Below are 57,671 nucleotides of genomic sequence, written 5' to 3'. Positions count from 1 at the left end.
CCTGCTGCGCCTCTTGCGCGCGCAGGCGCAGCTTGCCCTGGCTATCCTGGCTTTTCTCCTTTTTCGCGTCCAGCAGCAGCTTGCTTTGATTGCCTTCGCGGCCTTCGCGCTCACCGCGCGTCACCCGTTTATGTTGCCGTTCTGCCTGCTGCTGCGCCTCGCGCTGTTCGCGTCTGGCACCAGCCTTTTCCGCTTGCAGGGCGGCAACGTAGCCGGCCTGCTCCAGTTCCCGCTGCTGCGCATACAAGGCGTAATTGCCGCCATAGCTGCGCAAGCCCTGCGGCGACAGCTCGACAATTGCATCGACGTGCTGCAGCAAGGCGCGGTCATGGCTGATCAACAGCAAGCCGCCGGGCCAGCGCGCCATCTGCGCCACCAGGCGGGCGCGCTGTCGCGCATCGAGATGGTTGCTCGGTTCATCGAGCACCAGCCAGTCCGCCTGCGACAGCCAGGCGCCCTGCAAGGCGATGCGCTGGCGTTCGCCACCGCTGAGGCGACTCGTCGGCGTGTCGGCATCGACATGGCGCAAAGCGAGCGCATCGAGCGCCTGGCGCAGGCGGGCGGGGGCATCCCAGCGCTCGCCCACCAAGGCGTAGTCGGCCTCGTCGACGCTGCCGGCGGCAATGCGCGCCAGCGCCGCCAGCAAGGCCTGCATGCCGGCGAGCGCCGCCACGGTGGGATAGCGCCGCGGGTCGAGTTCCTGCGCCACGTAATGCAGGCGGCCATCGCAGCGCACGGCACCAGAAGACGGCTGCGCCTGGCCCGCCAGCAGGCGCGCGAGCACGCTCTTGCCCACGCCGTTATCGCCGACGAGGCCGATACGTTGCGGGGCAAAGGAAAATTGCAAATCGGAAAACAAGGCGCGGCCATCGGGCAGCACGCAGGAAAGACGGTCGAGTTGTAGGAATGCGGGCATCGATACTCCTTGAGCAAGGCTGGCGAACCCGCGCGGCGCAATGGTGCGCTGGCGGGAAGGGCGAGGCCGTGCACAGCACGGCAGTATCAATGGCGCATGTCGAAGCGTCCTGGAGAAATGGGGGAAGAAGCGTCAGTGTAGCAGAGCAAACCTGTTAGCGCTGGCCCAGGGTCGTGTCGCCGAACAGGTTCTTGTATTCGCGCGGCTGCGAGCGCCAGTACTGCGGCGGGGCCTGCACTTGCGCACCCAGCTGGGCCGCCGCATGCCAGGGCCAGCGCGGGTCGAACAGGATGGCGCGCGCCAGCGCCACCATGTCGGACTGGCCATGGGCGATGATGTCTTCCGCCTGCTGCGCGTCCGTGATCAAGCCGACGCTGATGGTGGGCAAGCCGCTGTCGCGCTTGATGCGTTCGGCAAACGCCACCTGGTAGCCGGGTCCCACGGGAATCTGCTGCTGCGGCGAAATGCCGCCGCTGGAGACGTGGATGAAGTCGGCGCCCAGCTGCTTGAGTTCCTGCGCGAAACGCACGCTTTGTTCGATTTCCCATCCGCCCTCGACCCAGTCAGTGGCGGAAATGCGCACGCCCACGGCCATGCTGGCGGGCACGGCGGCGCGCACGGCTTCATAGATTTCCAGCGGAAAACGCATGCGGTTGTCCAGGCTGCCGCCATACGCATCGGTGCGCTGGTTGGACAGGGGCGACAGAAACTGGTGCAGCAGATAACCGTGCGCCGCGTGCAGTTCGATGCCCTCGATACCGAGCGCATGCACGCGCTGCGCGGCCGCGACAAAGGCGCCCTTGATCTGCAACAAACCCATCTCGTCGAGCGCGATCGGTACCGTTTCGCCGGGCGCGTGGGCGATGGCGGACGGCGCCACCGTTTGCCAGCCGCCCTCGGCCAGGTGCACGCAAGTGCCGCCCTGCCATGGCGCGCGGCTCGACGCCTTGCGTCCCGCGTGGCCCAGTTGCACCACCAATGGAATCGGCGCATGGCGGCGGATCGCCTGCACCACCTTGGCCAGCGCAGCCTGATTCGCGTCCGACCACAGGCCCAGGTCATCGGCCGAGATGCGTCCCTCGGGCGAGACGGCCGTCGCTTCCGTCATCAGCAGCCCCGCGCCGGACAGGGCCAGGTGGCCCAGGTGGATCATGTGCCAGTCGGTGGCGTTGCCGTTGTCGGCCGAGTACTGGCACATGGGCGCGATGGCGATACGGTTGGCCACCTGCAGCGGCCCCAGTGCATACGGCGTGAATAGCTGGCTCATGGCGGACTTTCGGAAAAGGGGAAGCACCGATTCTACTGTGCTTTGGAAAGTGCGGCTTACACCTGCTTACGTTTGATACAGCGCAAGGGCTAGCCTTGGACAGGCGCGGCCGCTAATCTGAACACATCAACAACACGGCAACACCTTGCCACCCAGGAGAACACATGAACACGACGACCACCGCCAGCCGCATCCACCCTTTGATGGCCGGCGCCGCCATTTCCGTCACGGTCCTGTGCCTGGTGGGCGCGGCGTCCATCGCCGGCATCCTGCCCAATTCGCGGGCGAATGTGCCGGCCGCAGCGGCCGTATCTGCCGATGTGGCGGCGCTGACGCCAGCGAACGCGGCAGCACTGGCCGCGCCGGTGGCAGCGCCTGTTGTAGCGCAAGCTGCGCCAGCTCCGGCGCCCGTCGTGCACAAGCGCGTCGTGCACCACACGCAAGTGGCGCAAGCGCGCCCCGCCTACAATGACGATGGCTACCGCGACACAGCCTACCGCGAACCGGTACGCCAGCCGCAGCCAGTGCCTGCGCCGGCACAACCGAACTACGTTGGCATCGGCACGGGCGCCGTCATCGGCGGCTTGATCGGCAATCAGGTCGGTGGCGGCCGCGGCAAGGCGCTGGCGACGGTGGCCGGCGTGATTGGCGGCGGCATGCTGGGTAATGCGGTACAGAACCAGGTTCAGCAACCACAACGATAAAAACCTGCTGCGCGTCGCGCTTTGCGGCCTGCGATGCTCACTGTGCTTCAGCACAGTTGCGCTTCTCGGCCACAAATCATCGCCGCTCGCGACGGTTTTTCAGACCTATCAGTCGTACGGTCCCAGATAATCGAGCTTGCCCACGGCCACGCCATTGTTTCTCAGAATGGCGTGGACCATGGAGACGTGAAAATAGAAGTTCGGCAAGGCAAAGCTGAGCAGGTAATTGTCGCCCGAGAATTTCTTGCCCTCGTCCGTCCAGTTCAGCACGACTTCCTTCTGCGCGCTGCCGGCCATCTGGCCCGCGTTGACGCTGTCGATGTAGGCGATGGTATTGGCGATGCGCTCCTGTAACTGCTCGAACGACGCTTCGTTATCCTCGAACTTCGGCGCCGGCACGCCGCTCAGGCGCTCGACCGACATCTTCGACGTATCGCTGGCGCGCTGCACCTGCGCCGTCAAGTCCAGCATGTCGGGCGCCAGCTGCGCGCCCAGTAAAATCTCGGGCACGATGCCATCTTCCTCGACATGGGCTTGCGCTTTTTCCAGCAGGGCCGAGACGACCCGCAAGCCGCGGATGAAGACGGGAATGGTTGCCTGATACATGGACACGGACATGGGGAACTCCTCGATAGTGAACGATGAGTCAGTGTACCCGAGGCGCTGTTTTCCGGCAGCGTGCACGATGCCACTCCCGTGCGTCAGCGCACCGAACGGCCCAGTTCATCCTACTTTTCCAGATTCACCTTGCCATCGGGCGCATGGCCAGGCTGTTCCACAGGTTCGGCCTGTGGCGCCGGCTTGTCCTTGCGCTTTCCAGTGAAAAACTTGACGATGGCCGCGCCGCCGCCCACCACGGCCAGGAGCAGCACTTTCTTGAAGGCCAGCAGGAGCGCCAGCAACTTGCCAAACAGGCCCAGCTTGCTGGCCACGCCGCCCGCCACCAGCGCCGCCAGGCCGTATTCCGCCACCTTGTCCGTCTTGCTGTCGAAATCCGTGTAGCGGTTACCGTCGGTAAATTCCGTGAACGCCGTCACTTGCTGCATTTCTTTCTTGATCGCTTCGATCTGTTGCATGCTGGCGATCGCATTCAGGTTCAGCACGCCTTCGCGGCCCAGTACGCGCACGTTGTAGTTCAGCGAGTGCTCGCCGCCATCGACCATCAAGTCCTTGGCCCAGTACAGTTTGTGCGTATCCTTGGCATAGCTGGGTTTTTCCGCCCAGCCCATCAAATGGATGCCGGGATAACCCTGCTTCTTGCGCTCCGCGTTATGTTCCAGTACGGATGCCTGCATATCCTTGAGCAATTCGTCGTACTTGATGCTGTCCGCATCGTCATCCTTGATATGGCCTTCCTTTTCATACGTGACGATGACACCCCAGCTATCGCGCTCGAGCACGCTGGTCTTGGCGGGCACGATCATGCCCAGCGATACCATGCCCGGTGGATTGCCCCAGGCATCGACCAGCACGCGCTCGGCGTCCGTCGGCGACAAATAACGGAAGCTGGCCGGCAAATCCAGGGTGGCGATGCCGCCCGGCAAAGTGATCTTGCCACGCTGCAGGTGCAGCTGGGCAAGAAATTGCTCGGCCGTCATTTCCGGTGCGGCGGCCTTCTCTTCGGCAGGGGCGGCAGCCGTCAGGCCGGAGAGGGTCAGGCACAGCAAGGCTGTCAGCAGGCGTTTCAACATGATCGGTCCAAAAAATTACAAAGGGTAAATATTTTAAATCAATTAATTGCTTAATGGATAATTATTTCCATGCAGCATTTTTCTCATGAAAAAAGCGCCAGGCGGGAAATCCCGGCTGGCGCCTGAGGCGATACGATGACTGGACAATCAAGAAACGCGCACCACCATCAAGCCCGCGCGCAAGCCAACCCGCACGTCCGGGTTCGGGAACACCACCAGCTCTTCCGCGTGCTGCACCGTGTACACATGGTCGCCATCGCTGGCGATCACGGCGTGCTGCGGCAGGGAGGTGAAATTCTGCGTGCCGCGATCAAACGCCATGCGGAATTCATCGCTGTGCTTGATGATTTCCTGCGCCACCTTGAACACGTGCGGTTGCGCCTTGACGGCTTGCGCAGGCAGCCCGCGCAGCAAGCCATCCAGCGCCCGCGACACGTCGTCGAACAGAGACAAATCGTTCTGCCCCAGGGTGCCCACGCGGCCCAGTTCCACCGTGCTGGCGGCCGCGCCGAAATGCTCGGCCGAATAATAGCTGTAGGTGCCGGCCGACTGCGGGTTCATGATGATGGCGCCGATGGCCGCCTGGCCCAGCCAATCGATCAGCTGCGCCTTGGCGTCGTCGGCCACCAGGTCCGGCACGATGGCAAACGTGGGGTACACGGAAGGCCGGATGGCCGTGTGCAAATCCAGGTGCCAGCGCACGGGGCCGGCCGCGCCAAAGAACGCTTTTGTCGCGGCGATCATTTCATCGGCGCGCGCGCTTTCCGCCGCTTGCGCCAGGCTGCCCCGCACGGGGCGGAACATGCGATTCAGGTCGGCGTCGATGAAACGCTTGCCGGCCCGGATTGCATCGACATTGCCCACGCAGACGAGCAGGTCGACGGCCAGTGCCGACGCATCGCGCGACAGCGCGTCGAGCAGATGCGCGAGCACTTCGATCGGTCCCGTCTCGTCGCCATGCACGCCCACCGAGACGGCCACGCTGGCGCGCCCCACATCGGCCTGCGGCTTGACGACTTGCAGCATGCCGGGCACCGGCAAGGCCACCGTGAAACCGGCGTTGGCGAACAGCTGCGCCACGCCGCTGAAATCGGCCTGCGCCAGCGCCAGCACGGCTGGCGGCAAGCCGCCAGCGCCCTGCCCAACTTGTCGTACTTCTTGCGTCATTACACCGCCGCTTCCACTGTCACTTTATTCACAGCCTCGGAGAGCGTCCACACGTCCAGCATGGCTTGCTCCAGTTCCGTCGCCGCCACATAGGCCGACAAGCCCAGCGCGCCCGTCACCGCATCGACGGCCTGGCCCGCATTGCCTTGCTCGGCGCGTGCCAGCACCTGCGTCAGCAGACGCTGTTGCGTGCGGCGCAGCGCTTGCTGCGCGTAGTTGCGCAACTGTTCCTGCGACTTGCCTTGCGCGGCCAGCTTCAGGCCACGTTCCAGCGTGTCGATGCCCGCCTGGCTGCGCAGGGCCAGGCCCACTTGCAGGAAGGCCGCCAGGTCCATCGCCGCAGGACGCGGCACGGACAGGGCCGGGAACAGGAAGCCGGCGACGACTTCCAGCGCGTCGACCGCATCCCACGCCTGCACGAAGGCCGGCGTCAGGCCCGGCACCAGCGCCGCTTCGGACTTGATGCCAACGGCTTGCAGCAGTTCGCGCTTCGATTCCGCACCAAACAAGCGCGTCAGTTCGGCCAGGCCGGCGCCACGCAATTGCTCGGCCGGCACGGACAGCACGCCAGTGATCATGGTTTGCTGCAGCACGCGCGTTTGCGCGTCAACCTTGATCGACACGGCGCGCGGAATCGTCAACGCATCCGCATCGAGCGCGTCGAACACGGGCGCCAGATTCAGCGCCACCCAGGCCTGACCCCAGGCCAGGATCACGGCCGACTCGTCCACGCCGTGTTCCGCCGCCAGGTTGCGGATCATCAGCGGGCCGCAGCGGTTGATCACTTCATTGGCCAGCACGGTCGCCAGGATGGCGTTGGCCAGCGGGTGGTCCAGCGCCGAACGGGTTTCCACCAGCAGCGACGGGAAGTACGGTTTCAGGACCGGCTCGGCCCACGTTTCATCGATCAAAGGCAGGGCGGACAGAATGCGCTTGAAGCGGTTCTTCACGTTGGCGATCACCACCGCCAGTTCCGGCGTCGTCAAGCCACGACCATCGGCCTTGCGACGCGCCAGTTCGGCCACCGACGGCAGCTGCTCCAGTTCGCGCGACAGGGCGCCCTCTTCTTCCAGGCTGGCGATCAGCGCGGCATAGCCATCCTGCACGGCGCTCTCGCCTTGCGCCTGCAATTCGCGCACCAGCAAATGCGTCTGCTGCGTGTTGTCGCGCAAGACCAGGCGCTCGACGTCGTCCGTCATCGCATACAGCTCGCGATTGCGTTCGGCTTCCGTCAGCTTGCCCGCATTGACTTCCACGTCCAGCCAGATTTTCACGTTCACTTCATGGTCCGAGCAATCCACGCCGGCCGAATTGTCGATCGCATCGGTGAAGATGCGTCCACCCGTCAGCGCGAACTCGATGCGGCCTGCCTGCGTCGCACCCAGGTTGCCGCCTTCGGCCACCACTTTCACGCGCAGCTCATTGCCGCTGACGCGGATATGGTCATTCGCGCGGTCCTTCACCTGTGCATGCGTCTCGGTCGATGCCTTGATGTAGGTGCCGATGCCGCCGTTGTAGAACAGGTCCACGGGCGACTTCAGGATGCGGTGCATCAGTTCTTCCGGCGCCAGCGAGGTCTCGGCAATATCGAGCGCGGCGCGGATCTGCGGCGACAGCTCGATCGTGCGCGCGGAACGCGGATACACGCCGCCACCCGCCGAGATCAAGTCCTTGTTGTAGTCTTCCCACGAGGAGCGCGGCAAGGCGAACAGGCGCGCGCGTTCGTCGAACGAGACGGCGACGTCCGGTGTCGGGTCGAGGAAGATATGGCGATGGTCAAATGCGGCCACCAGTTTCAGCTGGCGCGACAGCAATACGCCGTTACCGAACACGTCGCCCGACATGTCGCCCACGCCAACCATGGTGATCGGGGTGGTATTGAGGTCGTGGTCCATTTCATAGAAATGGCGCTTCACGGCTTCGAATGCGCCCTTGGCGGTGATGCCCAGCTTCTTGTGGTCATAACCGTTCGAGCCGCCCGAGGCGAACGCGTCGCCGAGCCAGAAACCGCGCTGCACGGCGATGCCGTTGGCGATGTCCGAGAACGTGGCCGTTCCCTTGTCGGCGGCCACCACCAGGTATGGATCGGCGTCGTCGAAACAGACGGTATCGACCGGCGGCACGATATTGCCCAGCGAACGGTTGTCCGTCACTTCCAGCAGGCTGGAAATGAACAGGCGATACACGGCTTCGCCTTCGGCCGCGATGGTTTCGCGCACGGCGTCCTTCGGCATCATCTTGCAGACAAAACCACCCTTCGCGCCGGCTGGCACGATGACGGCGTTTTTGACCATCTGCGCCTTGACGAGGCCCAGCACTTCGGTGCGGTAGTCTTCCATGCGGTCGGACCAGCGCAAGCCGCCACGGGCGACAGGGCCGCCGCGCAGGTGCACGCCTTCAAAGCGGCGCGAGAAGACAAAAATCTCGCGGTAAGGACGCGGTTCCGGCACCAGCGCCAGGCTGCTGGTGTCGAACTTGAAGATGATCTTGTCGCCTTGTTGATTATTCTGGAAGTAGCTGGTGCGCAGGGTGGCAGCCATCAGGTCGGCCAGCGCGCCGAGGATTTCCTCGGTATCGGCATGGTTCACGGATGGCAGGCCGGCCTTGATGGTGGCGATCGCCTCCAGGGCCGCCGCGTGCTGCGCGTCGGACAGCGATGGATCGAAGCGCTGCAGGAAGGCGTCGACCAGGGCTTTCACGTGCGCCGGCTGCTTGCGCAGGCTTTCGGCAATATAGCGCACCGAGAAGCGGCTGCCCGTCTGGCGCCAGTAGCTGGTGTAGGCGCGCACCAACTGCACTTCGCGCGTCGACAGGCCGCCTTCGATGACGAGGCCATTCAGGCGGCCATCTTCGGCCGTGTCGTTGAACAGGGCGGCAAACAATTCCTGCGCCACGGCGACGACGGATGGCTGCGCCAGCTTCGCCGCGCTGGCGGCATCGACCGTCAGGCTGGTGACGAAATAGCGCGTGCCGTCCAGTGGCGAAATCGAGAAGGCCTGCTCGCGGTCGATGGCCACGCCCGCGTTATGCAGCGCCGGCAGGATGGCCGACAGCGGCGGCACCTTGTTGGCCGAATACAGGCGAATCGTGGTGACGGCGCCCGTCTCGATGCGCACGGCTACATGCGATGGATCGGTGTTGCGCAGGATGGTATCGAGATCGCGGAAGGCGACGGCCGGCGCGGTGGCGGCCACGTAGTCGAGCGGTAACGTAGCGCAGAGTTTGCGCAGGCTGGCGCGCAGGGCCACGTCGGGCACGGCGTCGGCCACGGCGGCAAAGCCGTTATGCCAGCCATCGAGCACGCCCAGCAGCGGCTGTTCGATATCCGTTTCCAGGTCCAGCGGGTAACGGGCGGCGTGGGCGATCAGGTAGACGCGCGCCAGGGGACCGTCGGCCACCAGGGTTTGCGTGCTCACGTGCGTGGCGCCGGAACTGGCTTGCAGGGCTTTTGCCAGGCTCGATGCCACGCTGGCGCTGTAGCGTTCGCGCGGCAGGTAGACCAGCACGTTCAGGTGGCGCGCATACACGTCGCGGCGCGCAAAGACCTTGGTGCGCGGCTGCTTGTACAGCGACACGACGGCACCGCACACTTGCGCCAGCCAGTCGAGGTCCGCTTCCAGCGCTTCGGTGCGCGGCAGGGATTCGAGGATTTCACGGAATTTCTCGGCACGGAAGCCTTGCTGACGCACGCCGGCCAGGCTCAGTACCTTGGCCACGCGGCCGCGCGCAAACGGCAGCGCCGCCAGCGGGGTGGAATTGCCGGCGCGGGTGAACAGGCCGACGAAGCAATGCTCGCCCAGGATGGCGCCTTGCGCATCCATGTCGCGCACGCCGATGAAATCGAGCTGCTGGTCGCGGTGCAAAGTACCCGCCACGTCGGCCTTGACGATGGACAGCGCCGATTCGCGCTTGGCCAGGGTGTCGAAGTCGCCGGGAATATTCGCCAGGCAGGTGCCGTAGACTGGGTGCGCCGTATCCTGCAGCACGCCGACGCGGCTAGGAATATCGCGTTCGAGTTCGCGCACGCCCGGCTTGACGCGGTAGTAGGCGTAGCCGAACACTTCAAAGCCGCCGCTGCGGGCCCATTCCAGGAAGGCGGCGACTTCCGCGCCTTCTTCCCCATGCTGGGCGGCGGCGACGGCGGCCAGGCGCTCGCCCATGGCGGCACTGTCGCGGCGCACGATGGCGGCATCACGCGCGACCATCTCCAGGGCGGCGACCAGCGCGGCCAGGGCGTCCGGCGCCAGCTCTTCGTCGAGCAGCACCAGCACATACGATTCGAGCGGGTCGCCCGGCTGGCGCACCGCTTCCACGCTGCCGTCAGCGGCGCGGCGCACGGGCAGCACGGTGTTCATCACGCCGCGCACGGCCAGGTGCTGGCGGCGCATGGCCATGACGATGGAGTCGACCAGGTAAGGCATGTCTTCGTTCAGGATCAGCAAGGCGCTCGCCATGCCGCCACGGCCATCGGCATAACGCAGGGTGGCGATTTGGCAGCCGCTGCCGGTGCGCTTGGCCGCTTGCGTGAAGCCCTCGACCAGCACGGGTGCCAGGCTGTCGGGCGCGATATCGGCCAGGTCTTCGGCGTCGAGCGAGTCGAGCCATGCCTGCACCAGTTGTACGACAGGCGCTGCTGCCTTGTTCGCATTGCCAGCCGCGTTAATCAGCTCCAGCGTTTGTGTGCGCAAATCTTGTGGCGTGTGATTCATCTTGCATCTCCATTACGGTAATGTGAATGTCCAACGCTGTCGTTCGGGCTTGTGGCTGGGCGGCAGCGGTGTCAAGAGACGGGGGTCGCCCGTCCAATTCTGTCTGTGCTACGGAAAAAGTAATCCCCAATAAATTATTGTGATTTCTGACTTCCATAACCGGCGCTCTGCGGCGTTGCCCACTGCTAGCAGTGCTCGCACTGCGTCGCAGCGGGCGCCTTGCATAGCATCCGGTTCTGTTTGTCATAACTTCACAATAATTTCCCGTGGATTACTTAGCTGTCTCGGATTTTTTCTGTGTTTTTTCTATCGCCTACAAGTCGTACAATCCAGGTAAGTTGAGGATGATCGTCAATTCTTCAAGCGCCGCATGCACTTCCAGCGCCAGCTGCGGGTCGGCCAGGTCGCCCGGCTCCAGATGGTCGCGGTAGTGTTTTTCCACCCACTGCACCAGCCGATGGTACAGCGTTTCCGTCATGATCACGCCCTGGTGCATGGCGCGCGCTTCGGTTTCCGTCAGGGCCACGCGCAAACGCAGGCAGGCGGGCCCGCCGCCGTTGCGCATGCTCTGGCGCAGGTCGAAATGAATCAGTTCATCGATGGGTCCACCGCTGGCCACCAGGCCTTCCAGGTAGCGCGACACGGCGCGGTTTTCCTGGCACTCCTGCGGTATCACCAGCGCCATCTTGCCGCCCTCTTTCGTCAGCAACTGGCTGTTGAACAGATAGCTGGTCACCGCATCCTGGATCGGCACCTGGCCCGTGTCCACGCGCAGCGCGTCCAGTTGCGCGCCCGTGGCGGCAACGGCGCGGCGCAGCTGCGACAGGCTTTCCCCTTCATCGGCAAACGCCTGCTCGTGATAGAACAGCACATTGCCATTGCCGACGGCGATGACGTCGTTATGGAACACGCCCTGGTCGATCACTTCCGGATTCTGCTGCACATACACGGTGCGCTTCGCGTCCAGGCCATGCAGGCGCGCCACGGCTTGCGACGCTTCCAGGGTCTGGCGCGCCGGATAGCGCTTCGGCGACGGCGCGGAAGGATCGAACTCCACCCGACCATACACGAACAATTCAACCGATGGCGCGCCGTGGCTGGCACCCAAACGCGTGTGGTTGGCCGCGCCCTCATCGCCAAAGGCGGGCGTCGACGGCAGCGCGTCATGCACGGCGAAGTGTTTTTCATCGCCGAAGATGGCGCGCAGGCTACGCGCCGACTGCGCGTGTTCGAAGGCGCGGTGCAGCTTGTTATTCAGGTTGGCGGCCGTGAAATGCACGCGGCCGTCCTGCGTGTCGGCTGACGGGCTGACCGTGGCGGCATTCGCCGTCCACATGGGCGAAGCGGAATACGCGCAGGCCAGAATCACAGGGGATTCCTTGTAGGCGCGCGCCAGCACCTCGGCGTCCGTGCCCGTGAAACCGATAGAGCGCAGCAGGCGGAAATTCGGGCGGTCCTGCGGCGGCAGCAAGGCTTGCGCAAAGCCGCGCGCGGCCAGCGCGCGCATCTTGGCCAGGCCCTGCAAGGCGGCCTGCTTCGGATTCGAAGCGCTTTTCACATTGCTGAACGAGGCCACGTTGCCGAACGACAGTCCGGCATAGTTATGCGATGGCCCGACCAGGCCGTCAAAATTGTATTCGCGCGTGCTGTGCATGGAGTTTCCTTAAAAATTCAGGCCGGGCGACAGCTTGGCCGGCATTTCCAACGCGCTGTTCTCGATCGAGGCGACCGGGTAGGCGCAGTAATCGGCCGCGTAATAGGCGCTAGGACGGTGGTTGCCCGACTTGCCGATGCCGCCGAACGGCGCCGTGCTGGCCGCGCCCGTGGTCGGACGGTTCCAGTTGATGATGCCGGCGCGCGCGCGCGTTTGAAACAGCTGCCACAGCGTCGGATCGTCGGACAGGAGCGCGGCGGCCAGGCCGAATTCGGTGGCGTTGGCCACCTTCAGGGCCGCATCGAAATCGGCCACGCGGATCACCTGCAGCAGGGGGCCGAACCATTCCTCGTCGGGGATGCCGACAGCGTTGGTCACGTCGACGATGCCGGCCGTGACAAAACCCGCCTCGGGATTCAACTGGCGCATCTGCAGCAGGGCCGTGCCGCCCTTGGCGACCATATCCGCCTGCGCCTGCACCAGGCGCGCGGCCACGGCGCTGGACACCACAGGGCCCATGAAGGGTTGCGGCTGCGCGTCGGACGCGCCGATGCCCAGCTTCGCGGCCACTTCCACCAGGCGCGCAATGAAGGCAACACCGGCGGCGTTGTCCTGCACCACCAGGCGGCGCGCGCAGGTGCAGCGCTGGCCGGCCGAGACGAACGCGGAGAAGATCGCGTGGTGCACGGCGGCATCGACGTCCTTCACATCCCACACGACCAGGGCGTTGTTGCCGCCCATTTCCAGCGCCAGCATCTTGCCCGGCTGGCCGCCGAACTGGCGGTGCAGGCTGATGCCCGTCTGGCAGGACCCCGTAAACAGCACGCCGTCGAGGTGCGCATTGGCGCCCAGGGCCACGCCCGTGTCGCGTCCGCCGTTGACGAGGTTGACGACGCCATCCGGCAAGCCAGCCTGCTGCCACAACTGCACGGTTTTGATGGCCGTGCGGGGCGCATATTCGCTGGGCTTGAAGACGATGGTGTTACCGGCGATCAGGGCCGGCACGATGTGGCCGTTCGGCAGGTGACCGGGGAAATTGTACGGGCCGAAGACGCCGAACACGCCATGCGGGCGGTGGCGCAGCACGGCGTCGCCATCGGCGATCCTGCTTTGCGTGATGCCCGTGCGCGCGTGGTACGACTGCACCGAGATATCGATCTTGTTGGCCATGGTGGCCACTTCCGTGCGCGATTCCCACAAGGGCTTGCCCACTTCTTCCGAGATCAGCAGCGCCAGCGCTTCCGCATGAACTTTCAGCAGTTCGCGAAAGCGCACGCAGATGGCGATGCGTTCTTCGACGGGCGTATCGGCCCATGCTTCGAATGCCGCGCGGGCGGCCTGGCAAGCCTGTTCGACCTGCGTTGGCGTCGCTTCCAGGCTGGCCCAGGTCTGCTTGCCGTTCGATGGGTCGATGGTGAGCAGTTCGCGGCCCGTGCCCGGCAGCCAGGCGCCGTTGATGAAGTTCGATGCTGCGGTAGACGAGTTAAATACGTTAGACATGGGGATGCTTCCTCGGGTTGAGTGACAAGGTGCGCACGGTGTCGCCGTGATGGCAGCGCAGCAGATGCAGTTCATCGTTGTCCAGCGTGATCTTGCCGCTGTGCGGATTGGCGCTGGTGACGATCATGCGGAAATCTTTCAAGTCGGTGTTCGACACCAGGTAGGGCTCGGCCTGGGCAAGGTCGACGCACACTTCAGGTGCCGCCTCTGCGTCGAGTATGGCCGGCATGCTGTCGCGCATGGCGCGCAGTTCTGACACGCGCGCCTGCAGCACGGGACCGGCGTCGAAAATGTCGACATAACCTTCGAAGTGCAAGCCTTCCTGTTCCAGCAGGCGGCGCGCAGGCGCCGTGCTCAGATGCACCTTGCCGATCACTTCCTGCGCTTCATCGGGCAGGTAGGCCACGTACATGGGCTGGCGCGGCATGAGTTCGGCGATGAAGGATTTCTTGCCCAGGCTCGTCAAGTCGTCGACGTGATGGAAATCCATCTTGAAGAAGTGGCGGCCCAGGCCTTCATAGAACGGCGAGCTGCCGTCCGGCGCCTGGTAGCCGCGCATTTCGGCGATCAGCTTTTCCGTGAACAGGTGCGGGAACTGGGCGATGAACAGGAAACGGCTTTTCGACAGCAGCTTGCCGTTGTTGCCGCTGCGGTAGTCGGGGTGCAAAAACAGCGAGCACAGCTCCGTGCTGCCCGTCAGGTCGTTCGACAGGTACAGCGTTTCCATGCGCGTAAACACGTCGAGTTCGCGGCTGGAATGCACCAGGGTGCCGATGCGGTAGTTATAGAACGGCTCTTCCAGGCCCACGGCGCCCTTGATGGCGCACACGCCGGCCAGGCGGCCCGTATCCGTATCCTCCATGACGAACATGTAGTCGCGCTTTTCGGGCGCGATGGTTTCGGCGAACGAGGCGCAGGCGATGGCCAGGCGGTCGCCCAGCATTTTCATGTCCGGCTTGAGGGTGGTCATGCCGGTGCCGACCTGGCTGGCCAAGCCGTACAGGGCGTCCAGGTCAGAAGCGTTGATGGCGCGTACTACTAGCATAATGTTCTCTCGGTTAGATGCGCACGCAAATGACGCTGTCGCCTTCGGCCACGGCCAGCGCTTCGAGCAGCTCGGGCGGCAAGCCGACGGTGTCCTGCGCTTCGAGCGCATCGCAGGTGAAGGTCACGGCGCGGAAGTTGCGCTCCGCGCCCGAAGCGACCGCGTAATGCACTTTCAGGCCCGTGCGGCTGGGCGTGACGCCGGCGACGACGCGGCGCGTAAGCGAGCCCGTAAACGAGCGCAGCGCATGCTTGTGCGCCTGCAGGATCGGGCCGCCATCGAAAATGTCGATGTAATCGTCGGCTTCAAAGCCTTCTTCCGTCAGCAAATTGAACGCCAGTTCGCCACTCGGGTGGATCTGGCCCATGGCCGCCTGCGCGTCGCCTGGCAGCAGCGGCACGTACACGGGGTAATGCGGCATCAGTTCGACGATCAGGGTGCGGTTGCGCGCGCCGCCGATGACTTTTTCGGCATCGAGGAAATCCATCTGGAAGAACTTGCGGCCCAGCGCATCCCAGAACGGCGACTGGCCGTTGGCGTCCGTGATGCCGGCCAGCGGCACGAAGAAGCGGTCGCCGAAGCGGTGCGGCGCCAGCACGGCAAACAGCAGCCGCGCGCGCGACAGCAGGGCCGCTTCCAGGCCCGCCTGCTCCATATTGCGCACGAAGAAGCCGGACAGCTGCGAGTACGCCGTCAGCTCCGAGCACAGGGTCAGCGCATGCACGCTGTGACTGATGTTCAGGTCGCGCGAGACTTGCTGGATGACGTCGTTGCGAAAGGAAAAATAGGTGCCGTTCGAGCCGGCCGAGGCGAAGATGGCGGCCGTGCCGGCGATGCTCTTGTCGAGCAGGGATTCAAGCACGAAGAGATACGACTCTTCGCTGGGGATGTCGACATGGGCGGCAAACGAGGCGATGGAGCGCTCGACGGAGGCGGCGATTTTTTCGCGCGTCTTCGGCAGGGTATGGACACCCGGCATGGTTACCGCGGCCAACGCTTCGAGGGCTGCGATATCCGCAATTTCTACCGGACGGACAACATACATGGGTACTCCTTCAATGCTGACGATACTTGGGCTGAATACCCGGGTAGAACCAAGCCGGCCCGCGGCAAAGCGGCGGGCCGGTGATGAAACAGGGAGCGAGGCTAGCCTCAGGCTTTCAGCAGGCCGTCGATGGCCACGCGCAGCAGACGGCCCGCTTCGGCGATCTGCTCGTCCGAGACGATCAGGGCCGGCGCCAGGCGCACCACGTCCATGCCGGCGATCAGCACCATCAAGCCTTGCGCTTCGGCCGCTTTCTGGATGTCTTTCGCGCGGCCCTTCCAGGCATCGCTGACTACCATGCCCAGCAGCAAACCGCTGCCGCGCACGATGGAGAACACTTGTGGGTAATCCGTGATCAAGCCTTGCAGCATGGCGATGGTGCTGACGCTGGCTTCTTTCACACGCGCCAGGAACGCTGGCGTGTTGATGGTTTCCAGGACACTCAAGGCCACGGTGGCGGCCAGCGGGTTGCCGCCGTAGGTGGTGCCGTGGGTGCCGACGGCCAGGGTTGGCGCCAGTTCATTCGTGGTCAGCATGGCGCCGATCGGGTAGCCGTTGCCCAGCGCCTTGGCAGCCGTCAGGATGTCCGGCGTGACGCCATAGCCCATGTAGGCGAACAACGCGCCAGTGCGGCCCATGCCGCTCTGGACTTCGTCGAAAATCAGCAAAGCGCCCGTCTTGTCGCACAGGGCGCGCAGCTCCTTGAGGAATTCCGGATTGCCCGGCACCACGCCGCCTTCGCCTTGTACCGGCTCGACGATCACGGCGCACACGTCATCGCCGATGGCGGCGCGCGCCGCTTCGATGTCGTTGTAGGCGATGTGGTCGATCGACGGTGGCAGCGGCTCGAAGCCTTCCGTGTACTTGGCCTGGCCGCCGACGGAGACGGTAAACAGGGTGCGACCGTGGAAAGAGCTGAAGCACGAAATGATGCGCGACTTGTGCGCGCCGAATTTGGTGTGCGCGTACTTGCGCGCCAGTTTCAGGGCCGCTTCGTTGGCTTCCGCGCCCGAGTTGCAGAAGAAGGCGCGGTCGGCGAAGGTCGCTTCCGTCAGGGCCAGCGCCAGACGCAGCACAGGCTCGTTCGTATAGCCGTTGCCCAAATGCCACAAATTATTGATTTGTTTGGTCAGCACGTCGACCAGCACAGGATGGCAGTGGCCCAGGCTGTTGACGGCGATGCCGGAGGTGAAATCGAGGTAATGCTTGCCAGACTGGTCCCACAGATCCAGTCCGGAACCGCGCACGGGCACCATGGCTGCAGGAGCGTAGGTAGGAACGAGGACCTGGTCAAAGGTTTCCCGGGTGACTGGACGAGCCGTTACGGTCGAATCAAGCTTGGCATTCATAGCATTTCCCCATCAATATGTTAGGTACTCCGCAGCTACGACAGCTACGTGTGTACTGCATTATAAAAAGCGGGATGCTAAAACTCTTTTGAATCTGCGACAAGGATTTTCACAATTCATCACAGCCGGGCTTGCTTTAATCAAACAGGCGGCATCAGCTTGCGCTGCCGCTCTTCGCGCGGGGTATTGCCAAACAGGGTGCCAAAGGCCGTGGAAAAGTGCGAGCCCGAGGAAAAGCCGCACATCAGGCCCACTTGCACGATGGAATAATGTGTATCGAGCAATAGTTGCCGTGAGCGCTGCAGCCGCAGCTCCAGGTAGTAGCGCGATGGCAAGCTGCCCAGGTATTGCTTGAACAGCCGTTCCAGCTGGCGCCGCGACAGGCCCACCAGGCTGGCGATGTCATCGGTCGACAGCGGCTCCTCGATATTAGCTTCCATCAAGGTCACCGCTTCGGATAATTTTGGCTGCAGCACGCCGAAACGCGCCTGCAAGGCCACGCGCTGGCGTTCTTCCTTGCCGCGTACCTTGTCCACGCACAATGCTTCCTTGACGAGCGCCTGCACGTCGGCGCCAAAGATGGTCTCGATCAGGGTCAGCGAAAAATCGATGCTGGCCGCGCCGCCGCAGCAGGTAATGTGCGGGCCGTCGATGTCGAACAGGTGCGGCGTCAGGATGGCGCGTTCGGCCTTCGCTTCCGCATCCGCATACAGGGCCCAGGGCAAGGCGATGCGCACGCCATCCATGACGCCCGCGTCGGCCAGCCACAGCACGGCCGCGCCCACGCCGCCCCAGAATGGCGCCGAACGGCAGCGCTCGATCACGGCCCGGCACAGCTCGGCGCGCAGCGGCGCCTGCGTTTCATCGGCCACCAGCAGCGCGATATGCCAGTTGCCGCCCTGCTGGGCCACCTGCTCGGGCGTGCGCACGTCCAGTTGCAGCGCGTCCGGCCCCAGCGCCCGCGCGCACAGGCGCAACGGCTGCACCAGGCCCGCCCAGGTAATCGACTCGGCATCGCCGGCATGGACCAACAGCAGGCGCAGCGGTTTGTCGAGGCCGATACGGGAAAGATTAGCGAAAGACATCGGCGGGGCGGACCAGGGGCAAGGGCTGAGTTGCCCACATGATACCGGACTTCCGCCCCATCGAACCCTTCATGCAATAACGCCGCTGCCCCAGCGGAAAAAAGCGGGATGGAAGGATATAATCACACCCCATGGGTGAACGATATTTAAAAAGTATCCGGCTGCTGGCCGAATGCATGCAAGGCTTCGAGCGGTTTTCAGGCGACTTCGTGCGCCAGTACGGCTTGACGCATGCGCAATTCGACATCATTGCCACGCTCGGCAACACCTGCGGCATGTCCTACAAGGAGCTGGGCCAGAAAACCCTGATTACCAAGGGCACCTTGACGGGCGTGGTGGACCGGCTGGAGCAAAAGGGGCTGGTAGTACGCGAACGTTGCAATAAAGACAAGCGCTCCTACTTCGTGCGCTTGAGCTGCGAGGGTGAACAGATGTTCCATGACGTGTTCCCCAAGCTGACAAAGCAAGGACAGCGCTTGTTTGACGGCTATACCGAAGACGATTTCATGCGCCTGGAAACCACCCTGGCGGGCCTGAAACACGCGATCGCCAACGGCCACAGTTGATAATTCACCAAGCACAGACATTCAAACAAGACAAAGGAAACCAAGTTGAAAACCACACTGCTCGACGGCAAAAAGCCCGCTCATTTCGATAAACACATCATCGGCAACCTGCTGCTCAACGCCAGCACGCCGGAACTGGTCCGCCAGGAAAAACTGATCATCGGCGTGCGCAACGAAGACGGCGAAATCTACCGCCTGATCGGCGCCACCAAGCACAACAGCTTCATGAATGCCGTCGAGGAACTCTTCGACCTGGGCTTGACGGATGAGCTGGAAGACAGCGACGAACTGGTCGAAGGCTGCGACGCGATCTTCAGCGAATCGCTGTAGTAGCGCTTGACGATCGCGGTCGTTAAAAAAGGCATGCCGCAGATATAGCGGCATGCCTTTTTCCGTTTACGGGGTTTTACTTGCCTTTTACTCGCCTGTTTGCGAAAAGATCACGGTTAAAAAGTTCCGTACGGAAATATTGCGAGTATAATTTTTTCAATGAACAGACTCGACGCCTTTAAAAGCATCGCCGCACAAGCCGCTCGTGGCGAGCTGACCTTTCCTGCCAATGTGAACGCTTCGCTCAAGCTGCAAGAGGCGCTGGCCGATCCCGACTGCCATATCGAGGCCGCTGCCAAGCTGGTGCAAGCCGACCCGCTGCTGGCCGCGCGCACGGTGGCTATCGCCAATTCGGTGGCGTTCAACCGCTCCGGCAATGAAATCACCAGCGTGCGCAATGCCGTGCAACGGCTCGGCGTGCGTACCCTGCAGTCGGTGGTGGCGTCGCTGATCGTGCGTCAGCTGGGCAGCACCATCACCGATCCCGTGCTGCAGGCGAAGGCCAAGCAGCTGTGGGAGCATACGGCCCACGTGGCGGCCCTGTCGCAAGTCCTGGCCCGCCGCGTCACCAGGGTGGATCCCGATACGGCCCTGTTTGCCGGCATCATGCATGAAGTGGGCGGCTTTTATCTGCTGTCACGCGCAGCCGAATTCCCCGGCATCCTCGATGGCGAACCGCAGGACTGGGTCGAACATGGCGAACAAGCCATCGGCCATGGCGTATTGACCAAACTGAAGGTGCCGGAAGCGGTGATGGGCGCCATCGCTGCGCTGTGGGAAGGCTTGCGCGCCATCCCGCCCGAATCGCTGGGCGATACCCTGCTGCTGGCGAATGACCTGGCGCCCGTCTCGTCGCCCCTCAACGAAAGCCCGGCCGCCATCGCCGTGCGCGCCGCCCGCGCCGCCGGCAGCATCGATTGCGTGATCGGCGATGCGACCCTGTCGAGCATCATGGAAGAATCGGACGATGAAGTACAGTCGCTGCTGAAGGTGCTCGTGCACTAGCCTGCAGGCGTCTTGCCCGCTGGCGGCGGTACCGCCGGCTTGACCGTTTCGACGATCAGCACATGCTTGTCCACGGCCTGCGTCCCCTGCTTTTGCTGGACGACTTGCGTGGCGACCGCCTTGGTACTCAACAGGGGTTTCGGATGGCGTGGCATGAACATGGCGTACCTGCTGGAAGTGGGATGCGGCCCACCTGTGCGGTGATGATCAATTTATCAAGACGCCATTCAAAAAAAAACCCGCTCGAAAGCGGGCAAAGTCCAAAGCTAGGGATGTCCTGAAAGAGACAGCCCTATCTTATGCGTGCCGCTGTGCCGGCTCCGTGCGCTGGCACACGTAGCGCACAGATTACCCCGGCAACAGTTCCACGTCCGTTTCCCGCCAGGCGCGCAACTGCCGCACGCGGGCAAACCATGCCTCGATATGCTGGTACTGGGCCAGCGGCAGCCGCACGGCGTCGCTGTACATCAGCGGCGCGGCCACGGCGAAATCGGCCAGGGTCACAGCGTCTCCGCTGAGCCAGTCGCGCCGCGCCAGATGCGCATCCAGCACCACGGCGCACTCATGCAGATCGCGCTCGCCGCGCGCCTCTTCCAGCGGGTCCGCCGGACCATTGCCCGTCATGCCCTTCCAGGCGCGTTCCCAGGCCAGCACGCTGATGGCGGGCGCGAAGTGCTGCGCGGCCCAGAACAGCCAGCGGTTGACGTCGGCACGCGCCTGCGGCGCCTGCGGATAAAGCGTCTGGCCCGGCACCTGCTCGGCCAGGTATTGCATGATGGCGCACGATTCCCACAGCAGGAAAGCGCCATCGGCCAGCACGGGCACTTTGCCGTTCGGGTTCAGTTCGTCCAGGCGGCGGCGGTCATCCGCATTCATCAGGTCGACTTCGGCCAGTTCCAGAGGCAGGCCGAGGTGGATCGCCGTCATCAGGGCACGGCGGGCATTCGAAGACATGGGGTGGTGGTACAGGCGCATGGTGGATGGCTCCGGTGAGTGAAGAAGCCACCATCGTAGAACCAGTCACTGACAGTTTTTGTCAGGAGCGCATCTCAGGATTCCGGGTCGATATCGTGCGCCTTGCGCCAGGTATCGAGCAAGGCGTGGCGGCGCGTGGGATAGCGCTCCTCATGCCGCCGCACGTCGGCGATGCGGTCGATGCGGAAATGCCGGTAATCGCCGCGCAGCTCGCACCAGGCGGCCAGCAGGCGCTTGCCTTCAAAAAAGGCCAGGGCAAACGGCCACACCGTGCGCGAGGTGGCGCTGCCATGCTCATCCTGATAGGCGAGCGTGAGCTTCTGTTCGTAGCGAATCGCCTCGCGCACCGGCTGCACATAGCGGTCGGCCGGCTGCGTGCCATCGGCGGGAACACCCAGCGGCACCCACAAGCTGGTCTCGGCCATGCTGTCGCGCAGGTCGCGCGGCGAGGCGGCCGCGATCTTCGCCAGGGCATTGCCGGCCGCCTGCGCCAGGCCCGCATCGCCCTGGCGGCGCACCCAGCGCGCGCCCAGCACCAGCGCTTCCAGTTCATCGGGTCCGAACATCAGCGGCGGCAGAAAGGCGCCACGGCGCAGCACATAGCCGATGCCGGCCTCCCCCTGCAGGGGCGCGCCCAGTTCGGCCAGGGTCTGGATATCGCGGTAAATCGTGCGCTCCGATACCCCCAGCTGCTGCGCCAGCTGGGCCGCCGTGACGGGCACGCGCCTGGCGCGCATGGCGTCCATCAGCAGGAACAAACGGCCGCTGCGGCTCATGGACAGGCCTGCAAAGCCTGGTCGCCCATCACCAGGGCGGACAGGGCCGGCACGTACAGATAGCCGTCCGGCGCCAGGCGCGCCGCGCGCGGGCCTTCGTCCACGCCGGTGATGCCGTAGCAGCGCTGCAGCCGTGCCGCCCCCGGCCACCAGTAGACGGCCGCCTCCTGGTCGGGAAAGCGCTGGCGCACGCCATCGGCCCGCGCCGCCACTTGCCGAAAGTCGCGGTAAAAGGCGGGGGCTATGCCCAGCTCCACGGCAAACGCCGCTTCCTGCGCCGCCGTGTCGGCCAACCGGGCCGCCAGTGCCGCCGTTTCACTGCCGAGGTCCTCAGCCGCCACGCCCGCCTCGATCAGGCTGCGGCGCATGTGCTGCGGGCCTTCCTGCGCGCGCAGAAAGGCCGTGTCCTGCAGCGCCAGCACGGCGGTGTCCGGAATGCTTTTGCGTTGCGCGGCCGGGAAAAGGTACAGGGCGCAGCTGCCCGCGCACACCGTGTCAATGGCGATATCGAGCCGTAGCTGGCGCACCAGGCGTCCCAGCTGCATGGCCGACTGCGGCTCGCCGCCATCGCTATTGACGCGCAACAGCGTCGTAGCCGACGTGGCCAGCAGCCGCAGCTTGTCCACGTCGCCATCGGCAACCGGGCCGCGCAGGGTGATGCTATCGCTGCCAGTGCGGCTGAACTCGGCGGCGCCGGCCAATGCCGTCACGCCCGCCATCATACCTACGCATAAAAAACGCTTCATCGTCATCCACCACAAAAAAAAACGACCACCGCAAACGGTGATCGTTCTTCATTCAAGCTGCAAAAAGCCCTGCGCTTACACCACGGCGCCGTCGGTTTCGTCTTTTTCCTTGACCGGCTTGATCAAGTCTTCGCGCTTGACGCCCAGCCACATGGCGATCGAGGCCGCGACGAACACGGATGAGTAAATACCGAAGCAGATACCGATGGTCAGCGCCAGTGCGAAGTGGTGCAGGGTCTGGCCGCCGAAGACCAGCATCGACAGCACCATCATCTGGGTCGAACCGTGGGTGATGATGGTACGCGAAATGGTGCTGGTGATCGCGCTGTCGATCACTTCATGCACGGAAGCCTTGCGCTGCTTGCGGAAGTTTTCGCGGATACGGTCAAAGATCACCACCGATTCGTTGACCGAGTAACCGAGCACCGCCAGGATCGCCGCCAGCACCGTCAGCGAGAATTCCCACTGGAAGAAGGCGAAGAAGCCCAGGATGATGACCACGTCATGCAAGTTGGCGATAATCGCCGAAACGGCGTATTTCCACTCGAAGCGCACGGCCAGGTAAGCCATCACGCCCAGGATCACCATCACCAGCGCGTTCAGGCCGTTCTGCGTCAGTTCCTCGCCCACTTGCGGGCCGACGAATTCGACTTTCTGCAGCACCAGCGCTTCGGCGCCAGCGGCGTCCACGCAGGCGGTCTTGATGACGTGCTCGCCCTTTTCAGTGACGGTATCGATGCCCTTGGTCGTGCCTTGCTCGGCCTTGCACAGCGTTTCAAACACGCGCTGCGAAGTGTTCGCGGCGCTGACGCCCTTTTCCACCGGCAGGCGGATCATCACGTCGCGCGCCGTATCGAAACTGGTCACGCCCGGCTCTTCATAGCCCATGCCGATCAGGCTGCCGCGTATGCCTTCAAGGTTGGCCGCTTTCGGGTATTTGACCTCCATCACGGTGCCGCCCTTGAATTCCACTGACAGGTGCAAGCCCTTGTGGAACAGGAAGAAGACGGCGGCAATGAAGGTCACGGCCGAAATCACGTTGAAAATCAACGCATGGCGCATGAAGGGAATATCTTTTTTGATCCGGAAAAATTCCATGAAATCCTCTGAGTTCTGTTCTGTGCGTCCGGCGGCTGGGCCACCGGACACGATCGCTGTTGTCGCTATGGGGTGAGTCGGGGCCGCCGCTTATTTGCTGGTGCCCGGCACCCACACCGTGCCGATCGACAAGGTCGTCAGCTTTTTCTTGCGGCCATACCAGAGGTTGACCACGCCGCGCGACACGAACACGGAGGAGAACATCGACGTCAGGATGCCCAGGCAATGCACGACGGCAAAGCCGCGCACCGGACCGCTGCCGAAGGCCAGCAACGCCAGGCCGACGATCAGGGTGGTCACGTTCGAGTCGAGAATCGTGGCCCATGCACGGTCGAAGCCGGCGGCGATCGCCGCTTGCGGCGTACTGCCGGCACGCAACTCTTCACGGATACGTTCATTGATCAGCACGTTGGCGTCAATCGCCATGCCCAGCGCCAGCGCGATCGCGGCGATACCTGGCAAGGTCAGCGTCACCTGGATCATCGACAGCAGGCCGACCAGCAGCAGCAGGTTGGTGGCCAGGGCCAGCACGCTGAAGGCGCCGAACAGCATGTAGTAGGCGATCATGAAAATGGCGATGGCGATGAAGCCATACAGGGTCGAATGGAAGCCCTTGGCGATGTTTTCCGCGCCCAGTTGCGGTCCGATCGTGCGTTCTTCGATGACGGTCATCGGTGCGGACAAGGCGCCCGAGCGCAGCAGCAGCGCCAGTTCATTCGCGTTTTCCGCGCCGCCCATGCCGGTGATCTGGAAGCGCGAACCGAGTTCCTGCTGGATGGTCGCCACCGACAACACTTCCGGCTTGCCCTTTTCAAACAGCACGATGGCCATGCGCTTGCCCACGCGTTCGCGCGTCGCTTCGCGCATCTTGCGGCCGCCGTCGCCGTTCAGGTCGATCGACACGGCCGCTTGCTGGTTCTGGTCGAAGCTGGCCGTGGCGCTGGAGATATAGTCGCCCGTCAGGATCACGTCTTTCGACAGCACGACAGGCACGCCTTTGCCAACCGTAAACAATTCCGAGTTGAACGGGATGGCGCTCGACAGTTCCGTGCCAGGCACGATGCCTTCGTCGACCAGGCGCACTTCCAGCGTGGCCGTGCGGCCGATGATGGCTTTGGCGCGAGCCACGTCCTGCACGCCAGGCAGCTGCACCACGATACGGTCAGGACCTTGCTGCTGGATCAGCGGCTCGGACACGCCCAGCTCATTGACGCGCTTGGACAGGGTGGAGATATTCTGTTTCACGCCTTCGTCGATGGTGGCTTTCAGGGCCGCCGGTTTCAGGGTGATGTTCAGTTTCAAATCGCTGCCTTCGCCCGCATCGGCGAACGCCAGTTCCGACATCTGGTCGGACAGCACATTCTTGGCCTTCAGGCGCGTTTCCGCGTCGCGGAAGTTGATCTGCACGCTGTCACCCACGCGCTCGATGCCGGCGTGACGGATATTCTTGTCGCGCAGCACGCTACGCGCGGCGGACTGGACGCCCTGGATTTTCTTGTTCAGTACGGCTTTCGCATCGACCTGCATCAGGAAGTGCACGCCACCGCGCAAGTCCAGGCCCATGTACATGGGCAAGGCATGCAATTTTTGCATCCACATTGGCGTATTGGCTTGCAGGTTGACCGTGACGATGTACGCAGGGTCGCTGGCATCCGTATTCAGGTCCTTTTCCAGCACCAGTTTTGCCTTGAACTGGGTATCGGGATCGGCGAAACGCACGCGCACGGAGGCGAGGTTGCCCGCGCCATCCATGGTGACACCTTCCGACTTGACGTTCTCTTTCGTCAATATTTCCGCGACTTGCGTCATCAGCTCGGCCGTCACTTTGACAGTCGACTTGCCGCTGGTTACTTGCAGCGCCGGTGATTCACCGAAATAATTGGGCGCCGTATAGAGTGCGCCCAGCAATAAGGCGACGACGATGATGATGTATTTCCAGGCAGGATAGCGATTCATAGTGATTCAGCGTTCAGTGTTGAGCGTCGGAGGCGTCGCGAGGGGCGGCGGGTAGCCGCCCCGGGGCATCATTGCCAAGGCAATGACAGCGAGGAATTACAGCGCCTTCAGGGTGCCTTTAGGCAGCAAGGTGGTAATGGAGCTCTTTTGTACCGTGACTTCGGTGCCGGTCGCCACTTCGATGGTGACGTAAGCGTCCACTACCTTGACAACACGGCCCAGCATGCCGCCAGCGGTGACGACTTCGTCACCCTTGGCCAGCGCGTCCATCATCGCCCGTTGTTCTTTGGCGCGTTTTTGCTGTGGACGGATCATCAGGAAATACATGACCACGAACATCAATACCAGCGGCAGGAAGCTGGTCAGGTTGCCGCCGAAGCCGAGGGCGTCGGTTGGGGCTTGCGCATAAGCGTTGGAAATGAAAAACACGGTGACTCCAGTTCTAATCAGTTTGAAAAAATAGCGCTGTATTCTAGCATTGGCTATACGTCATAACCCGAATTGCAGGCATGGCAACTTTAAGTGGGGCTAAAAAGGCATTATGCAATGCTTTATCGCCCCAGTCCAAGCACCAATACACAAAACTTCCAGCGCTGCTGCCGCCAGGGCGCAAGCTAAGCTTTTCTTAAGTTCCGCGTGCGCGTTCCGCATGGAATTGCAGGGTAAACGCATGGAAACGGTCTTCATCGAGCGCTTCACGCATCTGGCGCATCAAGTCCAGGTAGTAATGCAGGTTGTGGATGGTGTTCAGGCGCGCGCCGAGGATTTCCTTGGAACGGTGCAAATGGTGCAAATAGGCGCGCGAAAAGTTGCGGCAGGCGTAGCAGCTGCAGGTCTCGTCGAGCGGTGCCTGGTCTTCCTTGTACTTGGCGTTCTTGATCTTGATGTCGCCAAAACGGGTAAACAGCCAGCCATTGCGGGCGTTACGCGTCGGCATGACGCAATCGAACATGTCGATGCCGTTCGACACGCCGGCCACCAGGTCTTCCGGCGTGCCCACGCCCATCAGGTAATGCGGCTTGTTGGCCGGCAGGCGCGGGCCCACGTGGGCCAGCATGCGCATCATGTCTTCCTTCGGCTCGCCGACGGACAGGCCGCCGATGGCGATGCCGGGGAAATCGATCTCTTCGAGCTTGGCCAGAGACTCGTCGCGCAGCATTTCGAACATGCCGCCCTGCACGATGCCGAACAGCGCGTTCGGGTTTTCACCGCGGTGGAACTCGTCTTTCGAGCGCTGCGCCCAGCGCAAGGACATGCGCATGGACTTGGCCGCTTCCTCGATGGTGGCCGGGCGGCCTTCGATTTCGTACGGCGTGCATTCGTCGAACTGCATGACGATGTCGGAATTCAGGACGCGCTGCACCTGCATCGACACTTCCGGCGAGAGGAACAATTTATCGCCGTTGATGGGCGAATTGAAATGCACGCCCTCTTCCGTGATCTTGCGCATGGCGCCCAGCGAAAACACCTGAAAGCCGCCCGAATCGGTCAAGATCGGCTTGTTCCAGCCCATAAAACCGTGCAAACCGCCGAATTTCTCCATGACGGTGTTACCAGGACGCAACCACAAGTGAAAGGTGTTGCCCAGGATGATCTGCGCGTCGATCTCGTTGAGTTCCAGCGGCGACATCGCCTTGACGGTGCCGTAAGTGCCCACTGGCATGAAGATCGGCGTCTGCACGACGCCATGGTTGAGTTTCAAGGTGCCGCGGCGTGCCTTGGTCAGGCCGCTCGTGTCGGTCTTGAGTAATGTAAATTCCAGCATGGTCAGTCTTTCACGGGGGTATCAAGGTTCAGCGCAGCGCGCGATTGCGTAGTCAGCAGCATCGCATCGCCATAGCTGAAGAAACGGTAGTTCTGCGCGATCGCATGCGCGTAGGCGTTGCGGATCGGCTCATAGCCGGCAAAGGCCGACACCAGCATCAGCAGGGTCGACTTTGGCAAATGGAAGTTGGTGATCAGCCGCGTCACCGTTTTAAACGCATAGCCGGGCGTGATGAACAGGGCCGTATCGGCGCTGCCCGCCAGCAGCTGGCCGCTTTGCGAGGCCGATTCCAGCGCGCGCAAGCTGGTCGTGCCGACAGCGACCACGTCGCGCCCGGCAAGTTGGGCGGCACGCATGGCGTCGACGGTCTCCTGCGGCATGGTGTACCACTCGGTATGCATCTTGTGTTCGGCCAGTACTTCCGTGCGCACGGGCTGGAAGGTGCCGGCGCCCACGTGCAGGGTCACATAGGCAAAATTGACGCCCTTGGCCTTCAACTGGTCGAGCAGGGCCTGGTCGAAATGCAGGCCGGCCGTCGGCGCGGCGACAGCGCCGGGCACCTTGTTGAACACCGTCTGGTAGCGCGTTTCGTCGAATTCGTCCGCATCGTGCTCGATATACGGCGGCAGCGGCAGGCGGCCATGCGCCTCGATCAGCTCGAACACGTCGGCCTCGAAGTGCAAAGTAAAAAATTCGCCGGCGCGCTGGCCGACCGTGACATCGAAGGCGTCGGCCAGGCGGATGCGGCAGCCGGGCGGCGGCGACTTCGACGCGCGCACCTGGGCCAGCACGGTGCGCTCGTCGAGCACGCGCTCGACCAGCGCCTCGATCTTGCCGCCGCTTTCCTTCACGCCGAAGAAGCGCGCTTTCAGCACGCGGGTATCGTTCATCACCAGCAGGTCGCCCGCCTGCAACAGCCCGACGATATCGGCGAAGCTGCGGTCGACCAGGGCGTCGCCGTCCAGATGCAACAGGCGCGAGGCGCTGCGCTGGGCCAACGGAGTTTGCGCAATGTTTTCTTGCGGCAAATTAAAATCGAAATCGGAAAGCGAATACATGCGTTTTGCTTCAAAAGTACGTCAAAAATGATTAGGAGTGCGCAATGGAACATCTGGCACTATACTGTGCGCCTATACAGGCATTACAATAATCCGCCGCAACAAATTATGATTGCGGTACGCACAGGGTGTGCCGGACAACCCTCTATTTTACGCTAGCGGCACAAAAATCTCCGATATGTCCGAACCCAAGCCCGATCTTCCTCCCACAGCCAAGCCCGCCGCGAAGCCGAAAGCCGTCAAAAAGGTGGTCAGCACGGAAAGCCGGCTGGCCAAACTGGGCTTGCGCACGGATATGGACCTGGTGCTGCACTTGCCGATGCGCTACGAGGATGAGACCAAGGTCTACACGATACGCGACGCCTGCCTGCGCGGCGGCGAGTCGTGGCAAGTGGAAGGGGTCGTCACCAAGTGCGAAGTCAATTTCAAGCCGCGCAAGCAATTGCTGGTGACGATCGCCGACGAAACGGGCAATTTGCTGCTGCGCTTCATGAATTTCTACGGCAGCCAGGTCAAGCAACTGGCCGAAGGCACGCGGGTACGCGCGCGCGCCGAACTCAAACACGGCTTTTTCGGCGCCGAGATGGTGCACCCGACGTATAAAGTGGTCAACGAGGGCGCGCCGCTGCCCACAGCGCTGACGCCCGTGTATCCGTCCGGCGAAGGCTTGTCGCAGCACGTGCTGCGGCGCGAAATCGCCGACGCCATGCGCCGCATCGACTGGCACGACACCTTGCCTGACGAGCTGTTGCGCCAGATGCAGCTGTCGCCGTTCCGCGCCGCCGTGCACCTGCTGCACTATCCGCCGCAGGACATCGATGAAAGCGCGCTGATGGACCGCTCGCACCCGGCCTGGGTGCGCATGAAATTCGATGAGCTGCTGGCGCAGCAGCTGTCGCTGAAACGCGCCCAGCGCGCGCGCCGCTCGAAAGGCGCGGCGTCCCTGCCCATCGTCGGCACTTTATCGAACGCCTTCGGCGCCGCCCTGCCCTTCAAGCTGACGGGCGCACAGGCGCGCGTGCTTGAGGAAATCCGCGCCGACCTGCGCCAGCCGTATCCGATGCAGCGCCTGCTGCAGGGCGACGTCGGCAGCGGCAAGACGGTGGTGGCGGCGTTGTCCGCCACGCAAGCGATCGACAGCGGCTACCAGGCCGCGCTGATGGCGCCCACGGAGATCCTGGCCGAGCAGCACTTCCGCAAGATCGCCGCCTGGATGGAGCCGCTGGGCGTGAAGGTCGCCTGGCTGACGGGCAGCCTGAAGAAAAAGGAAAAGACGGCGGCGCTGGCCCTGATCGAATCGGGCGAAGCGCAGCTGGTGATCGGCACGCATGCGCTGATCCAGGACAATGTGCTGTTTGCCAAACTGGGCCTGGTCATCGTCGACGAGCAGCACCGCTTCGGCGTGGGCCAGCGCCTGACCCTGCGCAACAAGGGCGACAGCGCGGCCGTGCCGCACCAGCTGATGATGTCGGCCACGCCGATCCCGCGCACCCTGGCCATGACGTATTACGCCGACCTGGAAGTGTCGGTGATCGACGAGCTGCCGCCGGGACGCAGTCCCATCGTCACGCGCGCCATCGACCAGAACCGGCGCGACGAGGTCATCGCCCGCGTGTATGCGGCCGCGCTGGAAGGCCGGCAAGTGTACTGGGTCTGTCCGTTGATCGAGGAATCGGAAGCGCTGCAGCTGCAGACGGCCACCGACACCTGCATGATGCTGGCCGAAGCCCTGCCCGCGCTGCAGGTGGGTCTCGTGCACGGCCGCTTGAAAGCGGCGGAAAAGCAGGAAGTGATGGATGCCTTCATCGCCGGCCAGATCCACGTGCTGGTGGCCACCACCGTCATCGAGGTGGGCGTCGACGTGCCAAACGCCTCGCTGATGGTGATCGAGCACGCCGAGCGTTTTGGTTTGTCGCAGCTGCACCAGTTGCGCGGCCGCGTGGGACGCGGCACGGCGGCCAGCGCCTGCCTGCTGCTGTATCAAGGCCCGCTGGGCGGCGTGGCGCGCCAGCGTTTGATGACCATGCGCGAAACGACGGACGGTTTTGAAATCGCCCGCCGCGACCTGGAAATCCGCGGTCCTGGGGAATTCCTCGGCGCGCGCCAGTCCGGCCAGGCCATGCTGCGCTTCGCCGACCTGGAAACGGACCAATGGTTGGTCGATCAGGCGCGCGACGTGGCGCACGATCTGCTGCACGCCACCACCGCGGCGGCGGCGGCCACCGTGGAAGCGCATCTGGCGCGCTGGCTGGGTGGCAAGGAAGAGTTTTTGAAGGTGTAGTCGGATTACGCGCTGCGCGCTAATCCGACTTCTGGCGCAATCCGACAACATTCACTCCCGCCCTACACCGTCCATCGCCGCACCACCCCCGCCCCAATCCTCTGCACACAAGCCGTGCTTTACATACCGGTGAAAACTGGAATACGGCCAATCGATGACTTTACTCACCAAGCCATGCTTGACGGGGTTGTAATGGATGTAATCGACATGCTTTATCAAGTCGCGCTCATCGCGTAGCAGATGCTCCCAGTAACGATGCTGCCAAACGTCTTTCAATCCTGCATGCTTGCTGAACCACGTCTTGATCAGCCTCCAGCGCGTCATGAAATCGGCATCGCCTGCAGGTAAGGTCCATATGCAATGCAGGTGATCGGGCAGGATGACAATGGCCTCGATGTCGAATGGCCGTTTCTGGCGCACGGCGCGGAAAGCATCCCGCAGCACATCCACGGCAGTGGCGGTAGCAAAAACGAGCCGGCGACGGGCAGTCACCACCGTAAAGAAAAAGCTGCCGCCTGGCTGAAATGCGCGTCGGTATCGCATGATTTCGGGTGTTGTCGGATTACGGCCTGCGGCCTAAGCGCCGTCGATATTGCTTATTTCCCGGTGTTGTCGGATTACGGCCTGCGGCCTAATCCGACCTACGCAAATACGCTGACGGCAGGTCGGGTAGGTCGGATTAGCGTAGCGTAATCCGACTTCTGGCGTAATCCGACTTCTGGCGTAATCCGACTTCTGGCGTAATCCGACTTTTCGCAAACCACCTTGTGCCCGCGCAGCCTACATGCACATCCAGAAGCGGTTCGCCAGGTCGAGCATGAAGTCGGGGCGCAGATAGGCCAGGAAGACGATGGCTAGCAGCGCGGCGCCAGCCAGACGCCACAGCCATGTGCGCCAGTTGCCCATTACGCGGCCACCGCCGTGCGCTTGACGGCGCGCTCGTCGATGGGCAGGTTGATCAGCGCGGCCAGCAAGCCCAGGCCGATGGTGATCATCCACACGATGTGGTAACTGCCCTGGTGCTCGTACAGATAGCCGCCCAGCCACGCGCCCAGGAAACTGCCCACCTGGTGCGAGAAGAACACCATCCCGGCCAGCATCGACAGGTGCTTGACGCCGAAAATACCGGCGATGATGCCGTTCGTCAGCGGCACGGTCGACAGCCACAGCACGCCCATGCCGGCGGCAAACAGATACACGGACCACGCCGACAATGGCGCCAGCAGGAACACGGTGATGACCACGGCGCGCGTCACGTAGATGGCCGACAGCAGGTAGCGCTTGGCGATCTTGCCACCGAGTTTGCCCGCGTAGTAAGAGCCGACGATGTTGAACAGGCCGATCAGGGCCAGCGCCGTGACGGCGATGTTCGGATTCATCAGGCCCTGGTCCTTCAGGTAGGCCGGCAAATGCACGCCGATGAAGACCAGCTGGAAACCGCAGACAAAATACCCTGCCAGCAGCAGCCAGAACGAGCGGCTGGCGATAGCTTCGCTGAAGGCGGCGCCAACGCTTTGCTGCGGCCCACTGGCGTGCGAGACGGGTGGCTCGCGCAGATAAAAGGCCATCGGGATCATGGCCAGCAGCACCAGCGCGGCCAGCACATAAAAGGCGTTTTGCCAGCCCACGGCGGAAATCAGCTGCTGCTCCACCGGCATCATCAGGAACTGGCCGAACGAGCCGGCCGCCGACGAGATGCCGAAGGCCCACGAGCGCTGCTCGGGCGGCGCGCTGCGGCCGATGATGCCGCTGATGGCGCCGAAGGCCGTGCAGGCCAGCGCCAGGCCGATGAAGATACCGGAACCGGCGATGAACAGCACGGGTTGCGTCACGAGCGCCATCCACACCAGGCCCGCCATGTAGCTGATGGCGCCGACGATGACGACGCGCATGGTGCCGAAACGGTCGGCCGCCATGCCGGCGAACGGACCGAAGACACCCCACATCAGGTTTTGCATGGCCAGCGCCAGCGAATACGTTTCGCGCGTCCAGCCATTCGCTTGCGAGATCGGCTGCATCCAGAAGCCCAGCCCATGGCGCACGCCCATCGCCAGGGTCAGGACGACGCCGCTGGCGATGAGGACGGTTTTCAGGCTGGGGCGGGATGAGGGCAATGTCATGGCGAATTCCTGTTTAGGCCTGTTCACGCCTGGTCGGCGGGGTACACGAGACCGATCTGGCCACGCATGGTGTCAAGGTTGTGCATCAGCGCCACGCTGTCCGCGTGCGGCATGACGGGACTTTCCAGCAGGCCGGCGCGGATGCAGCGCATCGCTTCGATGGCCTCGTGCGCGTAGCCATTGCCCAGGTGCGGCACGGCGACGACGCGGCGCGCGCCATCCATCGCTTCGACGATCAGGTGATCGGGCTTGTAAAAACGGTTGGGCAGGCGGATGCGTCCCAGGCTGCCGGAAATGGTCATTTCCGTGGGCGTCTGCGCGCGCAGGCTGCAGGCACAGGACGAGGTGCCGCCGCCCGCGTGCAGCAAGGAAAATACTACCTGCTCATCGACGCCGGTGACGCCCATCTCGGCCAACGCCTGCACGGCCGATACCGGACCGAGGAAAAACGCCGCCATCGACAGCGGATAGATGCCCACATCGAGCAGCGCGCCGCCGCCGAGTTCGGGATTGAACATGCGGTGTTCGGGCGGGAAATTGGCGACAAAGCCGATATCGGCCTGCACTTGCCGCAGCACGCCGATTTCGCCGCTGGCGATGATGCGCCGCGCTTCCTGCACGGCGGGCAGGAAGCGGCTCCACATGGCTTCCATCAAAAACAGCTTTTTTTCGCGTGCCATATCGACCATGGCCTGCGCTTCGCGCGCGTTCATGGTGAACGGCTTTTCGCACACGACGTGCTTGCCGGCGGCCAGGCACAGCAAGGCGTTTTCCGCATGCAGCGTGTGCGGCGTGGCGATGTAGATCACGTCCACGCCAGGATCGTCAGCCAGCGCCTGGTAGGAGCCGTGGCAGCCTTCGATGCCGAATTCGGCGCCAAAGGCCTGCGCGCCGGCGGCGCTGCGCGAAGCGACCGCCACCAGTTGCGCACCGGGCGCGTCGCGCAAGCCATGGGCCATCGCGCGGGCGATCTTGCCGGTACCGAGGATGCCCCAGCGGACGGTGTTTTCCATGCTATTGATCTCTTTCTGCGCCAGCTGCCTTGCGCTTGGGGCGGAACACCGCCGCGTCATTGTAAAAATCGTCGTCCTGGCCCTCGCACCAGCCGGGTAAACCCAGCACGGGTAGCGGCGTGAAATCGGCTGTCGTCAAGCCATCGCTGGCCAGGTCTTGCGCCACCCGCTCGTCGAGCCAGGCGCGGCGTGCCGCATCATCGAGTGCGAAGTAGGCGTCGCCGGCAAAAATCACGCGCGTGTGCGCCGTGATGGCCTTGCGCGGCGCCACCAGTTTTTCCATCAGCGCGTGGCCGAACAGCCAGACTTCGGCGTCGCCGCCCGCGCCAAATTTCTCGCGTTGCGCAATGAACGCGCTGCGCCAGTCGTGCCCGCGCAGCGCCGTTTCCAGCGCGCGTCCGGCATCGCTGTCGCGCAGCACCAGCAAGGCGGAATTTTCATCGAAAATCGTCGCGCCGTCGCGTGCCGGACCGCGCGATTTGCCGACGCCGGACAGGGCGATCTGCGCCGCCTGCAGCGCGTTCAATTGCCGCTTGATGCGGGGGAAAGTCAGCCACACGAGCGCGTTGAAAAAATCGTGCAGATTGTCGCGCGTGGGCACGCCGCCCGTCGCGCCGATGAACTCCTCGTAGGCCACGCCTTCGGGCAAGTCCGCTTGCGGCACGAAGGCCAGCGGCAAGCCGGTGGGATTGCGCAAGTCCAGCGCCCGCGCCCGGCCGTTCAGCGCGACGATTACCGTGTCGTGCTGCAGGTCCAGTTGCCGTCGCGCCGGCAGCACCGTGGCAAACCAGGGGCGGGTCCAGTCTATCGATGGCAGCATGGAGCGCTTAGACCATTTTCCAGTTGATCTGCTCGCCCGCGTTGAGCGGAATCACATGGCTGTCGCCCAGCGGCAGCGAGGCTGGCAAAATCCAGCTTTCGCGCTTCAGGGTGATGCTGTCCGTGTTGCGCGGCACGCCGTAGAAGGCCGGGCCGTGGAAGCTGGCGAACGCTTCCAGTTTATCCAGCGCGCCGGCCCGTTCGAACGCTTCGGCATACATTTCCATCGCGTGCAGGGCCGTGTAGCAACCGGCGCAGCCGCAAGCCATCTCCTTGGCGCCTTGCGCGTGCGGCGCCGAGTCGGTGCCGAGGAAGAAACGCTCGTCGCCGCTGGCGGCGGCCGTCATCAGCGCCAGGCGGTGCTCTTCGCGCTTGAGGATGGGCAGGCAGTAGTAATGCGGGCGGATGCCACCCTTGAAAATCTCGTTACGGTTGTACAGCAGATGATGCGCCGTGATGGTGGCGGCGATCGGGCCTTCCGCTTCGGCCACATACTGCGCAGCATCCTTGGTGGTGATGTGTTCGAACACGACGGACAGAGCCGGGAAGGCGCTGCGCAGCGGACGCATCACGCGCTCGATGAAGACGGCTTCGCGGTCGAAGATGTCGATTTCCGGGTCCGTCACTTCGCCGTGCACGAGGAAGGGCATGCCCACTTCCTGCATCACTTCGAGCACCTTGTAGCAATTCTTCAAATCCGTCACGCCCAGGTCGGAATTCGTCGTGGCGCCAGCCGGATACAGCTTCACAGCCTGCACGATGCCGCTGTCCTGCGCGCGGCGGATTTCGTCGGGCGAAGTGTTGTTCGTCAGGTACAGCACCATCAGCGGATCGAAGTTCACGCCTTCGGGCACGGCGGCCAGGATGCGCTCGCGGTAGGCGCTGGCGTCCGCCGTGGTGGTGACGGGCGGCTTCAGGTTCGGCATGACGATGGCGCGGCCGAACTGGCGCGCGCTGTGCGGCAGCACGCTGGCCATGACGGCGCCATCGCGCAGGTGCAAATGCCAGTCGTCAGGACGGGTGATGGTGATGGAGGATGGAACGGCGGCGGGGGTGTGATCGAGTGTGGACATGGCGGCTGCTCTCAGGCGGTCATTGCGGATAACGCCATTTTACCAGCCGCGCGGCAGCAGCACAGGCCGGGGGACGCGAGTGAGGAAGCTCAGGCGACAGCCAGTTTCAGGTGACCGATGGCGTTGGCGGCCGGCTTGACGCTGATCTCGATGTCGTAACCGAGGCGGTTCAGACAATCCATCAGTTTGCGTTCGGACAGGCCGGAAAAATCGCCACGCAACATGCCCGACACCTTGGGTTGCGCGATCCCCATGCGCTGCGCTGCTTCTTCCTGCGTCAATTCCAGCTTGCGCATGGCATTGCGGATTTCCCCCACCAGGCCGGACTTGATTTGCAGCTTGTCGGCGCCGGGCAGGCCCAGGTCGGCAAAGACGTTACCGCTGGACAGTTCAAACTCGGTCTCATCGACGATATGTTTTTTCATGGCGTAACTCCTCGATCCATTGTTGTGCATTCTGCAGGCGGGCGCGCACCAGATCCATTTCCTGCTTCGGCGTCGCGATACCGCTCTTGCTCTTCTTTTGGAAGCAGTGCAGCACGAACACCGCCTCCTCGAACTTCACCGTGTAGACGGCGCGATAGGTGCCACCCACACCATCGTCGATGATTTCCAGCACGCCAGCACAGCCAAAACCGTGCAATACCTTGGCGCTGTCATGGCGCTCACCTCGCTGCGCCAGGTCCAGCGCATGGCCGAAGAATGAACGGATGTCCACAGGCAAGGCCATCAACTCTTTCTTGGTGGAAGCAACCCACACCAGCGGCTTGTGAGGCTTTGGAGTGATCTTCATGAATTATACCTTTATTAGTATAAATAGGAAGGATTTGACTGGTAAAGAATCAGCGTACGGCGGATTGACTGGAGATCATTTGCGGCAAACCAAGCGCGAGCGGCTGACAGACAACAAAACGGCCGGTGTCAACCGGCCGCTCGTGGCATCAGAACGAAGAGCATCAGGACTTGGCCGGCGCCATCTCCTGCTTCGCCACCCAGGCGCGAATATCGGCCAGCATCCGGTCCAGCGCGGCGCGGTCGTACACGTGGCCACGGCTGACCACCAGGCGGATCCGGCGCGTGGCTTTGATGTCCTGCAGCGGGTTCGCGTCGAGCACCAGCAAATCGGCCGCCTTGCCGGCCGCCACGCTGCCGTAGCGGTCCAGCTTGCCCAGGAAGCGGGGACCGTTGATGACCGCCGACTGCAAGGCTTGCTGCGGCGTCAGGCCGTACTGCACGTACAGGCCGATTTCATCGTGCAGGGCCTGGCCCGGATAGTCGAAGGAATTCAAAAATCCCGCATCGGTGCCGGCGATGATGCTCACGCCCTGCTGCTGCAAAATCGGCAGCAGCTTTGCCGATTGCTCGAACTGCGCGTGGCGCTGGGCGATCGCTTCCGGGCCATCCTTGGCGGCGCGCTGCACGCGCCAGTCGTAGGTGGCGCGCAAGCCCTTGCCGATGTATTGCAGAGCGGGATCGTGCGTGTGGTCTTCGCGGTCCAGGTAAGCCGTCACGCGCGAACCCCACAGGGTCGGCACGATGGACGTGCCGCGCGCGGCCAGGTAGCTGAAGGCCTTGCGCGCCGTCGGCTCGTCGTAGCTTTGCACGCTGGCGTGCATGGCTTCCTTGCCCGTCATCGCGCCGGCGGCCACCTTGTCCGTCAGCTCCTGCTCGCGCGGCGTGGTGGCGCGCAGCAGGTACGATTGATGTTCGATCGTGCCCAGGCCCGCATCGGCCATCTGCTCCAGCGTCAGCTGCACGGGGATATGGCCCGAAGTGCGCATGCCCCGTTCGCGCGCCTGGCGCAGCGCTTCCAGGTACAGCTCCGGTTTCAGGGTGTTTTCCGTGATCTTCACGAAGTCGACCTGCTGCGCCTGCAGGCCGTCCAGCGCGCGCGTGACCTCCTGCGGCGTGCCCACTTCGATGGTGCCCTTCCACAGCGGCTTGAGGCCTTCGAGCTTGGCGCCAGAGGTAAAGATCGTCGGGCCTTGCAGCTGGCCCGCGTTGATCTGCCGGCGCCATGCCAGCACCGTGTCGGGCAAGTCGCCCGAGCAGTCGCGCACCGTGGTGATGCCATGCGCCAGGTACAAAGGCAGCAGCTGCTTGTTCTCGTCGATCAGCTCGGGGCCGCCGCCGAAATGCACGTGCGTGTCCCACAGGCCCGGCATCAGGTATTTGCCGGGCAGGCGGATGGTCCGCTTCGGCGCATAGCGGCGCAGCTGCGCGTCATCGACGACGGCGACGATGCTGTCGCCCTTGAGCAGCACCGTTTTTCCGGCGACCGCCTTGCCGGCGGCAACGTCGATCACGGTGGCGTCGCGCAGGGCGATGTCGACGGCGATCCTGTCGGCCGCGTGGGCATGCGCGAGCAGGCCAAGCGCCAGCATGGCGCCGGCGATGTGTTTCATGTCAGGCATCCGTACTCAACTTCAAAAAATGAAAAATTAATGGATGATCTTGGCGAGGAAATCGCGCGCGCGGTCCGAGCGCGTGGTGTTGAAGAAGTCATCCTTGCTGCAATCCTCGATGATCTTGCCCTGGTCCATGAAGACGATGCGGTTGGCCACGCGCTTGGCAAAACCCATTTCATGGGTGACGACCATCATCGTCATGCCTTCCTGCGCCAGGCCCACCATCACGTCGAGCACCTCGTTGATCATTTCCGGATCGAGCGCCGACGTGGGCTCGTCGAACAGCATGGCGATCGGGTCCATCGACAGCGCACGGGCGATCGCCACGCGCTGCTGCTGGCCGCCCGACAGCTGGCCCGGAAACTTGTCCTGCTGCGACAGCAGGCCCACGCGGTCCAGGTATTTCAAGCCCTTGGCATTGGCTTCGTCGGCGCTGCGACCGAGCACCTTGATCTGGCCGATGGTCAGGTTTTCGCGGATGGACAGATGCGGGAACAGTTCGAAATTCTGGAACACCATGCCGATGCGCGCGCGCAGTTTCGACAAATTCGTTTTCGGATCGTTGACGCTGATGCCGTCGACGATGATCTGCCCCTGCTGTATCGGTTCGAGGCCGTTGACGGTCTTGATCAGGGTCGACTTGCCGGAGCCGGACGGGCCGCAAATGACCATCACGTCGCCCTTGGCGACCTCGGTGGTGCAATCGGTCAGTACCTGGAACTGGCCATACCATTTGCTGACGTTATTGAGTTCAATCATCTTGTTCTTTCTTTTACGGTTAGCGAATGATGGCGACGCGTTTCTGCAGGCGTTTTACCAGGAACGACAAGGCATAGCACAGCACGAAATACACGACGGCGACAAACACATACATTTCCACCAGGCGGCCGTCGCGCTGCGCGATTTTCGAGGCGGCACCGACGAAATCGGGGATCGACAACACGTACACGAGCGACACGTCCTGGAACAGCACGATGGTCTGCGTCAGCAGCACGGGGATCATGTTGCGGAAGGCCTGCGGCAGCACGATGCTGCCCATGGTCTGCGCGTAGTTCATGCCCAGCGCCTGGCCGGCCCATACCTGGCCGCGGGGAATCGACTGTATGCCACTGCGCATGATCTCGCAATAGTAGGCCGCCTCGAACATGATGAAGGTGATCAGCGCGGAAGAAAATGCGCCCACTTTCACGGGTTCGTTCGCACCGATGACCCAGGCGGCGATGTACGGTACCAGGAAGTAGAACCAGAAAATCACCAGCACCAGCGGGATCGAGCGTATCAGGTTGACGTAGCTCGATGCCACGCCCGAGATGAGGCGGTTGCTGGACAGGCGCATCAGCGCCAGCAGTGTGCCCAGCACGATGCCGCCCACCATGGCCAGCGCCGTCAGTTTCAGGGTGAAGACCATGCCGGTCTGGAACAGGTAAACCCACGAACGGGAGATGACATCGAAATCGAAGTTACCTAACATGTCAGTGTCCTCCCGTCTTGGCGCCGGCGACGATGAAGCCCGGGATGGCGACCTTTTTCTCGATCAGGTGCATCAGCACCACCACCAGCAGGTTGACGACGACGTAGATGATGGTGGCAGCCGAAAACGCCTCGAACACCTGGAAGGAAAACTCCTGGATGGCGCGCGCGCTGGCCGTCAGTTCGATCAGGCCGATCGTCAATGCCACGGAACTGTTCTTGATGATGTTCAAAAATTCGCTGGTCAGCGGCGGCATGATGACGCGCGCGGCCATCGGCAGCAAGATGAAACGGTAGGTTTGCGGCAGGGTCAGGCCCAGCGCCGTGCCGGCCAGTTTCTGCCCGCGCGGCAGCGCCTCGATACCCGTCGTCACCTGCACGGCCACGCGCGAGGAGGTGAAAAAGCCCAGGCACAGCACGGCCGTGACGAACGGTGCGTTCGGCAGCGACTTGACCCAGGCGCCCAGATCCGGTGGCAGCAACTCCGGCATGACGAAATACCACAGGAACATCTGCACCAGCAGCGGCACATTGCGGAACAATTCCACATACGCATTGGCCAGGCCCACCAGCCATTTGTTCGGCAGGGTACGGACGGTGCCGATCACCAGGCCCAGGATCAAGGCCATGATCCAGGCCGCACCGGCCGTGGCCAGGGTCCACACCAGGCCGGACCACAGGGTATCCATATACGTGCCCACGCCATCAGGGGACATCTCCCAGAAGATGCGCCAATTCCAGTTGTAATTCATGATCATCCTTCCATGCAGCTCAAGGAAAGCGGCCAGCCGCCTACCCCGCAAATGAAACCGGGAGGCTTGCGCCCCCCGATTTGTTACGCACTCTTGTTACTTCTTCCGTTTGTCCGATGTCTTCTGCGCTTCGGGCACGGCCGCATACGCGGCCGGGTCGCCCGAATCGGTCGGATTCGCAAACACGGCCTTCAATTGCGGCGGCATGGGGAATTTCAGGTTGATGTTTTTCGGAGGAATTGGCGAGGTAAACCATTTCGCATAAATGCGGTTGATGTCGTCGCTCTTGTACAGGCGGATCAGCGCATCGTCGACCACTTTCTTGAAGGCCGGGTCGCCCTTGCGCAGCATGATGCCGTACGGCTCGACCGACAGCGCTTCCTTGGTGATTTCGTAGTCGTTCGGGTTTTTCGAGTTGGCCACTTGCGACGCCAGCAGGATGTCGTCGTTGGCTTCGGCCACCGCGCGGCCCGTTTCCAGCATCAGGAACGACTCAGGATGATCCTTGCCGACGGCAATCGTCATGCCCAGGTTCTTTTCCTTGTTCAAAATCGTCATCTGCTTGATGGTCGACGTGCCGGCCGTGGCCACCAGGGTCTTGCCGCGCAAGTCTTCCAGCGTCTTGATGTTCGAGGTTTTTTTCGACAGCACGCGGTTGCCGATGACGAACATGGTGGGGGCGAACGCCACCTGCTGCTGGCGCTCCAGATTGTTCGTGGTCGAGCCGCATTCGAGGTCGATGGTGCCGTTGGCCATCAGCGGGATGCGGTTGGCCGACGTGACGGGGCTCATCACCACTTTCAGTTCGGTCAGGCCCAGGTGCTTTTGCAGCGCCGTGACGACTTTCATGCACAGGTCGATCGAATAACCCTGGTATTGCTGTTTGTCATCAAGATAGGAGAAGGGCACGGAGCCGTCGCGCACGCCGAGGGTGACGGAACCGGCTTTCTTGATCTTGGCCAAGGTGCCGGTCAATTCCTGAGCCTGGACTGGCGACATGCTGCTGATGACGCCGACGCTGAGCAGCGTGGCGATGATTTTGGTCAATTTCATAAATTCTCCTGGACGGACAAACCGGATACAAAGCCGGACGAAACAACTGTGGTGCAAACGCCACCAATAGAATTAATTTTATTTCATTTTCAGCGCCGAACCAGCCGTTTTCTGCGATTGCCGTCAAATAGGCGCTATACGCGCGCCGGAATCAGCGCGGCTGTAGCATTTTTCCTACTGATTGTCCCCCGCCGATTTATTTTGCCGGCGCCAGCCCCGCCAGCGCATCGTCCTCTTGCGCCTCATCGTCCCGATTCGCCTGCTGGCGTTGCCACATCTGCGCATACAAGCCGTCAAGCGCCAGCAATTGCGGATGCGTGCCCCGCTCGACGATGCGGCCATGGTCAAGCACCAGGATTTGCTGGGCGTCGGCCACCGTCGACAGGCGGTGCGCAATCACCAGGGTGGTGCGGTTTTTGGCGATTTCCTTCAGTTGCGACTGGATCGCCTGCTCGGCCTTGGAGTCGAGCGCCGATGTCGCTTCATCGAAAATCAGGATGGCCGGGTCCTTCAGCAAGGTGCGGGCAATCGCCACGCGCTGCTTTTCGCCGCCCGACAGTTTCAAGCCCCGCTCGCCCACCATGGAATTGTAGCCATCTGGCAAGCTTTCAATAAAATCATGGATCGATGCCGCTTTCGCGGCCGCCACGATGGCGTCCTTGCTGGCGCCCGGCTTGCCGTAGGCGATGTTGTATTCGATGGTGTCATTGAACAGCACCGTGTCCTGCGGCACGATGCCGATGGCCGCGCGCAGGGAATCCTGCGTGATGGTGCGCAAATCCTGGCCATCGATGGTGATGCCGCCGCCATCGACTTCGTAGAAGCGGAACAGCAAACGCGACAGGGTCGACTTGCCCGAGCCGCTGTGGCCCACCACGGCCGTCGTGGTGCCGGCCGGAATCTGGAAATCCACGTCGAACAGGATTTGCCGCTTGGCTTCATAGCTGAAATTCACATGCGCAAAGCGCACGGCCGCGCCCCGCGTGACGAGCGGCTTGGCGTCCGGCGTGTCGGCGATTTCGCGGTTTTCGTTCAGCAGGGAAAACAGGCGCTCCATGTCGGCCAGGCTTTGCTTGATTTCGCGGTAAATGACGCCCAGGAAATTGAGCGGAATATACAGCTGGATCATGAAGGCGTTCACCAGCACCAGGTCGCCCAGGGTCATGCTGCCGTTGATCACGCCCACCGTGGCGCGCCACAGGATCAGGGTGACGGCCGTGGCGATGATCAGCGACTGGCCCGTATTGAGCAGGGACAGGGAAGTCTGCGATTTGACGGCCGCCGATTCATAGCGCTGCAAGCCTTCGTCGTAGCGCTTCGCCTCGTAATCCTCGTTGCCGAAATATTTCACGGTTTCATAGTTGATCAGCGAATCGATGGCCTTGGTATTCGCCTTTGAGTCGAGGTCATTCATGGTGCGGCGGAAATGCGTGCGCCAGTTCGTCACCAAGACGGTAAACGCGATGTAGGACACCAGCGCCACCGTCGTGATCACGGTGAACCAGATGTCGTAATGCAAAACCAGATAGCCGAGCACGAGGGTGATTTCCACCAAGGTCGGCAGGATATTGAACAAGGTATAGGAAATGAGCGAGCCGACACTGCGCGTGCCCCGTTCGATATCGCGCGTCATGCCGCCCGTCTGGCGGTTCAAATGAAAACGCAGCGACAAGGCATGCAGGTGGCGGAACACTTGCAGCGCGATGGTGCGCACGGCCCGCTGCGTGACGCGCGCGAACAGGAATTCGCGCAGCTCGGTAAACAGGGTGGTCGACAGGCGCAGCAAGCCGTAGGCCACCAGCAAGCCCACCGGCAGCACCAGCAGCGCTTGCGGATGCGCCGCCGTGATCGTCATGGCGTCGACGAGTTTTTTCAGGATCAGGGGCACGCCCACATTGGCCAGCTTGGCACCCACCAGGCATAGCAGCGCCAGCAATACTCTCCATTTGTAGACCCATAGATACGGCAGCAAGGTCTTGATGGTGGCGAAATCGCTGTGGCTGGCGGAGGCTGGCGAGCGGGGCGGAGGGGGAGTCTGGGAACGGCGCATGGCGAAGGTCGGCTTTTTATGGTTCAATCGGGGCAATTGTAGCCTTTCATGAGAATAAAAGATGAGCACCTCCCCCGACCGTCCTGATAACTGCCTCGCCTCCGGCCTGCCCGCCGGAAAAATGCCGGAATTGCGCATGATGCCCGCGCCGTCCGACGCCAATGTGTACGGCGACGTGTTCGGCGGCTGGATCATGGCGCAAGTCGATATCGCCGGTTCCCTGCCGGCCACGCGGCGCGCCAACGGCCGTGTCGCCACCATCGCCGTCAATTCCTTCATCTTCAAAAATCCCGTCTTCGTCGGCGATCTGCTGTCCTTCTACGCCGAAATCGTCAAGGTGGGCAATACCTCGATCACCGTCAATGTCGAGGTGTATGCCGAGCGCAACCGCCTGCAGGCGTGCATCGTGAAAGTCACGGAAGCGACCCTGATCTACGTGGCGACGGACTCCGACCGCAAGCCGCGCAAGGTACCGCCGATCGAGACCTTATTGTCGTCCTGACTGTCGCAATAATTCCACACCATGGATAGCCAGCGCCGCATCTTTCTGCAGAGCGCTGCGCGCATCACGGCGCTGGCCGCCGCCGGCAGTGTGCTGTCCGGTTCCAGCGCCAGCGCCGCCACGCGCCTGAACGGCACCGGCTATCCGTTTGCGCTCGGCGTCGCTTCCGGCTCGCCCTTGCCGGACGCCGTCGTGCTGTGGACGCGCATTTGTTACGACCCGCTGCAGGCAGCCGCCACGCCCGCCATCGCCCTGAACGTGCGCTGGGAAGTGGCCGCCGATGAAGGTTTTCGCCGCATCGTCGCCAAGGGCCAGGCCACGGCCACGCCCGCCCTCGCGCACAGCGTGCATGTGGACGTGGCGGGCCTGGCACCCGGACGCTGGTACTGGTACCGTTTTATCTTTGGCGACGCCGTCAGCCCCGTGGGCCGCACGCGCACGGCGCCCGAGCCCGGCTCCATGCCTGCCTCGCTGAAACTGGCAGTCGCCTCGTGCCAGCACTGGGAATTCGGCGCGTATGCCGCGCACCGGCACATCGCGGCGGCGGCGCCGGACCTGGTGGCCTTTCTCGGCGATTACATTTATGAATGGGGGCCATACCAGCTGCAACACCCGAGCCGGGCCATGCGCACGCACGAAAGTTTTACCCTGGACAACTACCGCGCCCGCTATGCGCAATACAAGAGCGACCGGGACTTGCAGGGCGCGCACCTGGCCGCGCCATGGATCGTCACCTGGGATGACCATGAAGTGGCCAACGATTACGGCAACGACCGCGACGAATTGCTCACGCCCACCTTTTTGCAGCGCCGCGCGGCCGCCTACCAGGCGTTTTATGAACACATGCCGCTGCGCCTGCTGCCGCTGGGGCGACGCGGCTTTGTCGACATGCGCATCTACCAGCGCTACGACTGGGGCCGCCTGGCGCGCTTTCACGTACTGGACGACCGGCAATACCGCGCCTACCACGCGTGCGCCAAACCGGGCCGCGGCGGCTCCAATTCCGTCACCACGCGCCACTGTCCCGACTTGCGCAAACCCGGCCGCACCATGCTGGGCGAAGAACAGCAGCGCTGGCTGCAAACCGGTCTCGATGATTCTCCCGCGCGCTGGAACATTTTGGCCCAGCAAACCCTGATGGCGCAAGCTAGCCAGGTGCCCATCGTGCGGCCCGGCGACGAGCGCATCTGGACCGATGGCTGGGACGGTTATCCGATGGCGCGCCAGCACCTGCTCGACGCGCTGCGCAGCAGCCAGGCCAGCAACCCGCTGGTGCTGTCGGGCGACGTGCATACCTTTTATGCGACGGAACTGAGCCGCAACGCCATGCGCCCCACCGGCAAGGATAATCCCGTGCTGGCGACCGAGTTTTGCGGTACCTCCATCACGTCCAGCTCGCGCCCGCAGGCGCGCACCGAGCAGTATGTGGCGATGAACCCGCACATCCGCTACGGACGCAGCGACAAGCGCGGCTATATGTTGATGGAAATTACGCCAGAGAAGACGACGACCCTGTTCCAGGGCCTGGAGAATGCGCGCGACAGCACTTCTACCATCACGACACTGGCCCGCTTTACCGTCCAGGACGGCAAGGCGGGCTTGCAGCCCACTTAGCAGGTACTTTTCAAGGCATCGCGGTAGCGCCGGCTGACGGGTACTTCCCCGCCCGTGGATAGCACGGCACGCGCATCGCCCGATTCCAACGGCACGATGCTCTGTACGAAATCAAGGTTGACGATATAGCTGCGGTGCACCCGCACGTAGCGCTTGCCGTCGAGGCGGCGCTCGATGGCGGCCATGGTCGAGCGCAGCGGATAATCGTGTCCGCGCACATGCAGGTTCACATAATTTCCCCAGGCCTGTATCCACTCGATATCGGCAGCCGGCAACAGAAAATCCTTGCCCAGCTTGCGTACCAGGAAGCGTTCCGGCTGCTGCACCGGCTCCACGGCTGGGCCTTCATCGGGTTCGCCCAGCAGTGTCGCCTCGCCTTGCCAGCGCATCAGCAACAACTGGTAAAAGCCCACGGCCAGCAGGACGAGGAAGTAAGCACGCACATCTTTCAGGTATTCATACGGCAACTCGCGCCACCAGTCGCCAAAATCATAGTGACTGCCCTGGCTCCAATAGGCAATTTTGCGCAAGGCCACCATGGCCGCCACATGCACCAGGCTGTAGACGACCGATGCAGCCAGGTGCCAGCGCAGGTTCTGGCGCTGGAACACCAGGTGTAGCGGCCGGTACTGTCCCGCCAGCACGACCACAGGCACCAGCGCCAGCAGCACCAGATTGCTGCTCCACTCCCACACGGCCACTTCCCAGTATGGCGTAGCGAGCCCGGCGCGCCGCAGGTCAAGCCAGGCCAGCCAGCTGTTGACGCTGGCCTGCAGCAGAGTCAGCACGATCCAGAATCCCGGCTCGGCCACGCGGCGCCAGCGTTGATAACGTTGCAACAGGTCGGTGGAAGAGACGCGCATGACTTCAGCAGGTAAATTAGTTGCACGATTGTAACGTCCCACACCCGTCCCAGGCGATCCATTCGTCCCAGCCAGCAGTCCGCTGGTCACTTCGCGCTGGCTGCCAGCCCCGCCGCTGCCTATGCTGGGCCTTCCTTCACCACTTGCCCACCGATCATGACCATGGACTCCCGCCGTCACGATATCGACGCCTTGCGCTTTCTCGTCTTCAGCCTGCTGATTGTCTACCACACTGCCCTGCTGTACATGGATGGATGGAACTTTCACATGCACAGCAGTTACGCCACCGATGCCTTGAACATGCCGCTGGTCTTCATTAACCGCTGGCGCATGGAAATCGTCTTTCTCATTTCCGGCGTGTCGTGCGCCATGATGACGCAGACCTCGCGCGGCGCCTTCCTCTGGCGCAGAATCAAGCGCTTGCTGCTGCCGCTGCTGTTCGGCATGGCCATCATCATTCCCATCCAGCCGTATTGCGAAGGGGTCAGCAACGGCCTGGTCGAACCAGGCTATGGACAGTTCCTGCTGCATTACTTTGGCGGCCATGCCTGGCCGGCCGGCGCATTTGCAGGCTGGCAATATGGTTTTACGTGGAATCACTTGTGGTATCTGGTGTACTTGCTGCTGTACATCATCGTGCTGGTGGCGCTGCAGCCGCTGCTGGCGGCGCTGCGCCCCCTGTTCCAGCACTTGCGCGGCTGGCGCTTGCTGGTCTTGCCTGCGCTGCCCACCCTTGCCGCCACGGTGTTCCTGAAAATGCGCTATCCGGAAACCCATGCGGTGGTGCACGACTGGTATGCGCACAGCATCTATTTCACCATGTTCGTGTATGGCTGGTGGCTGGGTAATGACAAGGGATTGTGGGCAGAACTGTCGCGCCTGCGCTGGCAGACGCTATGGCTGGGTCTGGGCGCGTTTGCCGTGTACATGGTATTTGACCAGATGTATTCGGAAAACCTGCTGACCTGGGCCTCGGCCGGCTCCTGGCCCATGCGCAACCTGTACATGTGGCTGGCCATCTGCGCCATCCTGGGCTGGTCGCACACCTTGCTGAATAAACCGTTTGCCTGGCTGCCATGGGCGCGCCAGGCCGTCTTTCCTTGGTACATATTGCACCAGAGCGCGATCGTGCTGCTGGCCTACTGGCTGGTGCCGTTAAAGCTGGGGCCCCTCCTGGAGCCGCTGCTGATACTGGCCGGCACAGTGGCGACTTGCTGGCTGGGGACCTCGCTGCTGATCAGCAAGGTGAACTGGCTGCGTCCCTGCTTCGGCTTGCCCGCCCGCCCAGGGCGGAACCTGGCGGCGGACACAGCCATGGCGGCGAACTAAGCCACCTTCTTCTCGTCGCGCAATTGACGGCGCAAGATCTTGCCGACGTTGGTTTTCGGCAATTCATCGCGGAACTCGATGTATTTCGGTTTCTTGTAGGCCGTCAATTCATGCTTGCAATGCTCGCGGATCTGTTCCACCGTCAGGTTCGGATCCTTGCGCACGACAAACACTTTCACGGCTTCGCCCGCGTTGGCGTCCGGCACGCCGATGCACGCGCATTCGAGCACGCCCGGGCACGATGACACAACGTCTTCCACTTCATTCGGATACACGTTGAAGCCGGAGACGATAATCATGTCTTTCTTGCGGTCCACGATTTTTACATAGCCGCGCTCGTCCATGACGCCCACGTCGCCCGTCTTGAAGTAGCCATCGGCCGTCATCGACTTGGCCGTTTCGTCCGGACGCTGCCAGTAGCCGGCCATCACTTGCGGGCCGCGCACGGCGATTTCGCCCGGCTCGCCCAGCGGCACTTCCACGCCGTCGTCGTTCAGGATCGCCACTTCCGTCGATGGGAAAGGCAAGCCGATGGTGCCCGTGAATTCCGTGATATCGACACGGTTGCCCGTCACCACGGGCGATGTTTCCGACATGCCATAGCCTTCGATCAGCGGGCAGCCCGTCAGTTTCAGCCAGCGTTCGGCCACGTTGCGCTGCAGGGCCATGCCGCCGCCATTGCACACCTTGTAGCTGGAGAAATCGAGCTTGGCGAAGTCGGCATTGTTCAGCAGCGCGTTATATAAAGTGTTGACGGCCGGGAAAACGACGATCTTGTGCTTGGACAATTCCTTGACGAAACCGGGAATATCGCGCGGATTCGGAATCAGCACGCACATGCCGCCCAGGCGCATGCCCATCAGGGCGCTGACCGTCAGCGAATAGATGTGATACAGGGGCAAGGCGCACATGAAGCCCATCGAGGTGGCGCGCATTTCAGGCGTCATCACGGGCGACATCCACGCCTCGTTCTGCAGCACGTTGGCGATCACGTTACGGTGCAACAGCATCGCGCCTTTTGAGACGCCCGTCGTGCCTCCCGTGTATTGCAGGAAGACGATATCGTCATGCCCCTGCTGCACGGGCTGCAAGGTCAGGCGCGCACCTTCGGCCAGCATCTTGTTGAAACTGATGGCGCCCGGCAAGGAAAATGCGGGCACCATTTTCTTGATCTTGCGCACGACGAAGTTGACGATCGTGCCTTTTAAACCGCCCAGCAAATCGCCCATGGTGGCAACGATCACGTGCTTGACCTGGGTATGCGGCAACACCTGCTCCACCGTGGTGGCGAAGTTTTCCAGCACGATGATCGCTTCGCTGCCCGAGTCGATCAGCTGGTGCTGCAATTCACGCGGCGTGTACAGCGGGTTGACGTTCACCACCGTGTAGCCGGCGCGCAAAATCGCCGCCATGGCCACCGGATACTGCAGCACGTTCGGCAGCATGATCGCCACGCGCGCGCCCGTCTTCAGGCCCTTGCTTTGCAGCCAGGCGCCCATCTGCTGCGACAGCTGATCGAGCTCGCGGTAGGTGAGGAATTTATCCATGCACACGAAAGCATTGCGGTCCGCATATTTCTGGAACGACTCTTCCAACAAATGCGTCACGGAACGGTATTGCGTGCAATCAATCTCTGCGGGAACGCCGTCCGGGTACGACTTCAACCAAATCTTGTCCATCTCGCCTCATCTTTATCTGTAAAAGGGATGCGCCTCCTGGCGCATCCACATTGTTTATGCTGCTATCTTTTTTTCGTCACGCAGGGCGCGACGCAAAATCTTGCCGACGTTGGTCTTCGGCAGTTCATCGCGGAACTCGATGTATTTCGGCCGCTTGTAGCCCGTGAATTGTTCCTTGCAATACGCGGCCAGCACTGCCTGGGTCAGGTTCGGGTCCTTGCGCACGACAAACACTTTCACGGCTTCACCCGAATGCTCATCGGGCACGCCCACGCAGGCGCACTCGAGCACGCCAGGATGGGCGGCGATAACGGCTTCGACTTCGTTCGGATACACGTTGAAGCCGGAGACGAGAATCATGTCTTTCTTGCGGTCGACGATCTTCACGTAGCCGCGTTCATCCATGATGCCCACGTCGCCCGATTTGAAATAGCCATCCGGCGTCATGACCTTGGCTGTTTCATCGGGACGGTTCCAGTAGCCGCTCATCACTTGCGGACCACGGATGGCGATCTCGCCCGTCTGGCCCAGCGGCACTTCCTTGCCGTCATCGTCGAGAATCGCAATCTCGGTCGACGGAATCGGCAAGCCGATGGTGCCGGAAAACACCGTGCTGTCGGCGCGGTTGCAGGTGGCGACGGGCGACGTTTCCGACAAGCCATAGCCTTCGATGATGGACACGCCCGTCGCTTGCAGCCATTTGTCATTGACGGCTTGCTGCACCGCCATGCCGCCGCCATTGGCGATCTTCAAGCCCGAGAAATCGAGCCTGGCGAAATCGGGGTGGTTCACCAGCGCGTTATACAGCGTATTGACCGCCGGCAGCAGATTGAACTTGTACTTGCCCAGTTCCTTGATCAGGCCCGGGATATCGCGCGGATTGGGGATCAGGATATTCAGGGCGCCCACGCGCGTGCCCCACATGGCGCACGCCGTCAGGGCAAAGATGTGGTACAGCGGCAAGGCGCAGACGATGATCAGCTGCTCGCGGCTGTTCGGATCGAGCGCCGCGCCCGACCACGCTTCGCTCTGCAGCACATTGGCGATCACATTGCGGTGGCTCAAGGTCGCACCTTTTGACACGCCCGTCGTGCCACCCGTGTATTGCAGGAAAGCAGCGTCGTGGATGCTCAGCTCGACGGGCGTGAGTTTCATGCGGCTGCCCAACGCCAGCGCCTGCTTGAAACGCATGGCGTTCGGCAAGGAATACGCGGGCACCATCTTCTTGACGTTGCGCACGACAAAATTGACGAGCATGCCCTTCAAACCACCGAGCATCTCGCCCATGCTGGCGACGACGATGTGCTTGATGGCCGTCTTGCTCAACACTTGTTCGAGTGTATGGGCGAAGTTTTCCAGCACGATAATCGCTTCGCTGCCCGAATCGTTGAGCTGGTGCTCGAGTTCGCGCGGCGTGTACAGCGGGTTGACGTTGACCACCGTGTAACCGGCGCGCAGCACGGCGGCAATGGCCACCGGATACTGCAGCACGTTCGGCATCATCAGGGCGACTCTGGCCCCCTTTTTCAAGCCACGGCTTTGCAGCCAGCCACCCAGCTGGCGCGAATAGGTGTCGAGTTCGGCATAGGTGAGAAATTTGTCCATGCAGACATAGGCATTACGGTCCGCATATTTTTGAAACGCTTCTTCCAGCAAATGCACCAGCGAACGATATTGATCAGGATCGATGTCGGCGGGAACGCCGGGAGGATACGACTTCAGCCAAATTTTTTCCATCCTGTGCCTCTTGTCTCGAATAATCGTGGGGGAGCCGGCGCAGCCTGCCGGCGCGGATCATCGCTGCGGATTCTGTCGTCCTGCAGTCAGTTTGAGCATTCTGACGAGCAATTGCTCTATGCTACTAATGCGATGCTATCGGGCGCCGCGCTTCCATGCAAGCGCTTTCAACAGTATTCGAGCAGCAACTCTAGGGCCTTTTTATGCTGCACTGCAGCATGATAAATACACTGTTACCGAATCGCTTGCCTCGCCGTACGGGACAATCTTTACGGGTCAGGGGCTGGACAATTGTTCCAGCGCATGCCTGCGCTCAGGCTTCTTGATCTGGGCCATTGTGTGCACTGCAGCATAAAAAGCACGAAAGTTCTTTTTTTCTTCCAGCAATTTTTTGAAGGCAGGCAAAAATTCATTGTAGGTCGACACGGAAGCGAGGTGCGCATTGCTCAATGGCTGCTCGAACCAGCGGTCGTAACCGGCAAAACCACCCCAGTTTTGCTTGAGCACCTGATACGCGTCTTGCAATGCCGCAAACACCTGCGCCTTGCGCGCGCGCTTCTCCGCCTCGCTGGCGTCGCTTGCATACACGGCCTCCAGCTTGCCCCGGTATGTCAGCAGCAAGGCCAGGAAATCCTGGCGCCGCCCCGCGTACTGGGCGTACGACGCGCGCATGGCGTCATTGCCCTCGCGCGCCAGCCAGCGCTGCACGCCCGCCTCTTCCACGGCACCGGCAAACGATTCGTTGAAGGCCGAATCGCCGGGCACGTAGACCACCTGGTGCGCCAGTTCATGGAAGATCAGGCGCGCCAGTTCCGCATCGTTGTAATTGATAAAGGTCGACAGCAAGGGATCGTCGAACCAGCCCAGGGTGGAATACGCGGGCACGCCGCCCACCTGCACGTCGTAATGCTGCGCGCGCAACTCGTCGGCATACGCGAGCGCTTCTTCCTTGCTGTAATAGCCACGATAGCTGACACAGCCGGCGATGGGAAAACACCATTGCAGCGGCTGCAGCGACAGTTCCGGCGTGGCCACCACGTTCCACAGCACGAACGGGCGCCGCAGGGCCGCGTAGTTCTTGTAGCTGCCATTGTCGGGCAAGTCCAGCTCGCTGACGGCAAAGCGGCGGATCTGCTGCGCCCTGGCCAGGCGTACTTTCAGGCGCGGTTCGGTGGCCGGGTCATCGAGCCAGTCGCCGATGGGCCGCGCGCCGGACCACAAGGCATATTGCCCCTGCGCCGCCTGCGTGTAGTAGCGCAGCTGCGTGCAGCCGCCCAGCGACAGGCACAGCATGCCGACAAGCAAGCGGGCTGGCCAGCGCAGCATGTCAGGCAACCTTTTCCACTTCGACCAGCGTATCGTAGAAGGTCGGCGCGCGGCCCATGTCCGTCAGGCGCTGGCTCGTCACTTCATTGGCGTTCTTGCCATCGCTGGCGAGTTTCTTCCACCACACGGACAAGCCCACCACCAGGCCTTTTCTCGCCTTGTCCGTCACCCTGGCCTTGGCCACAAAGCTGCCACGGTCATTGAAGATGCGCACCATGTCGCCGCCCGCGATGCCGCGCGCGGCGCCATCATCGGGATGGATATCGAGGTGCGGCTCGCCCTCTGCCGCGCGCAGGCTTTTCACGTTCACAAAGGTGGAATTGAGGAAATTGCGCGCCGGCGGCGAAATCATGGCCAGCGGGTAGCGCGCCGCCAGCGCGGGATTGCTGGCCAGCGATTCGTGCGGTGCGATATACGTCGGCAAGGGATCGAGTCCCGCCTGCGCCATGGCTTCCGAATACAACTCGCACTTGCCCGATGGCGTGGGGAAACCGCCCGCGGCAAATGGTGCCTCGGGCATGGCCAGCTTTTGCCAGCCCGTGCGTTTCAGCGATTCCCAGTCGAAATGCACGGCGCGCGCATCCGTCGCATCGAAGGCCTTGGCCGCCAGCGCATCGTCGCTTTCCTGGAAGCACGGATCATCAAAGCCCATGTATCGGGCCAGCAGGCGGAAGATTTCCGTATTCGCCTTCGCTTCGCCCAGCGGCGCCACGGCCGCATTGTTCGCCATCATGTACAAATGGCCATAGGTGGCATGCGCATCGACGTGTTCCAGCTGCGTGGTGGCGGGCAGCACGATGTCGGCGTAGTCGACGGTATCCGTCTGGAAGTGTTCGAGCACGACCGTAAACAAGTCTTCGCGGGCAAAGCCCTGCGCCACTTTCGAGGAATCGGGCGCCACCGCCAGCGGGTTCGAGTTGTAGACGATGACGGCTTCCACTTGCGGGCCGAACTCGGGCGAGCTGGTTTTCAGCAAATCGTCGCCGATGGTGCTCATGTTGATGGTGCGCGGCGTGCCTTTGAGCAAATCAGGGCGCTGCAGGGCCTTGCGGTTGACGGGAAAGGAACCCGAGCTCGACAGCTGCATGCCGCCCGCTGGATGGCGCCAGGCGCCCGTCAGGGCCGGCAGGCAGGCGATATTGCGCACCGCCATGCCGCCACCATGCACGCGCTGCACGCCGTAGTTGGTACGGATGGCGGCGCCCTCGCCAGAACGGCACGCCCGGCCGTACAGGCGCGCCAAGTCCACCACTTCCGTGGCCGTGATGCCGCACACCTCGGCCACACGCTCGGGTGGCCACTCCAGGGCCCGCTGTTTGAGTTCCGCATAGCCCACGGTGTAGCGGTCGATATAGTCCTGGTCAACCAGGTTTTCCGTGATCAAGACATGCATCAAGCCCAGCGCCAGGGCCGCATCGGTGCCGGGCAGCAAGGCGATATGCTGGTGGCATTTTTCGGCCGTCAGCGAGCGATATGGGTCGATGGCGATCAGGGTGGCGCCATTGCGCTTGGCTTCCTGGGCGCGCATCCAGAAGTGCAGGTTCGAGGCGATCGGGTTGCCACCCCAGATGATGATCAATTTCGCATTCTGGAACTGTTCCAGGTCCGTGCCGATGCTGGCACCCACCGTGTAGCGGTAGCCCGTGGCGCCGGCCGAGGCGCAGATGGTGCGGTCCAGCAGGGAGGCACCGAGCTGGTTGAAAAAGCGCGACGACATCGACTCGCCCTGCACCAGGCCCATGGTGCCGCAGTAGCTGTACGGCAAGATCGCCTGCGGATCGCGCGCGGCGATCGGTTTCAAGCGGGCCGCGATGGTCTGCAATGCTTCTTCCCAGCTGATGCGCTCGAACTTGCCCTCCCCCTTCTTGCCCACGCGGCGCAGCGGATGCAGCAGCCGGTCCGCATGGTAGGTGCGTTCCGTGAAGCGCGACACCTTGGTGCACAGCACGCCAGCCGTGGTCGGGTGATCAGGATCGCCCTTGACGGCTGTTGCCATGCCATCGGTCACGGTGACCAGGAGGGCGCAGGTATCGGGGCAGTCGAGCGGGCAGGCGGCGCGCACTTGGGTGGTGGTCATGGTGCAATCCAAAAACGTTGGGGGAAGGCGATACTGTAAACCATTCCGCCCGCTTGCTGTTGGCGCCATGGCAAGCTGGTCCGTGCGCTGGATTTACCCTGCAAACAAGGGCTACAATGCACTATTAGCCGCGCCTGTTTTTGATCAAACAGCCACGGTCCGGCGCGCCATACATTGCAGCGTGCCAGCATCCACAGGAGAGTTCCATGAAACTAGTTGATCCCATCTTGGCGTTTCAATCCGAGCTGCAAGGTATCCGCCGCGACCTGCATGCGCACCCCGAGCTATGCTACGAAGAACAGCGCACCTCGGACGTGGTCGCCGCCAAACTGACGCAATGGGGCATTCCCGTGGTACGCGGCCTGGGCCGCACTGGCGTGGTCGGCATCATTCAGCATGGCACCTCGACACGCGCCATCGGCTTGCGCGCCGACATGGATGCCTTGCCGATGCAGGAAATGAATACCTTCGAGCATGCTTCGCGCCACCCGGGCAAGATGCACGCCTGCGGCCACGACGGCCACACGGCCATGTTGCTCGGTGCCGCCCATTACCTGGCGCAACACCGCCATTTCGACGGCACCGTCTACCTGATCTTCCAGCCGGCCGAAGAGGGCGGCGCCGGCGCGCGCGAAATGATAGCAGACGGCTTGTTTAGCAAGTTTCCCATGGATGCCATTTACGGCATGCACAACTGGCCCGGCGCCGAAACAGGCACCCTGAGCGTGGTGGAAGGGCCGATGATGGCGTCGAGCAATGAATTCCACGTCACCGTCAAGGGCAAGGGCGCGCACGCGGCCCAGCCCCACAAAGGCATCGATCCCGTGATGGTGGCCGTGCAAATCGCGCAAAGCTGGCAAACCGTCATCACGCGCAACAAGAGTCCGCTCGACACGGCCGTGCTGTCGATTACGCAAATCCATGCGGGCAGCGCCACCAACGTGATTCCCGACGATGCCAGCCTGGTCGGCACCGTGCGCACCTTCACCACGCCCGTGCTGGACCTGATCGAAGAACGCATGCGCGACATCGCCGTGCACACGGCCGCCGCCTTTGGCGCCGAAGTCGAGTTCCACTTCAAGCGCAACTATCCGCCGCTGGTCAACCACGCGAAAGAAACGGCGTTTGCCATCGAGGTGATGAAAAGCGTGGTGGGGGCCGACAAGGTCAACGCGAATGTCGAACCGACCATGGGCGCGGAAGATTTTGCCTTTTTCCTGCAAGAAAAAGCCGGCTGCTACATCTTCATCGGTAATGGCGATGGCGAGCACCGCGATGGCGGCCACGGCCTGGGCCCGTGCGTCTTGCACAATGGCAGCTACGACTTCAACGACCATCTGCTGCCGATCGGCGCCAGTTTTTGGGTCAAGCTGGCCGAAGCGAGCCTGCCCGTCACCTGAATCAGCTCAACTTGTCCGGAGCAGCGCCCAGGCGCTGGCCCGGATTCAACGCTTCCAGGGCCAGCAATGCTGCCGCATGGTCGGCCGTCGGGTACGTTTCGGCAATGGTTTCATAGCGCTGCGTCACCAGTTGCGTCACAGGCAAGGTAACGTGGGCAGCCTCGGCCGCCGCGAGGATATTGTGCATATCCTTGATCTGGCTCTTCACCTGGCCACCGGCAACAAAATTGCGCTCCAGCATGCGCTGGCCATGTACCTCCAAAATCTTGCTCTCAGCAAAACCGCCGCGGATGGCCGCGCGCACGGCAGCCGCATCCGCGCCAGCCGCTTGGGCCAGCAACAGCGCTTCGGCCACGATGGTCAAGGTGGCGCCGACGATCAGCTGATTGCACAGCTTGGCGACCTGGCCGCTGCCAGCCGGGCCTACCAGGGTCGGGCGACCCATTGCCGATAAAATCGCTTCAACCTGAGCATAATCGCCCACGCTGGCGCCGGCCATGATGGCCAAGGTACCCGCCTGCGCCCCGCCGACGCCGCCCGACACGGGCGCATCGATGAAGGCATGGCCTGCCGCGTGCAAAATGGCATGAAATTGCAGGGCTTCCGATTGCTTGGTGGAGCTCATGTCGATCCACAGCGCCCCTGCGGACAAGGCCGGCAGCGCCTCTTGCAGCACCTGTGCCACGATGGGACCGGCTTCCAGCATCGAGATGACGACGTCCGCGCCATTGACCGCCTCAGCTATGGAAACGGCCGGCTGCGCCCCTGCCGCACGCAGAACTTGGGCCTTGCTGTGCGTGCGATTCCAAATTGTGACAGAATATCCAGCGCGCAGCAGGCACCGGACCATCGGATCCCCCATCAGACCGATACCGAGAAATGCGATTTTTGTAGACAATATCAATTCAACCTCTGAAATCAAACAGGTGGCGGGAGTAGTGTGCAAAACTAGGTGCCTGCGCAAACAAGACAAGCCTATCGGCCAATTTTACGATGAAAGCCCCTATGTTCTTCAAGAAGAATCTCCTCAAATCCATCACCGCCGTTGCCGCCTTGGCCGCGATGCAATCGGTACTCGCTGCGGACGGCAAACTGATTGATTCCGCCTACGCCGAATACGCAAATGGCACCAGCACGCAAATGATACGTGTGGGTGCCACTTCGGACTGGGATAAAGCCTGGTTCAAATCCAACGGCACGCAATTGAGCGGTTACTGGGATGCCAGCTTTGGCGCATGGCGTGGCGATCGCTACCGCAATGTTCCCGGCGCAACACAAAGTCTGGTTGATGTCGGTTTCACGCCGGTGTTCCGCTTTGAAAATATCAGCAAGAAAGGTTTGTATGCCGAAGGCGGCATTGGCGTGCACATGCTGTCGAAGCTGTATGACAATGACGACTACCGCCTGTCGACCCACTTCCAGTTCGGCGACCACGTCGGCATCGGCTATGTCTTCGACAATAACTGGGAAGTCGCTGCCAAGATCCAGCATTTCTCGAATGGTGGCTACAAAAAGCCGAATACAGGCGTCAACTTCCTGAACCTGAAAGTGGCGTACCATTTCTGATGGAGTGGCGCAGATGAAAAGGCAGCGCGTAGCGCTGCTTTTTTTACGCCTGTTTGCTTGGCAAGAGAAACCGCCAGACGAAAAAAAACCCCACCATCGCTGGCGGGGTTTTTCTCTTACTGCGTATAACAAG

The 57,671-nt window shown here is 62.5% G+C and carries 51 protein-coding genes (1 of these 51 running past the window's edge); 10 read left to right on the top strand and 41 right to left on the bottom strand.

Features of this window, described 5'->3' with window-relative positions:
• On the bottom strand, nt 1-916 hold the 5' portion of the coding sequence (locus K0F86_RS00250) for an ATP-binding cassette domain-containing protein (protein WP_219132429.1). 668 nt of this gene lie to the left of the window's left edge; only the first 916 of its 1,584 coding nucleotides appear in the window; its start codon is at nt 914-916; its stop codon lies off the left edge, out of view.
• A gap of 154 nt (nt 917-1,070) precedes the next feature.
• Entirely contained in the window at nt 1,071-2,183 is a 1,113-nt protein-coding gene (locus K0F86_RS00245; protein WP_219132428.1) for an NADH:flavin oxidoreductase/NADH oxidase, read from the bottom strand.
• A 164-nt stretch (nt 2,184-2,347) separates the two neighbouring features.
• On the opposite strand from K0F86_RS00245, the gene K0F86_RS00240 reads away from it, so the two are divergent.
• Nucleotides 2,348-2,887 (top strand): glycine zipper 2TM domain-containing protein, encoded by a 540-nt coding sequence (locus tag K0F86_RS00240; RefSeq protein WP_219132427.1) that lies wholly within the window; start codon nt 2,348-2,350, stop codon nt 2,885-2,887.
• A 108-nt stretch (nt 2,888-2,995) separates the two neighbouring features.
• Here the strand turns inward: K0F86_RS00240 and K0F86_RS00235 are convergent, their stop codons facing one another.
• From K0F86_RS00235 to K0F86_RS00190, 10 genes are all read right to left on the bottom strand, one after another.
• Nucleotides 2,996-3,505 (bottom strand): DUF1993 family protein, encoded by a 510-nt coding sequence (locus K0F86_RS00235; protein ID WP_086138669.1) that lies wholly within the window; start codon nt 3,503-3,505, stop codon nt 2,996-2,998.
• 110 nt (nt 3,506-3,615) lie between these two features.
• Nucleotides 3,616-4,578 (bottom strand): DUF2167 domain-containing protein, encoded by a 963-nt coding sequence (locus K0F86_RS00230; RefSeq protein WP_257571915.1) that lies wholly within the window; start codon nt 4,576-4,578, stop codon nt 3,616-3,618.
• Nucleotides 4,579-4,725: 147 nt separating this feature from the next.
• Nucleotides 4,726-5,745 carry a succinylglutamate desuccinylase gene (locus K0F86_RS00225; RefSeq protein WP_219132426.1) on the bottom strand — a complete coding sequence of 340 codons (1,020 nt, stop codon included), beginning with the start codon at nt 5,743-5,745 and terminating at the stop codon, nt 4,726-4,728.
• A complete protein-coding gene (locus tag K0F86_RS00220; protein ID WP_219132425.1) occupies nt 5,745-10,454 on the bottom strand; it encodes an NAD-glutamate dehydrogenase domain-containing protein in 4,710 nt (1,569 codons plus the stop codon). The genes K0F86_RS00225 and K0F86_RS00220 overlap by 1 nt, the downstream gene beginning before the upstream one ends.
• Nucleotides 10,455-10,767: 313 nt before the next feature.
• Nucleotides 10,768-12,108, bottom strand: coding sequence for an N-succinylarginine dihydrolase (gene astB, locus K0F86_RS00215; protein WP_219132424.1), 1,341 nt, complete (start codon nt 12,106-12,108; stop codon nt 10,768-10,770).
• 9 nt (nt 12,109-12,117) lie between these two features.
• Nucleotides 12,118-13,608: a succinylglutamate-semialdehyde dehydrogenase gene (gene astD / locus K0F86_RS00210; protein ID WP_219132423.1), complete on the bottom strand. Its 1,491-nt coding sequence runs from the start codon at nt 13,606-13,608 to the stop codon at nt 12,118-12,120.
• Nucleotides 13,601-14,653, bottom strand: coding sequence for an arginine N-succinyltransferase (astA, locus tag K0F86_RS00205; RefSeq protein ID WP_219132422.1), 1,053 nt, complete (start codon nt 14,651-14,653; stop codon nt 13,601-13,603). The genes astD and astA overlap by 8 nt, the downstream gene beginning before the upstream one ends.
• 13 nt (nt 14,654-14,666) lie before the next feature.
• Nucleotides 14,667-15,698, bottom strand: a complete 1,032-nt coding sequence (locus K0F86_RS00200; protein ID WP_077408834.1) for an arginine N-succinyltransferase — start codon at nt 15,696-15,698, stop codon at nt 14,667-14,669.
• A 107-nt stretch (nt 15,699-15,805) separates the two neighbouring features.
• Nucleotides 15,806-17,047 (bottom strand): acetylornithine/succinylornithine family transaminase, encoded by a 1,242-nt coding sequence (gene astC / locus K0F86_RS00195; protein ID WP_219132421.1) that lies wholly within the window; start codon nt 17,045-17,047, stop codon nt 15,806-15,808.
• A gap of 140 nt (nt 17,048-17,187) precedes the next feature.
• Nucleotides 17,188-18,132, bottom strand: coding sequence for a GlxA family transcriptional regulator (locus tag K0F86_RS00190; protein WP_219132420.1), 945 nt, complete (start codon nt 18,130-18,132; stop codon nt 17,188-17,190).
• 131 nt (nt 18,133-18,263) lie between these two features.
• On the opposite strand from K0F86_RS00190, the gene K0F86_RS00185 reads away from it, so the two are divergent.
• From K0F86_RS00185 to K0F86_RS00175, 3 genes are all read left to right on the top strand, one after another.
• Nucleotides 18,264-18,698, top strand: coding sequence for a MarR family winged helix-turn-helix transcriptional regulator (locus K0F86_RS00185; RefSeq protein WP_219132419.1), 435 nt, complete (start codon nt 18,264-18,266; stop codon nt 18,696-18,698).
• A 45-nt stretch (nt 18,699-18,743) separates the two neighbouring features.
• Nucleotides 18,744-19,028: a hypothetical protein gene (locus K0F86_RS00180; RefSeq protein ID WP_219132418.1), complete on the top strand. Its 285-nt coding sequence runs from the start codon at nt 18,744-18,746 to the stop codon at nt 19,026-19,028.
• A 159-nt stretch (nt 19,029-19,187) separates the two neighbouring features.
• On the top strand, nt 19,188-20,033 hold the full coding sequence (locus K0F86_RS00175; protein WP_071075178.1) for an HDOD domain-containing protein: 846 nt from the start codon (nt 19,188-19,190) through the stop codon (nt 20,031-20,033).
• On the opposite strand, the gene K0F86_RS00170 is transcribed toward K0F86_RS00175, so the two are convergent.
• The 9 genes from K0F86_RS00170 to queA form a co-directional block, all read right to left on the bottom strand.
• Complete coding sequence (locus K0F86_RS00170; protein WP_219132417.1) at nt 20,030-20,194, bottom strand: hypothetical protein; 165 nt, start codon at nt 20,192-20,194, stop codon at nt 20,030-20,032. The genes K0F86_RS00175 and K0F86_RS00170 overlap by 4 nt on opposite strands.
• 187 nt (nt 20,195-20,381) lie before the next feature.
• The gene (locus K0F86_RS00165) at nt 20,382-21,008 is read right to left on the bottom strand and encodes a glutathione S-transferase family protein (protein ID WP_219132416.1); all 627 of its coding nucleotides are present in this window, start codon (nt 21,006-21,008) and stop codon (nt 20,382-20,384) included.
• A 74-nt stretch (nt 21,009-21,082) separates the two neighbouring features.
• Nucleotides 21,083-21,784, bottom strand: a complete 702-nt coding sequence (locus K0F86_RS00160) for a YafY family protein (RefSeq protein WP_219132415.1) — start codon at nt 21,782-21,784, stop codon at nt 21,083-21,085.
• A complete protein-coding gene (locus K0F86_RS00155) occupies nt 21,781-22,530 on the bottom strand; it encodes a hypothetical protein (RefSeq protein ID WP_219132414.1) in 750 nt (249 codons plus the stop codon). Before K0F86_RS00155 ends, K0F86_RS00160 begins: the two co-directional genes overlap by 4 nt.
• Nucleotides 22,531-22,605: 75 nt before the next feature.
• Nucleotides 22,606-23,628: a protein translocase subunit SecF gene (secF, locus tag K0F86_RS00150; RefSeq protein ID WP_219132413.1), complete on the bottom strand. Its 1,023-nt coding sequence runs from the start codon at nt 23,626-23,628 to the stop codon at nt 22,606-22,608.
• A 90-nt stretch (nt 23,629-23,718) separates the two neighbouring features.
• Entirely contained in the window at nt 23,719-25,584 is a 1,866-nt protein-coding gene (gene secD / locus K0F86_RS00145) for a protein translocase subunit SecD (RefSeq protein WP_219132412.1), read from the bottom strand.
• A gap of 96 nt (nt 25,585-25,680) precedes the next feature.
• Complete coding sequence (yajC, locus tag K0F86_RS00140) at nt 25,681-26,013, bottom strand: preprotein translocase subunit YajC (RefSeq protein ID WP_096238151.1); 333 nt, start codon at nt 26,011-26,013, stop codon at nt 25,681-25,683.
• 196 nt (nt 26,014-26,209) lie between these two features.
• Entirely contained in the window at nt 26,210-27,349 is a 1,140-nt protein-coding gene (gene tgt, locus K0F86_RS00135; RefSeq protein WP_071075171.1) for a tRNA guanosine(34) transglycosylase Tgt, read from the bottom strand.
• Nucleotides 27,350-27,351: 2 nt separating this feature from the next.
• Entirely contained in the window at nt 27,352-28,407 is a 1,056-nt protein-coding gene (gene queA, locus K0F86_RS00130) for a tRNA preQ1(34) S-adenosylmethionine ribosyltransferase-isomerase QueA (protein ID WP_219132411.1), read from the bottom strand.
• Nucleotides 28,408-28,585: 178 nt separating this feature from the next.
• Here queA and recG point away from each other — a divergent pair, with 178 nt between their 5' ends.
• Nucleotides 28,586-30,688, top strand: a complete 2,103-nt coding sequence (recG, locus tag K0F86_RS00125) for an ATP-dependent DNA helicase RecG (RefSeq protein ID WP_219132410.1) — start codon at nt 28,586-28,588, stop codon at nt 30,686-30,688.
• A gap of 51 nt (nt 30,689-30,739) precedes the next feature.
• Here recG and K0F86_RS00120 read toward each other — a convergent pair whose 3' ends face one another.
• The 14 genes from K0F86_RS00120 to K0F86_RS00060 all read right to left on the bottom strand — a co-directional run bounded on the left by K0F86_RS00120 (nt 30,740) and on the right by K0F86_RS00060 (nt 43,445).
• A complete protein-coding gene (locus K0F86_RS00120) occupies nt 30,740-31,231 on the bottom strand; it encodes a transposase (RefSeq protein WP_257571914.1) in 492 nt (163 codons plus the stop codon).
• A gap of 237 nt (nt 31,232-31,468) precedes the next feature.
• On the bottom strand, nt 31,469-31,594 hold the full coding sequence (locus K0F86_RS27265) for a hypothetical protein (protein ID WP_257571913.1): 126 nt from the start codon (nt 31,592-31,594) through the stop codon (nt 31,469-31,471).
• Entirely contained in the window at nt 31,594-32,808 is a 1,215-nt protein-coding gene (locus tag K0F86_RS00115) for an MFS transporter (RefSeq protein WP_219132409.1), read from the bottom strand. Before K0F86_RS00115 ends, K0F86_RS27265 begins: the two co-directional genes overlap by 1 nt.
• Nucleotides 32,809-32,831: 23 nt before the next feature.
• On the bottom strand, nt 32,832-33,821 hold the full coding sequence (locus tag K0F86_RS00110; protein ID WP_219132408.1) for a Gfo/Idh/MocA family protein: 990 nt from the start codon (nt 33,819-33,821) through the stop codon (nt 32,832-32,834).
• A 1-nt stretch (nt 33,822) separates the two neighbouring features.
• Nucleotides 33,823-34,641, bottom strand: a complete 819-nt coding sequence (locus K0F86_RS00105) for a DUF3025 domain-containing protein (RefSeq protein ID WP_219132407.1) — start codon at nt 34,639-34,641, stop codon at nt 33,823-33,825.
• A gap of 7 nt (nt 34,642-34,648) precedes the next feature.
• Complete coding sequence (gene pyrC, locus K0F86_RS00100) at nt 34,649-35,713, bottom strand: dihydroorotase (RefSeq protein ID WP_141171005.1); 1,065 nt, start codon at nt 35,711-35,713, stop codon at nt 34,649-34,651.
• A gap of 89 nt (nt 35,714-35,802) precedes the next feature.
• Complete coding sequence (locus K0F86_RS00095) at nt 35,803-36,138, bottom strand: helix-turn-helix domain-containing protein (protein WP_219132406.1); 336 nt, start codon at nt 36,136-36,138, stop codon at nt 35,803-35,805.
• Complete coding sequence (locus tag K0F86_RS00090; protein ID WP_219132405.1) at nt 36,116-36,505, bottom strand: type II toxin-antitoxin system RelE/ParE family toxin; 390 nt, start codon at nt 36,503-36,505, stop codon at nt 36,116-36,118. The genes K0F86_RS00095 and K0F86_RS00090 overlap by 23 nt, the downstream gene beginning before the upstream one ends.
• Nucleotides 36,506-36,668: 163 nt before the next feature.
• Entirely contained in the window at nt 36,669-38,117 is a 1,449-nt protein-coding gene (locus K0F86_RS00085; protein ID WP_257571912.1) for an amidohydrolase family protein, read from the bottom strand.
• A gap of 36 nt (nt 38,118-38,153) precedes the next feature.
• Nucleotides 38,154-38,879, bottom strand: a complete 726-nt coding sequence (locus tag K0F86_RS00080; protein ID WP_101483087.1) for an amino acid ABC transporter ATP-binding protein — start codon at nt 38,877-38,879, stop codon at nt 38,154-38,156.
• Between the two features lie 19 nt (nt 38,880-38,898).
• Complete coding sequence (locus tag K0F86_RS00075; protein ID WP_219132403.1) at nt 38,899-39,591, bottom strand: amino acid ABC transporter permease; 693 nt, start codon at nt 39,589-39,591, stop codon at nt 38,899-38,901.
• A 1-nt stretch (nt 39,592) separates the two neighbouring features.
• Nucleotides 39,593-40,342: an amino acid ABC transporter permease gene (locus K0F86_RS00070; RefSeq protein ID WP_219132402.1), complete on the bottom strand. Its 750-nt coding sequence runs from the start codon at nt 40,340-40,342 to the stop codon at nt 39,593-39,595.
• A gap of 96 nt (nt 40,343-40,438) precedes the next feature.
• Nucleotides 40,439-41,395, bottom strand: a complete 957-nt coding sequence (locus K0F86_RS00065; protein ID WP_219132401.1) for an amino acid ABC transporter substrate-binding protein — start codon at nt 41,393-41,395, stop codon at nt 40,439-40,441.
• A gap of 196 nt (nt 41,396-41,591) precedes the next feature.
• Nucleotides 41,592-43,445: an ABC transporter ATP-binding protein/permease gene (locus tag K0F86_RS00060; RefSeq protein WP_219132400.1), complete on the bottom strand. Its 1,854-nt coding sequence runs from the start codon at nt 43,443-43,445 to the stop codon at nt 41,592-41,594.
• A 136-nt stretch (nt 43,446-43,581) separates the two neighbouring features.
• On the opposite strand from K0F86_RS00060, the gene K0F86_RS00055 reads away from it, so the two are divergent.
• Together K0F86_RS00055 and K0F86_RS00050 are read left to right on the top strand one after the other, a co-directional pair.
• On the top strand, nt 43,582-43,947 hold the full coding sequence (locus K0F86_RS00055; RefSeq protein ID WP_257571963.1) for an acyl-CoA thioesterase: 366 nt from the start codon (nt 43,582-43,584) through the stop codon (nt 43,945-43,947).
• A 21-nt stretch (nt 43,948-43,968) separates the two neighbouring features.
• Complete coding sequence (locus tag K0F86_RS00050) at nt 43,969-45,561, top strand: alkaline phosphatase (protein WP_219132398.1); 1,593 nt, start codon at nt 43,969-43,971, stop codon at nt 45,559-45,561.
• Here the strand turns inward: K0F86_RS00050 and K0F86_RS00045 are convergent.
• Nucleotides 45,558-46,424 carry a LytTR family DNA-binding domain-containing protein gene (locus K0F86_RS00045; RefSeq protein ID WP_219132397.1) on the bottom strand — a complete coding sequence of 289 codons (867 nt, stop codon included), beginning with the start codon at nt 46,422-46,424 and terminating at the stop codon, nt 45,558-45,560. The genes K0F86_RS00050 and K0F86_RS00045 overlap by 4 nt on opposite strands.
• A 162-nt stretch (nt 46,425-46,586) precedes the next feature.
• Between K0F86_RS00045 and K0F86_RS00040 the strand changes: the two genes are divergently transcribed.
• Complete coding sequence (locus K0F86_RS00040; protein WP_257571911.1) at nt 46,587-47,753, top strand: acyltransferase; 1,167 nt, start codon at nt 46,587-46,589, stop codon at nt 47,751-47,753.
• On the opposite strand, the gene K0F86_RS00035 is transcribed toward K0F86_RS00040, so the two are convergent.
• The 4 genes from K0F86_RS00035 to K0F86_RS00020 all read right to left on the bottom strand — a co-directional run bounded on the left by K0F86_RS00035 (nt 47,750) and on the right by K0F86_RS00020 (nt 54,572).
• Nucleotides 47,750-49,432 carry a long-chain-fatty-acid--CoA ligase gene (locus K0F86_RS00035; protein ID WP_219132395.1) on the bottom strand — a complete coding sequence of 561 codons (1,683 nt, stop codon included), beginning with the start codon at nt 49,430-49,432 and terminating at the stop codon, nt 47,750-47,752. The two genes, K0F86_RS00040 and K0F86_RS00035, sit on opposite strands and share 4 nt — an antisense overlap.
• A 54-nt stretch (nt 49,433-49,486) precedes the next feature.
• On the bottom strand, nt 49,487-51,169 hold the full coding sequence (locus K0F86_RS00030) for a long-chain fatty acid--CoA ligase (RefSeq protein WP_219132394.1): 1,683 nt from the start codon (nt 51,167-51,169) through the stop codon (nt 49,487-49,489).
• A gap of 276 nt (nt 51,170-51,445) precedes the next feature.
• Complete coding sequence (locus tag K0F86_RS00025; protein WP_257571910.1) at nt 51,446-52,495, bottom strand: aminopeptidase; 1,050 nt, start codon at nt 52,493-52,495, stop codon at nt 51,446-51,448.
• A 1-nt stretch (nt 52,496) separates the two neighbouring features.
• Entirely contained in the window at nt 52,497-54,572 is a 2,076-nt protein-coding gene (locus K0F86_RS00020) for a molybdopterin-dependent oxidoreductase (protein WP_219132393.1), read from the bottom strand.
• A 206-nt stretch (nt 54,573-54,778) separates the two neighbouring features.
• On the opposite strand from K0F86_RS00020, the gene K0F86_RS00015 reads away from it, so the two are divergent.
• Nucleotides 54,779-55,972, top strand: coding sequence for a M20 aminoacylase family protein (locus tag K0F86_RS00015; RefSeq protein WP_219132392.1), 1,194 nt, complete (start codon nt 54,779-54,781; stop codon nt 55,970-55,972).
• Nucleotide 55,973: 1 nt separating this feature from the next.
• On the opposite strand, the gene K0F86_RS00010 is transcribed toward K0F86_RS00015, so the two are convergent.
• Nucleotides 55,974-56,870, bottom strand: coding sequence for an NAD(P)-dependent oxidoreductase (locus K0F86_RS00010; RefSeq protein ID WP_374197250.1), 897 nt, complete (start codon nt 56,868-56,870; stop codon nt 55,974-55,976).
• Between the two features lie 95 nt (nt 56,871-56,965).
• Between K0F86_RS00010 and K0F86_RS00005 the strand changes: the two genes are divergently transcribed.
• Nucleotides 56,966-57,538: an acyloxyacyl hydrolase gene (locus K0F86_RS00005; RefSeq protein ID WP_257571909.1), complete on the top strand. Its 573-nt coding sequence runs from the start codon at nt 56,966-56,968 to the stop codon at nt 57,536-57,538.
• Nucleotides 57,539-57,671 lie beyond the last annotated feature (133 nt).

Origin of the sequence: Janthinobacterium sp. UMAB-60, assembly GCF_900095235.1 — a bacterium.
Classification (GTDB): Bacteria; Pseudomonadota; Gammaproteobacteria; order Burkholderiales; family Burkholderiaceae_D; genus Janthinobacterium.
The sequence above is the reverse complement of the archived record's forward strand: the minus strand, read 5'-3'. Positions and strand labels throughout refer to the sequence as shown.

Coding starts and splice junctions, on each gene's coding strand:
- K0F86_RS00245 (WP_219132428.1), bottom strand. CDS start 2,183: ATGAGCCAGCTATTCACGCCGTATGCACTGGGGCCGCTGCAGGTGGCC.
- K0F86_RS00240 (WP_219132427.1), top strand. CDS start 2,348: ATGAACACGACGACCACCGCCAGCCGCATCCACCCTTTGATGGCCGGC.
- K0F86_RS00235 (WP_086138669.1), bottom strand. CDS start 3,505: ATGTCCGTGTCCATGTATCAGGCAACCATTCCCGTCTTCATCCGCGGC.
- K0F86_RS00230 (WP_257571915.1), bottom strand. CDS start 4,578: ATGTTGAAACGCCTGCTGACAGCCTTGCTGTGCCTGACCCTCTCCGGC.
- K0F86_RS00225 (WP_219132426.1), bottom strand. CDS start 5,745: ATGACGCAAGAAGTACGACAAGTTGGGCAGGGCGCTGGCGGCTTGCCG.
- K0F86_RS00220 (WP_219132425.1), bottom strand. CDS start 10,454: ATGAATCACACGCCACAAGATTTGCGCACACAAACGCTGGAGCTGATT.
- astB (WP_219132424.1), bottom strand. CDS start 12,108: ATGCACAGCACGCGCGAATACAATTTTGACGGCCTGGTCGGGCCATCG.
- astD (WP_219132423.1), bottom strand. CDS start 13,608: ATGTCTAACGTATTTAACTCGTCTACCGCAGCATCGAACTTCATCAAC.
- astA (WP_219132422.1), bottom strand. CDS start 14,653: ATGCTAGTAGTACGCGCCATCAACGCTTCTGACCTGGACGCCCTGTAC.
- K0F86_RS00200 (WP_077408834.1), bottom strand. CDS start 15,698: ATGTATGTTGTCCGTCCGGTAGAAATTGCGGATATCGCAGCCCTCGAA.
- astC (WP_219132421.1), bottom strand. CDS start 17,047: ATGAATGCCAAGCTTGATTCGACCGTAACGGCTCGTCCAGTCACCCGG.
- K0F86_RS00190 (WP_219132420.1), bottom strand. CDS start 18,132: ATGTCTTTCGCTAATCTTTCCCGTATCGGCCTCGACAAACCGCTGCGC.
- K0F86_RS00185 (WP_219132419.1), top strand. CDS start 18,264: ATGGGTGAACGATATTTAAAAAGTATCCGGCTGCTGGCCGAATGCATG.
- K0F86_RS00175 (WP_071075178.1), top strand. CDS start 19,188: ATGAACAGACTCGACGCCTTTAAAAGCATCGCCGCACAAGCCGCTCGT.
- K0F86_RS00170 (WP_219132417.1), bottom strand. CDS start 20,194: ATGTTCATGCCACGCCATCCGAAACCCCTGTTGAGTACCAAGGCGGTC.
- K0F86_RS00165 (WP_219132416.1), bottom strand. CDS start 21,008: ATGCGCCTGTACCACCACCCCATGTCTTCGAATGCCCGCCGTGCCCTG.
- K0F86_RS00160 (WP_219132415.1), bottom strand. CDS start 21,784: ATGAGCCGCAGCGGCCGTTTGTTCCTGCTGATGGACGCCATGCGCGCC.
- K0F86_RS00155 (WP_219132414.1), bottom strand. CDS start 22,530: ATGAAGCGTTTTTTATGCGTAGGTATGATGGCGGGCGTGACGGCATTG.
- secF (WP_219132413.1), bottom strand. CDS start 23,628: ATGGAATTTTTCCGGATCAAAAAAGATATTCCCTTCATGCGCCATGCG.
- secD (WP_219132412.1), bottom strand. CDS start 25,584: ATGAATCGCTATCCTGCCTGGAAATACATCATCATCGTCGTCGCCTTA.
- tgt (WP_071075171.1), bottom strand. CDS start 27,349: ATGCTGGAATTTACATTACTCAAGACCGACACGAGCGGCCTGACCAAG.
- queA (WP_219132411.1), bottom strand. CDS start 28,407: ATGTATTCGCTTTCCGATTTCGATTTTAATTTGCCGCAAGAAAACATT.
- recG (WP_219132410.1), top strand. CDS start 28,586: ATGTCCGAACCCAAGCCCGATCTTCCTCCCACAGCCAAGCCCGCCGCG.
- K0F86_RS00120 (WP_257571914.1), bottom strand. CDS start 31,231: ATGCGATACCGACGCGCATTTCAGCCAGGCGGCAGCTTTTTCTTTACG.
- K0F86_RS27265 (WP_257571913.1), bottom strand. CDS start 31,594: ATGGGCAACTGGCGCACATGGCTGTGGCGTCTGGCTGGCGCCGCGCTG.
- K0F86_RS00115 (WP_219132409.1), bottom strand. CDS start 32,808: ATGACATTGCCCTCATCCCGCCCCAGCCTGAAAACCGTCCTCATCGCC.
- K0F86_RS00110 (WP_219132408.1), bottom strand. CDS start 33,821: ATGGAAAACACCGTCCGCTGGGGCATCCTCGGTACCGGCAAGATCGCC.
- K0F86_RS00105 (WP_219132407.1), bottom strand. CDS start 34,641: ATGCTGCCATCGATAGACTGGACCCGCCCCTGGTTTGCCACGGTGCTG.
- pyrC (WP_141171005.1), bottom strand. CDS start 35,713: ATGTCCACACTCGATCACACCCCCGCCGCCGTTCCATCCTCCATCACC.
- K0F86_RS00095 (WP_219132406.1), bottom strand. CDS start 36,138: ATGAAAAAACATATCGTCGATGAGACCGAGTTTGAACTGTCCAGCGGT.
- K0F86_RS00090 (WP_219132405.1), bottom strand. CDS start 36,505: ATGAAGATCACTCCAAAGCCTCACAAGCCGCTGGTGTGGGTTGCTTCC.
- K0F86_RS00085 (WP_257571912.1), bottom strand. CDS start 38,117: ATGAAACACATCGCCGGCGCCATGCTGGCGCTTGGCCTGCTCGCGCAT.
- K0F86_RS00080 (WP_101483087.1), bottom strand. CDS start 38,879: ATGATTGAACTCAATAACGTCAGCAAATGGTATGGCCAGTTCCAGGTA.
- K0F86_RS00075 (WP_219132403.1), bottom strand. CDS start 39,591: ATGTTAGGTAACTTCGATTTCGATGTCATCTCCCGTTCGTGGGTTTAC.
- K0F86_RS00070 (WP_219132402.1), bottom strand. CDS start 40,342: ATGAATTACAACTGGAATTGGCGCATCTTCTGGGAGATGTCCCCTGAT.
- K0F86_RS00065 (WP_219132401.1), bottom strand. CDS start 41,395: ATGAAATTGACCAAAATCATCGCCACGCTGCTCAGCGTCGGCGTCATC.
- K0F86_RS00060 (WP_219132400.1), bottom strand. CDS start 43,445: ATGCGCCGTTCCCAGACTCCCCCTCCGCCCCGCTCGCCAGCCTCCGCC.
- K0F86_RS00055 (WP_257571963.1), top strand. CDS start 43,582: ATGATGCCCGCGCCGTCCGACGCCAATGTGTACGGCGACGTGTTCGGC.
- K0F86_RS00050 (WP_219132398.1), top strand. CDS start 43,969: ATGGATAGCCAGCGCCGCATCTTTCTGCAGAGCGCTGCGCGCATCACG.
- K0F86_RS00045 (WP_219132397.1), bottom strand. CDS start 46,424: ATGCGCGTCTCTTCCACCGACCTGTTGCAACGTTATCAACGCTGGCGC.
- K0F86_RS00040 (WP_257571911.1), top strand. CDS start 46,587: ATGGACTCCCGCCGTCACGATATCGACGCCTTGCGCTTTCTCGTCTTC.
- K0F86_RS00035 (WP_219132395.1), bottom strand. CDS start 49,432: ATGGACAAGATTTGGTTGAAGTCGTACCCGGACGGCGTTCCCGCAGAG.
- K0F86_RS00030 (WP_219132394.1), bottom strand. CDS start 51,169: ATGGAAAAAATTTGGCTGAAGTCGTATCCTCCCGGCGTTCCCGCCGAC.
- K0F86_RS00025 (WP_257571910.1), bottom strand. CDS start 52,495: ATGCTGCGCTGGCCAGCCCGCTTGCTTGTCGGCATGCTGTGCCTGTCG.
- K0F86_RS00020 (WP_219132393.1), bottom strand. CDS start 54,572: ATGACCACCACCCAAGTGCGCGCCGCCTGCCCGCTCGACTGCCCCGAT.
- K0F86_RS00015 (WP_219132392.1), top strand. CDS start 54,779: ATGAAACTAGTTGATCCCATCTTGGCGTTTCAATCCGAGCTGCAAGGT.
- K0F86_RS00005 (WP_257571909.1), top strand. CDS start 56,966: ATGAAAGCCCCTATGTTCTTCAAGAAGAATCTCCTCAAATCCATCACC.